The 57,671-nt window shown below is 50.8% G+C and carries 49 protein-coding genes (1 of these 49 running past the window's edge); 40 read left to right on the top strand and 9 right to left on the bottom strand.

Annotation, left to right across the window (positions count from 1 at the left end):
• Positions 1-40, bottom strand: partial view of a GNAT family N-acetyltransferase gene (locus A3849_RS31310; protein ID WP_178382867.1) — the start only. It extends 812 nt beyond the left edge of the window; the window shows 40 of its 852 coding nt (coding positions 1-40); it begins with the start codon at positions 38-40; the stop codon falls past the left edge of the window.
• Positions 41-89: 49 nt separating this feature from the next.
• The gene (locus tag A3849_RS31305) at positions 90-368 is read right to left on the bottom strand and encodes a GNAT family N-acetyltransferase (RefSeq protein ID WP_074101364.1); all 279 of its coding nucleotides are present in this window, start codon (positions 366-368) and stop codon (positions 90-92) included.
• A gap of 212 nt (positions 369-580) precedes the next feature.
• On the opposite strand from A3849_RS31305, the gene A3849_RS31300 reads away from it, so the two are divergent.
• The 10 genes from A3849_RS31300 (at position 581) to A3849_RS31255 (ending at position 11,415) form a co-directional block, all read left to right on the top strand.
• The gene (locus tag A3849_RS31300) at positions 581-1,483 is read left to right on the top strand and encodes an ArsR/SmtB family transcription factor (RefSeq protein WP_074114938.1); all 903 of its coding nucleotides are present in this window, start codon (positions 581-583) and stop codon (positions 1,481-1,483) included.
• Between the two features lie 233 nt (positions 1,484-1,716).
• A complete protein-coding gene (locus A3849_RS31295; RefSeq protein WP_074114937.1) occupies positions 1,717-3,477 on the top strand; it encodes an ABC transporter substrate-binding protein in 1,761 nt (586 codons plus the stop codon).
• Positions 3,478-3,538: 61 nt separating this feature from the next.
• Positions 3,539-4,492 (top strand): ABC transporter permease, encoded by a 954-nt coding sequence (locus A3849_RS31290; RefSeq protein ID WP_074114936.1) that lies wholly within the window; start codon positions 3,539-3,541, stop codon positions 4,490-4,492.
• A 34-nt stretch (positions 4,493-4,526) separates the two neighbouring features.
• Positions 4,527-5,432, top strand: coding sequence for an oligopeptide ABC transporter permease (gene opp4C / locus A3849_RS31285; protein WP_074115044.1), 906 nt, complete (start codon positions 4,527-4,529; stop codon positions 5,430-5,432).
• A gap of 14 nt (positions 5,433-5,446) precedes the next feature.
• Positions 5,447-6,430: an ABC transporter ATP-binding protein gene (locus A3849_RS31280; RefSeq protein WP_074114935.1), complete on the top strand. Its 984-nt coding sequence runs from the start codon at positions 5,447-5,449 to the stop codon at positions 6,428-6,430.
• Complete coding sequence (locus A3849_RS31275; RefSeq protein WP_074087719.1) at positions 6,423-7,388, top strand: ABC transporter ATP-binding protein; 966 nt, start codon at positions 6,423-6,425, stop codon at positions 7,386-7,388. Before A3849_RS31280 ends, A3849_RS31275 begins: the two co-directional genes overlap by 8 nt.
• A gap of 257 nt (positions 7,389-7,645) precedes the next feature.
• Positions 7,646-8,260 carry a 50S ribosomal protein L25 gene (locus tag A3849_RS31270; RefSeq protein ID WP_074114934.1) on the top strand — a complete coding sequence of 205 codons (615 nt, stop codon included), beginning with the start codon at positions 7,646-7,648 and terminating at the stop codon, positions 8,258-8,260.
• 243 nt (positions 8,261-8,503) lie between these two features.
• Entirely contained in the window at positions 8,504-9,178 is a 675-nt protein-coding gene (locus A3849_RS31265) for a hypothetical protein (RefSeq protein WP_074114933.1), read from the top strand.
• A complete protein-coding gene (locus A3849_RS31260) occupies positions 9,171-9,839 on the top strand; it encodes a hypothetical protein (protein WP_074114932.1) in 669 nt (222 codons plus the stop codon). The genes A3849_RS31265 and A3849_RS31260 overlap by 8 nt, the downstream gene beginning before the upstream one ends.
• A gap of 103 nt (positions 9,840-9,942) precedes the next feature.
• Positions 9,943-11,415, top strand: coding sequence for an MDR family MFS transporter (locus A3849_RS31255; protein WP_083613765.1), 1,473 nt, complete (start codon positions 9,943-9,945; stop codon positions 11,413-11,415).
• A 46-nt stretch (positions 11,416-11,461) separates the two neighbouring features.
• Here A3849_RS31255 and A3849_RS31250 read toward each other — a convergent pair whose 3' ends face one another.
• A complete protein-coding gene (locus tag A3849_RS31250) occupies positions 11,462-12,088 on the bottom strand; it encodes a GyrI-like domain-containing protein (protein WP_074114930.1) in 627 nt (208 codons plus the stop codon).
• Positions 12,089-12,263: 175 nt separating this feature from the next.
• Between A3849_RS31250 and A3849_RS31245 the strand changes: the two genes are divergently transcribed.
• The 8 genes from A3849_RS31245 (at position 12,264) to A3849_RS31210 (ending at position 23,214) form a co-directional block, all read left to right on the top strand.
• Positions 12,264-13,139 carry an SMP-30/gluconolactonase/LRE family protein gene (locus A3849_RS31245; protein ID WP_083613758.1) on the top strand — a complete coding sequence of 292 codons (876 nt, stop codon included), beginning with the start codon at positions 12,264-12,266 and terminating at the stop codon, positions 13,137-13,139.
• 119 nt (positions 13,140-13,258) lie between these two features.
• A complete protein-coding gene (locus A3849_RS31240) occupies positions 13,259-14,167 on the top strand; it encodes a fumarylacetoacetate hydrolase family protein (protein WP_074114929.1) in 909 nt (302 codons plus the stop codon).
• 282 nt (positions 14,168-14,449) lie between these two features.
• On the top strand, positions 14,450-15,409 hold the full coding sequence (locus A3849_RS31235) for an ABC transporter permease (RefSeq protein ID WP_074114928.1): 960 nt from the start codon (positions 14,450-14,452) through the stop codon (positions 15,407-15,409).
• A 15-nt stretch (positions 15,410-15,424) separates the two neighbouring features.
• Complete coding sequence (locus tag A3849_RS31230; RefSeq protein WP_074114927.1) at positions 15,425-16,318, top strand: carbohydrate ABC transporter permease; 894 nt, start codon at positions 15,425-15,427, stop codon at positions 16,316-16,318.
• Positions 16,319-16,425: 107 nt separating this feature from the next.
• Positions 16,426-18,261 (top strand): type 2 periplasmic-binding domain-containing protein, encoded by a 1,836-nt coding sequence (locus A3849_RS31225; RefSeq protein WP_074114926.1) that lies wholly within the window; start codon positions 16,426-16,428, stop codon positions 18,259-18,261.
• A 135-nt stretch (positions 18,262-18,396) separates the two neighbouring features.
• On the top strand, positions 18,397-20,142 hold the full coding sequence (locus A3849_RS31220; protein ID WP_074115042.1) for a sensor histidine kinase: 1,746 nt from the start codon (positions 18,397-18,399) through the stop codon (positions 20,140-20,142).
• Positions 20,135-21,532 carry a response regulator transcription factor gene (locus A3849_RS31215; RefSeq protein WP_074114925.1) on the top strand — a complete coding sequence of 466 codons (1,398 nt, stop codon included), beginning with the start codon at positions 20,135-20,137 and terminating at the stop codon, positions 21,530-21,532. The genes A3849_RS31220 and A3849_RS31215 overlap by 8 nt, the downstream gene beginning before the upstream one ends.
• Positions 21,533-21,537: 5 nt before the next feature.
• A complete protein-coding gene (locus A3849_RS31210) occupies positions 21,538-23,214 on the top strand; it encodes an extracellular solute-binding protein (RefSeq protein WP_074114924.1) in 1,677 nt (558 codons plus the stop codon).
• 182 nt (positions 23,215-23,396) lie between these two features.
• Here the strand turns inward: A3849_RS31210 and A3849_RS31205 are convergent, their stop codons facing one another.
• On the bottom strand, positions 23,397-23,822 hold the full coding sequence (locus A3849_RS31205) for a MarR family winged helix-turn-helix transcriptional regulator (RefSeq protein WP_074115041.1): 426 nt from the start codon (positions 23,820-23,822) through the stop codon (positions 23,397-23,399).
• Between the two features lie 264 nt (positions 23,823-24,086).
• On the opposite strand from A3849_RS31205, the gene A3849_RS31200 reads away from it, so the two are divergent.
• The 3 genes from A3849_RS31200 to A3849_RS31190 all read left to right on the top strand — a co-directional run bounded on the left by A3849_RS31200 (position 24,087) and on the right by A3849_RS31190 (position 27,176).
• Positions 24,087-25,550: an MFS transporter gene (locus A3849_RS31200; RefSeq protein WP_074114923.1), complete on the top strand. Its 1,464-nt coding sequence runs from the start codon at positions 24,087-24,089 to the stop codon at positions 25,548-25,550.
• A 207-nt stretch (positions 25,551-25,757) separates the two neighbouring features.
• Positions 25,758-26,204, top strand: a complete 447-nt coding sequence (locus A3849_RS31195) for a carboxymuconolactone decarboxylase family protein (RefSeq protein WP_074114922.1) — start codon at positions 25,758-25,760, stop codon at positions 26,202-26,204.
• A gap of 99 nt (positions 26,205-26,303) precedes the next feature.
• A complete protein-coding gene (locus A3849_RS31190) occupies positions 26,304-27,176 on the top strand; it encodes a sigma-70 family RNA polymerase sigma factor (protein ID WP_074115040.1) in 873 nt (290 codons plus the stop codon).
• Between the two features lie 117 nt (positions 27,177-27,293).
• On the opposite strand, the gene A3849_RS31185 is transcribed toward A3849_RS31190, so the two are convergent.
• Together A3849_RS31185 and A3849_RS31180 are read right to left on the bottom strand one after the other, a co-directional pair.
• A complete protein-coding gene (locus tag A3849_RS31185) occupies positions 27,294-28,649 on the bottom strand; it encodes a PFL family protein (protein WP_256701156.1) in 1,356 nt (451 codons plus the stop codon).
• 50 nt (positions 28,650-28,699) lie between these two features.
• Positions 28,700-28,969, bottom strand: a complete 270-nt coding sequence (locus tag A3849_RS31180) for an ACT domain-containing protein (protein ID WP_074087745.1) — start codon at positions 28,967-28,969, stop codon at positions 28,700-28,702.
• 238 nt (positions 28,970-29,207) lie between these two features.
• On the opposite strand from A3849_RS31180, the gene A3849_RS31175 reads away from it, so the two are divergent.
• The 13 genes from A3849_RS31175 to A3849_RS31115 all read left to right on the top strand — a co-directional run bounded on the left by A3849_RS31175 (position 29,208) and on the right by A3849_RS31115 (position 46,189).
• Entirely contained in the window at positions 29,208-30,845 is a 1,638-nt protein-coding gene (locus tag A3849_RS31175; RefSeq protein WP_074114920.1) for a GGDEF domain-containing response regulator, read from the top strand.
• A gap of 47 nt (positions 30,846-30,892) precedes the next feature.
• A complete protein-coding gene (locus tag A3849_RS31170; protein WP_074114919.1) occupies positions 30,893-31,273 on the top strand; it encodes a response regulator transcription factor in 381 nt (126 codons plus the stop codon).
• Entirely contained in the window at positions 31,251-34,508 is a 3,258-nt protein-coding gene (locus A3849_RS31165) for an ATP-binding protein (RefSeq protein ID WP_074114918.1), read from the top strand. Before A3849_RS31170 ends, A3849_RS31165 begins: the two co-directional genes overlap by 23 nt.
• Before the next feature lie 84 nt (positions 34,509-34,592).
• On the top strand, positions 34,593-35,567 hold the full coding sequence (locus A3849_RS31160; RefSeq protein ID WP_074114917.1) for an aldo/keto reductase: 975 nt from the start codon (positions 34,593-34,595) through the stop codon (positions 35,565-35,567).
• Between the two features lie 286 nt (positions 35,568-35,853).
• The gene (lspA, locus tag A3849_RS31155) at positions 35,854-36,321 is read left to right on the top strand and encodes a signal peptidase II (protein ID WP_256701132.1); all 468 of its coding nucleotides are present in this window, start codon (positions 35,854-35,856) and stop codon (positions 36,319-36,321) included.
• Between the two features lie 313 nt (positions 36,322-36,634).
• Positions 36,635-38,506, top strand: a complete 1,872-nt coding sequence (locus A3849_RS31150; RefSeq protein ID WP_074115038.1) for an assimilatory sulfite reductase (NADPH) flavoprotein subunit — start codon at positions 36,635-36,637, stop codon at positions 38,504-38,506.
• Positions 38,507-38,545: 39 nt separating this feature from the next.
• The gene (gene cysI, locus A3849_RS31145; protein WP_074114916.1) at positions 38,546-40,270 is read left to right on the top strand and encodes an assimilatory sulfite reductase (NADPH) hemoprotein subunit; all 1,725 of its coding nucleotides are present in this window, start codon (positions 38,546-38,548) and stop codon (positions 40,268-40,270) included.
• 240 nt (positions 40,271-40,510) lie between these two features.
• Entirely contained in the window at positions 40,511-41,257 is a 747-nt protein-coding gene (gene map / locus A3849_RS31140) for a type I methionyl aminopeptidase (protein ID WP_074107602.1), read from the top strand.
• Between the two features lie 227 nt (positions 41,258-41,484).
• Positions 41,485-41,670 carry a hypothetical protein gene (locus A3849_RS33270; RefSeq protein ID WP_074114915.1) on the top strand — a complete coding sequence of 62 codons (186 nt, stop codon included), beginning with the start codon at positions 41,485-41,487 and terminating at the stop codon, positions 41,668-41,670.
• Between the two features lie 369 nt (positions 41,671-42,039).
• Positions 42,040-43,470 carry a SpoIIE family protein phosphatase gene (locus A3849_RS31130; RefSeq protein WP_074114914.1) on the top strand — a complete coding sequence of 477 codons (1,431 nt, stop codon included), beginning with the start codon at positions 42,040-42,042 and terminating at the stop codon, positions 43,468-43,470.
• Positions 43,471-43,485: 15 nt separating this feature from the next.
• Positions 43,486-43,878, top strand: a complete 393-nt coding sequence (locus tag A3849_RS31125; RefSeq protein WP_074115037.1) for an ATP-binding protein — start codon at positions 43,486-43,488, stop codon at positions 43,876-43,878.
• Positions 43,879-43,899: 21 nt separating this feature from the next.
• Entirely contained in the window at positions 43,900-45,909 is a 2,010-nt protein-coding gene (locus A3849_RS31120) for a methyl-accepting chemotaxis protein (protein WP_074114913.1), read from the top strand.
• Between the two features lies 1 nt (position 45,910).
• A complete protein-coding gene (locus A3849_RS31115; RefSeq protein ID WP_218619285.1) occupies positions 45,911-46,189 on the top strand; it encodes an STAS domain-containing protein in 279 nt (92 codons plus the stop codon).
• Between the two features lie 89 nt (positions 46,190-46,278).
• Here the strand turns inward: A3849_RS31115 and A3849_RS31110 are convergent, their stop codons facing one another.
• Positions 46,279-46,683: a CBS domain-containing protein gene (locus tag A3849_RS31110; protein WP_074114912.1), complete on the bottom strand. Its 405-nt coding sequence runs from the start codon at positions 46,681-46,683 to the stop codon at positions 46,279-46,281.
• A gap of 187 nt (positions 46,684-46,870) precedes the next feature.
• On the bottom strand, positions 46,871-47,305 hold the full coding sequence (locus A3849_RS31105) for a VOC family protein (RefSeq protein WP_074114911.1): 435 nt from the start codon (positions 47,303-47,305) through the stop codon (positions 46,871-46,873).
• Between the two features lie 106 nt (positions 47,306-47,411).
• On the opposite strand from A3849_RS31105, the gene A3849_RS31100 reads away from it, so the two are divergent.
• The 6 genes from A3849_RS31100 (at position 47,412) to A3849_RS31075 (ending at position 57,363) form a co-directional block, all read left to right on the top strand.
• Entirely contained in the window at positions 47,412-48,218 is an 807-nt protein-coding gene (locus A3849_RS31100; RefSeq protein WP_074114910.1) for a hypothetical protein, read from the top strand.
• 179 nt (positions 48,219-48,397) lie between these two features.
• The gene (locus A3849_RS31095; RefSeq protein WP_256701130.1) at positions 48,398-49,477 is read left to right on the top strand and encodes a winged helix DNA-binding domain-containing protein; all 1,080 of its coding nucleotides are present in this window, start codon (positions 48,398-48,400) and stop codon (positions 49,475-49,477) included.
• A 10-nt stretch (positions 49,478-49,487) separates the two neighbouring features.
• Positions 49,488-50,000 (top strand): hypothetical protein, encoded by a 513-nt coding sequence (locus tag A3849_RS31090; RefSeq protein WP_074114908.1) that lies wholly within the window; start codon positions 49,488-49,490, stop codon positions 49,998-50,000.
• A 41-nt stretch (positions 50,001-50,041) separates the two neighbouring features.
• The gene (locus tag A3849_RS31085) at positions 50,042-50,521 is read left to right on the top strand and encodes a heme-degrading domain-containing protein (protein WP_074114907.1); all 480 of its coding nucleotides are present in this window, start codon (positions 50,042-50,044) and stop codon (positions 50,519-50,521) included.
• 214 nt (positions 50,522-50,735) lie between these two features.
• Positions 50,736-51,902: a small-conductance mechanosensitive channel gene (locus A3849_RS31080; protein ID WP_074114906.1), complete on the top strand. Its 1,167-nt coding sequence runs from the start codon at positions 50,736-50,738 to the stop codon at positions 51,900-51,902.
• Between the two features lie 13 nt (positions 51,903-51,915).
• Entirely contained in the window at positions 51,916-57,363 is a 5,448-nt protein-coding gene (locus A3849_RS31075; RefSeq protein ID WP_074114905.1) for a diguanylate cyclase domain-containing protein, read from the top strand.
• Positions 57,364-57,466: 103 nt separating this feature from the next.
• On the opposite strand, the gene A3849_RS31070 is transcribed toward A3849_RS31075, so the two are convergent.
• Positions 57,467-57,671: transposase (locus A3849_RS31070; protein ID WP_178382651.1), on the bottom strand; the 205-nt coding region annotated here is incomplete at its 5' end.

Here is a 57,671-nt window from a genome sequence, read left to right as displayed (position 1 = left end):
GCAATTGCTCTATATCCTTTAATGTATCAGCAGTAGTCAAACGCATATCCTCCTGAAAATTTAATCCCGCAATGGTCTCAATAACCAGTTCAGCTGCTGAGAACATCCCCGTATTCCGCATGTTTCTTGAATTGATGTGCAGCATAAGGGCACTGGGGTACTATCTTAACCTGTTCGGCGCGGGCTTTATCCACAACCGCACGCACTAGCTTTTCACCGGCACCTTGGCCCCGCAGATCTTCGGAGACAAAGGTATGGTCAATAACCCAATTCCCTGTGGCCTCTTCCGTTCTGTATGTAATCTCGGCAAGGTCCTTACCGTCACCAGCAATATAAAAACGCCCTTCACCCTGTTCAATCTGTCCCATATTCTTCACTCCAATCAGGTTATTGTGATTATATTTTACTACCGTGATCTGGAAAAAGCGAGAAAATGGACATGCAGATGTATGTAATTAGGTTACACATATATAACTCTAAGGGTCAGATAATCTATATAACTTGCGCATGCTCTGTAAAATACCATAAGATTAAGACACTAACGCTGTGATGAATAGAAGTTGCATCAGGGGGAATGGCCATGGAGTATGAGGTTGAGGTTCAGTTTGAGCCGGTTTTTGAACTGGTATGCAGTATACATACGTTTATATGCAAGAAATCCAATAAGAAGATGGATCTGGGCGCCTCATGGTCCGCTGATGTGGCAGGCAGGCTTAGCCCGGAGCTGCTGTCCGCTCTGGACGAGACGGACCTCGGTAATGACTGGAAGCTGCTGAATCTGCTGATTCACCAATGTCCGGTGAAGGAGAGCGTAGATCAGGTGCTGGAATGGCTGGAGCATTTGCCGGTAGGAGAGATGTACGAGACACTTGCAGAATACGTCAGCGTGTTCCCGGTGCAAATGGATCAATTCCGCAGCCGGATGCATTTTCTGCTGTCCGAGTGGAACAGGCAATATTTCAGGGACTGTAGTCCGGAGATCAGCGGCAGGCTTCTTCAACACGCAAATGAACGAAGGCTGGAGCTGGACAGGAGTGCTGTGTCTGATTTTGTGAATAGGACAACGAACGGATTTTATTTTCTTCCGGTGGACGGACTGCGCAAGCTGGTGCTGATTCCGCAGTTTCATTTTCAGCCTGCCAATATTATTTACAGCTTCGGTCCGTTGACGATTTGCCATTATGCGGCGAGAGTCTCGGTAACAGACGAAGAGATTTCACCTTTTATGTACAGAACTTTGCGCAGTCTGGGAGAAAAAAGCCGTCTGAAGATTCTACAGTCACTGGGCGGCGGACGCAGAACCTTTACCGAAATCGCCAAGCAGGCTGGAATCTCCAAGGGGATTGTGCATGACCATATCTTCAGCCTGCGCTGTGCGGGCCTTCTGAATGCCTACATCGAGGGGGAGAACGTTACCGCCTACAGTCTTCGTCTGGAAGGAATCCACCGGATGAATGAGCAGCTGTTCGAATATTTAAAATAAGCTTACAGCCGTTTGAGCGGCGCTACATCAAGTCAAAGTGTTCTCTAAGAGAGAATGCTTTGGCTTTTTGTTTTGCAGATTTACGAATAAATTCTTTTTGTGAAGAAAAAATATTTAGTTCTCTCTTTACAGAACCACAATAAATTCCTATAATGTGAACTATCGGTCTTAAACATACTTAATGGGTAGGAATTGTAAGCATTAAAATTTGGAGAGAAAAGAGATGATTTTTTATGAGAAAAAGTACGCTTGTATTGTCCACGCTGCTGATTACAGGTTCAATGCTGCTTGCGGCCTGCTCGGACAATAACAACAGCAATGCGGCGTCGGGGAATACTCCGGCGTCTGCAACAGCTGACTCGGGCGGGACGGCTGGAACGGAGGCGACAGTATCCCCGGCGCCAGTATCAGCGGGTGCGCTAAGCGAACCTTTTACGGCAACGGATTTAACCAAGCTTCCGGCTGTAGCCCAGAACCGCACAGATACGATTATCGTTGGCCTTACGGATCCCAGCGGAGCATTTACACCTTATTTTCAGGAGAGCGGCTATGACGGCAATGTATCCTCACTGCTGTATGCTTCCCTGGTAACTGTGGATGACAAAGGGGTCCCAACGCCTGAGCTTGCCGAGAGCTGGGATGTATCGGATGATCAGCTTACATACACCTTCCACTTAAGAAAAGACTTGAAGTTCAGCGACGGTTCACCGCTAACAGCAGATGATGTAGCCTTTACCTGGACGATTCAATACGACAAAGCCTATGACGGCGGCTCCTCATTGCCTTCCCTGAATGTGAAGGGCGGCAAAGCCTATAAAGAGGGCACGGCCAAAACAGTCGAAGGCATCAAGGTCATTGATCCGCAGACGATCTCAGTGACACTGGAGAAGCCGAATGCGACGGCGCTGGTGACACTCGGCTCTAACGTGCTGTCCAAGGCTTACTATGGCAAGGACTATAAGTTCGGCCAACTGGACTATATCAAGAAGCTGCATGAGCACCCGCTTGGCGACGGACCTTACAAGCTGGAGAAATTCCTGCCTGGGCAGGAAGTGCGCCTTACGGCCAATGAGAATTATTTCAAAGGCAAACCTAAGACAGAGCATTTCATCTACAAAACATCGGAAGGCGATGTCTGGCAGTTCCTGGAGACCGGAGAGGTTGATTATGCCTCTTTCAGTGCCTCGGAAGAGAATATTGAGAAGCTGAAAGCACTTGGATTTGTGAACATCATTCCTTATACACCAAGCACTTATGGCTACATGCAAGTCAACCTCAAGCATGAGCAGCTTAAGGATAAAGAGGTCAGACAGGCGATTATGTACGGGCTTGATCGTCAGAGCATTTATGTTGATGCCCAGCAGGGAGCAGGCGCCATTGCCAATATTCCGGCTTCGCCAATCTCCTGGGCCTATACCGAGGAAGGCATTAATCCTTACAAATATGATCCGGAAAAAGCCAAACAACTGCTGGATGCAGCCGGCTGGACCGTAGGTGCAAATGGAATTCGCGAAAAAGGCGGCAAGCCGCTGTCCATCCATTATCTCGGCTCCAAAAGCAAGAACACCGATATTTTCATCGCTGTAGCCAAGGAGAATTTTGAAGCACTTGGCATTGAATTCCAGCCGGAGGTCTTTGCAGACTTCAACTCACTGGTGTCCAAGGTGGAAGGCGGAGACTATGATCTGGTATCCTTCTCGACCAGTATGCTGACCGATCCGGCGGACGGGTTCATGCAGTTCTTTGACGGGGAAATCACCGATTATGATAATCCGAAATTCCTTGAACTGTACAACAAAGCGCTTGCTACAACGGATATTGAACAGCGCAAGGCCGTATACAAGGAGCTGTACCAGCTTTTCAATGATGAGCTCCCGATTCTGTTCACCAGCTACAAAAAAACAGTCTATGCCTACAATGGACGCATCCAGAATCTAACGGTCAGCCCGTTCATCGGGCTTGCAGGAAGCCTGCCGGAGTGGACGCTGAAATAATTACACATTCGTCCCCTGCTTCAGCTGTCATGGGCAGGGGACGATCCATAAGGAGCGGGTCATGAGTACCTATCTGACGAAAAGACTGCTGTACATGCTCGTTATTCTGTTTGCGGCCTCGCTGCTGATCTTCTGTCTCTATGCCTCTACACCCGGGGATTTCATTACAGGAAATATTAAGCTGACTACGGAACGCAAGGCAGAACTGCGGGAAATCTACGGCCTCAACAAGCCGATGCTTGAACGCTACGGCATCTGGATGAACAATGCTTTTCACGGGGATTTCGGGTATTCGCTTGCCCAGCAGAAGCCGGTACTTCAGTTGTTCAACGATTATATTTGGAATTCTTTTTTGCTGGCCGCCGTGTCCACTTTTCTAACTTGGGTGATTGCGGTCATTGTGGGGGTAATCTCGGCCTATAAGCAGTATTCCTGGTTCGATACGCTGGTGATGGTGGCTATCTTTGCCGCAATGTCGCTGCCGTCCTTCTTTATCGGCTTATTCCTGATCAAGATTCTGGCTGTGGATCTGAAGTGGCTCCCGCCTGGCGGGATGATTACAACGGGCAGCAATGCCACGGGGCTGGCATATCTGGAGGAAGTGGTGCGGCATATGGCACTCCCGGTTGTGGTGATGACCTTGCTCGGCTTGGGCTCGCTAACCCGTTACTTCCGCAGCAATATGATTGATGTACTGAAGCAGGATTATATCCGCACAGCGCGGGCCAAAGGGCTGAAGGAGCGGAAGGTGCTGTTTACCCATGCCCTGCGCAATGCTCTGCTGCCGGCGATTACACTAGTCGGCTTCGAGCTCCCGGCACTGTTCGGCGGCTCGCTGATTATCGAGCAAATCTTCAACTGGCCGGGGATCGGCCAGCTGTATATGAAGTCCTTCGGGCTCCGTGATTATCCGCTGCTAATGGGCTTTACTATGTTTATTGCCATTCTGACCGTCATCGGAACGCTGCTCTCGGACATTTTGTACCGGGTTGCCGATCCGCGCGTCCGGTTATAGGGAGGGGGATGCCGTTTTGGAAGCTAACAGCAGGATGACCGAGCTGCGCGAACCACGGGTACAGAGGCAGAAGTCCTCATTGTTCAGACAGTCTCTGAGGAGGCTGATGAAGAACAAGCTGGCGGTTGCAGGTTTTGGAGTGGTTGTGTTTATGTTCGTCTTATGTTTTATCGGGCCATTCTTTTCACCATATACGAATAACAAAATTAATATGGCGCTGATGAACAAGGCGCCTAATCTGAAGCATTTACTAGGGACGGATGCACTTGGAAGGGACATTCTCACCCGGGTGATGCAGGCCGGACGGATTTCGCTCACCGTTGGCTTGGCTTCAATGGTGCTGTCTGTGTTCATTGGCGCTCTGCTCGGGGCAATAGCCGGTTATTACCGCGGCATCGCGGATCAGGTCATTATGCGGGTTGCCGATCTGTTGATGACGATTCCCAGTCTGCCGCTGCTTTTTATCTTCGGAGCGCTGCTCTCGGAATGGAAGGTACCTACGGATTACCGGATGTATATCGTCATGCTGATGCTCAGCATTGTAAATTGGCCGGGGCTTGCCCGGATGGTGCGGGGACAAATGCTCAGCCTGCGGGAACGCGAATTTATGCAGGCGGCGGTAGTGCTGGGCCTGCGGGACAGCCGGAAGCTGTTCCATCATCTGCTGCCGAATGTAGTTCCGCTGCTGATCGTCATGGCTACACTCAACATCGGCGGTGCGATATTAAGCGAATCAGTGTTAAGCTTTTTCGGGCTGGGCGTCATGCCGCCTACGCCGACCTGGGGCAACATGATTGATGCAGCGAACAATATGATTGATTTTCAGGATCATCCGTGGCTGTGGATTCCTCCCGGACTGTCCATTTTTGCCACAGTGATTGCCATTAATATATTCGGTGACGGCCTCAGAGACGTGCTTGATCCCAAACAGAAGAGGTAGGTGGCCAGCAGCTGATGAAGCATTTAATGAATATAGAAGGTCTCAGTACCGTTTTCTATACAGAAGAAGGGAAAGTAGCTGCCGTTGATCATGTAAGCTTTCAGGTCCGAGAAGGAGAAACGGTATGCATTGTTGGTGAATCCGGCTGTGGCAAGAGTGTAACCGCTATGTCGATCATGGGTCTTGTGGAAGCGCCAGGCGGGAAGGTGGCTGGAGGGAAGATCGATTTTGCGGGTGAAGATTTGCTGGGGATGGACCCGAATACACTGCGGGCGATCCGGGGCAATGAGATTGCCATGATCTTTCAGGAGCCAATGTCATCGCTGAATCCCGTGATGAAGATCGGGGAGCAGATCATGGAACCGCTGATGGTGCATCTGAAGCTGAACAAGAAACAAGCACGTCTCCGGGCCATAGAGCTGATCACGCAAGTTGGCATTGCGCGCCCGGATCAAATCGCTGACAGCTATCCCCATGAATTAAGTGGTGGAATGCTTCAGCGGATTATGATTGCCATTGCCATCTCCTGTAACCCGAAGCTGCTGATTGCCGATGAGCCGACCACAGCGCTTGATGTGACTATCCAGGCGCAGATTCTCGATATGCTGCGGGAATTTAAAGCAAGCGGAGGGATGTCTATTCTGCTCATTACCCACGATCTCGGCGTTGTAGCCGAAATGGCCGATTACGTGATCGTGATGTATTCCGGCAAAGTCGTTGAAGAGGGTGGAGTCGTGGAGCTGTTCAACAATCCCAAGCATCCCTATACAAAGGGGCTGCTGAAATCCAAACCGGTGGTGGGTCAGCGTTTGGAGGAGCTGTATTCGATTCCGGGCCAGGTGCCGAATCCGCTGGAGCTCGAGCCCTCCTGTTATTTCCATGACCGCTGCGAGCACTGTCTGCCCGTCTGCCGCAGCCGCCAGCCGCAGCTTAAGGAGCTGGACGGCGGACAGAAGGCAGCCTGCTGGCTGTATGAGGAGGCGGAAGTCCATGTCTGAGGCATTACTTGAAGTTAATCATCTGAAAAAATATTTTCCGGTTACAGAAGGGCTGCTGAACCGCACGGTCGGACAGGTGAAGGCCGTGGATGACATCAGTCTTACCCTTCAACCTGGTGAGACCTTCGGACTGGTCGGTGAATCAGGCAGCGGCAAAAGCACAGTAGGACGGACAATTCTGCGTCTGACCGAAAAGACAGCGGGTGAAGTGAAGTTCAAAGGGCAGGATATCCACAGCCTCTCCTCTGCAGAGCTTCGCCTGCTTCGGCCACAAATGCAGCTGATCTTCCAGGACCCTTATAGCGCGCTTAATCCGCGTGTACGGGTGGGTGATGCGATCGGTGAAGCCCTGCTGGACCATGGATTATGCTCCAGGCATGAGGTGCGGGAGCTGGTGCTGGAATCACTCGATGCCTGCGGCTTGTCCGCTTACCACATCGACCGCTTCCCGCATGAATTCTCCGGAGGGCAGCGCCAGCGGATCGGCATCGCCCGGGCACTCATTCTGAACCCGGATCTGATCATTGCCGACGAGCCGGTTTCGGCGCTGGATGTGTCGATTCAGGCCCAGATTATCAATCTGTTCAGCAAGCTGCAAAGAAGCAAGGGAATGGCCTACTTGTTCATCTCCCATGATCTGAGTGTGGTCGAGCATTTATGCTCCCGGATCGGCGTGATGTACCTTGGTTCCATGGTGGAGACCGCTTCCCGGGACGAACTGTTCCACAGCCCGCTGCATCCGTATACTAAGGCGTTGCTGTCTGCAGTGCCTGTGCCGATTCCTAGACTGAAACGGGAACGGATCGTGCTGAAAGGTGATATTCCGAGTCCGGCGAATCCGCCTTCCGGCTGCAAATTTCATACCCGTTGCCCGTTTGCCGTGGAGGTCTGTAAGGCGCAAACCCCTGTTTTTCGTGACGCCGGAGGCGGACATTTTGTGGCATGTCATTTGGTTTAGTTTAGATGAAAATGGATTAAAATTGAATAATACCCTATTTTGACTTGCTAGGTACGCAGTGCTATACTGATTCCAATGTAGGCCAATATGGTTAATAAGAGACTAATTAGACCTGCATATCTAATGGGTCTTTTTTTATTTTGTACCAAGAACCACGCAATGCAGCTAAGCTGACAAAACTTGGCGTATGCTTCCGGGGCAGTTTTTTCGAAGCTGATTCGCGGGTGTACCGCTAAAAAACTTTTAGGAGGAATATCATGAATACCACAGTACGTTTGACTGAAAGATCCGGCTCGACCTCTTCACAGCGGAGCAAAGGCTTTGTACCGGTTGTCGTCTACGGTGCAGGTTCAGATAGCCAGTCCTTTACAGCAGATGCGAAGACATTGAACGAAATACTCGGCAAAAACCCCCGGGCCATCCTTAAGGTGGAACTCCCGGACTCCGGCTCCAAAAACGTGGTGATCCAGGATGTGCAGCGCCAGCCGTTGTCCCGCAAGCTGCTGCATGTGGATCTTCACCAGATTGATATGAAGGCTGAACTGGTCACCAAGGTTGCTTTCCACTTCAGCGGAGATCCTGTAGGCGTGAAGAACGGCGGTATTCAGCAGGTAGAGCTGTATGAACTGGATATCCGCACCTTGCCGGACAAGCTGACCGCGACATTTGAAGTGGATATCACCGGCCTCGACATTGGGGACCAATTGCTGGTCTCGGATCTGCCGAAGCATGAAGGCTGGGAAGTGCTCACTCCTGAGGATACGCTGATTGTCCGTATTGCACCTCCTGTAGCACTGGAAGAACCTGCAGATACAGAAACGGATACACCGGCAGCTGCTGAAGCCTCCGGGGAAGCGAAGACTGAGGAATAAGCCTAATCACGATCACATGGGCGTACAAATATGCGTAGCTAACAGGAGCAGACATATCCTTGCCAAGGAGCTGTCTGCTCCTTTTTTGTTGTCAAAGGGCATTAGAATAGTCTGGAGGAATGAGCGGAAATCCTCCTGGGGGCGGAGGTCCGCTCTATTGATGTGGAATACAATCGGAAGTACAGGATGGGGACTTAAGGCATTCGGTCAATCAATAGAGGGGGTCAGGTTATGGATTAGGCAATGGCGGCAGATTTAGTGATTGCCGGGATAGGCGGAGCAGCTGGAGGAACATACAATCATGTGAATCTGGAGGGAGTAAGCCGGATCGGCGGTCCGGTTCGCGCCCGAACCTTCAAGGGGAACGGCCTCATGAGGCTTGGGGGAAGCCTTACCGTAGATGAAATGGAGACGAACGGTGATCTCAAAGTAGGCGGAGGCCTACAGATTGGAACGATGAGACATGACGGGCTCCTGAAAATGGATGGCGGCCTGCGAGGAGAAAACTGTACACTGAACGGGGTAATTAGTATCAAAGGAGACTGTGAGCTGCGGAATTTCACGGTTGAGGGTTCAGTTACCATCAGCGGCATCCTTAGCGCAGTGCGTATGGAGCTTGTGCTGCAGGGGCAGACCCGAGTGAAGAAGATTGGGGTAGAGAGCCTGGTGGTCCGCAAGGCAGGCTTGGGGGTCTGGAGTAAGCTTGCAGGTGGCGTTATACCAAAACTTAGGGCAGAGCTTCAGACAAGTGTAATTGAAGGGGATTTTATTGATTTGGAGAATACAACAGCGGAAGTGGTAAGAGGTGCCATAGTTATTGTCGGAGAAGGCTGCAGCATCGGCCGGGTGGAGTACCGTGACGGATTAACCGTGCACCCTGGAGCCACAGTAGGGATGGGGGTGAAGACTGGTGAATGAAACAGAAGAGCGGACAAATCTGAAAGTGCTGGGGAATTCAACCTCAGCAGGTGGATACTTCCTGGACGTGAAGGTGACCGGGGAATGCACATTTAATGGCGATGTGGATTGTAGGAAAATGAAGCTGATGGGCGAAACCGAGGTCAATGGCAGTCTGGTTATGGAGAGTATGAAGCTTACTGGTGAATGTGCCATAAAGGGTAGCATTGAGGGTGAGTCCATGCGTGGACAAGGGGACATCAAGGCTGCAAGTATTCATGTGGAAGGTATTGATTTCACTGGAAATCTTTGTGTCACAGGCGATTGCGATGCAGAGGACATACACATCAGCGGTGCACTTCAGGTGGATGGACTGCTGAGCGCAGAGACACTGGAGATATCGCTGTTCGGTCCCAGCAAGGCAGCCGAAGTCGGAGGCGGAAGCATCAAGATCAAACGCAGTCTTGGCGGAAAGCTGATTCGTCCGGGATTTCCGGGGAGACTGCGCTTTACCGCGGGCCTGATCGAAGGGGATCAGGTGGAGCTTCAGGGGACGACAGCAGGAACAGTCAGAGGCGGAAGTGTCATCATTGGTACCGGCTGTGAAATAGACATAGTGGAATACCGTGATTTTCTGGATATTCATAGGAATGCTACAGTAAGGAAGCAAGTGAAGCTATAAAGAATCCATTAGAATCAAGGGATAAGGAGTGGAACCTGTGAGCTCAGCCTCAAAAACACCCAATCTGGGCATTGTTATTGCCGGTTTGTTGTTAGGTATACTTATGGCTTCTATGGACAGTACGATTGTCGCCACGGCGATGGGCAACATTGTCGGCGAGCTGGGCGGGATGGACAAATTTGTCTGGGTCACCTCGGCGTACCTGGTTGCCGAAATGGCGGGAATGCCCATCTTCGGCAAGCTGTCGGATATGTACGGCCGCAAAAAGTTTTTTATCTTTGGAATTATTGTATTTATGGCCGGCTCGGCCTTATGTGGTACTGCCGAAACCATTACCCAACTGGCCGCTTACCGGGCCATTCAGGGAATAGGCGGCGGCGCGCTGGTACCGATTGCCTTTGCCATTATGTTCGATGCGGTCCCGCTGGAGGCACGCGGTAAGCTTGGCGGTGCTTTTGGAGCGGTGTTCGGACTTTCCAGCATCTTCGGTCCCCTGCTTGGAGCTTATATTACAGATCATATTGCCTGGCAGTGGGTCTTCTACATCAACTTACCGCTTGGATTAGTTGCTTTGGTTATGGTCGTGGGCTTCTACCGTGAATCGGTGGAGCATTCGAAACAGCCCATTGACTGGCTGGGGGCAGGAACACTGCTTGGTGCAGTGATCAGCTTAATGTTCGCTCTGGAGCTGGGCGGCAAAGAATACGCCTGGAGCTCCGGGCGGATACTGGGCTTGTTCGCAGCGTTTGCCGTCCTTACGGTGCTGTTTCTGTTCGCAGAGACGAAGGCAAAGGAGCCCATTATTTCTTTTGCCTTGTTTCGGCAAAGACTGTATGCAACCAGTATTCTGTGCGCCTTGTTCAGCGGTGCTGCCTTTATCGCCGCCTCGGTCTATATCCCCATTTTCATCCAAGGTGTGCTTGGCGGATCGGCTACGAATTCAGGGCTGGTACTGCTGCCTATGATGGTCGCCTCGGTCATCACAGCCTCAACTGGCGGTTTCCTGATGGCCAAAACCAGCTACCGCAGCCTGATGGTGCCGACACTGGCCCTGCTTGTACTGGGTACGGGACTTGTAGCAACGCTTGCGCCCGATGCCTCGCGCCTCCTCCTGACGCTGTACATGATCCTCATTGGACTCGGTGTCGGGGCATCCTTCTCGGTGCTCGGAACAGCAGCGATCCATGGCCTGACGCCGCAGCAGCGAGGTTCGGCCAGCGCAACCATGAACTTTATCCGTTCACTCGGCATGACCATTGGAATCACGACCTTCGGGATCATTCAGAGCCATTATCTCAGCTCAAAGCTGTTAACTGAGATAGGATGGTGGAGCGGAGGAGATCCCTCAGGCGGCCCACTCAATTTTAAGGACCCGCATGCGCTGCTGTCCCCTGAGACCCGGGCTCAGATTCAACCGGAAATTCTGGACAAAATTACTAAGGGTCTGTCTTTCTCCATAACTACTACTTTCGCTTGGGCTGTCATACCAGCCCTGCTGGCGCTGCTGGCGGCATGCTTCATGGGCCGCCAGAGAATGGATGCTTCAGCGGAGGGGAAGGTACCTTCCGGACACTGAGACTGCCTGCGAAGCTAACCTTCGGAGAACGCTCTTATCCAGGCTGCTACTCCTCCCGTGAAACCAGAAAACGCAGGACGGTCTTCAGCTTCTCCGGCTGCGTTCTGCGGGCATCCGAGATATATATTTCCCGGTGGGTCTTGGAGATCCGCCGAAGTCCTTGCTGCGCGCAATATTGCTCCATCTTGCTGAAGCTCGCCGGCTCATTATCGTAGGGTCCCGAATGCAGCATTTGTACACAAAGACCGTCTTCGTAGCTCCCGAAGGTGGCCCTATCCAGTAACGGCTGCGGCTTCGTGCGCTTAACCTTATCTACAATTTCGGCAGCAAGGGCAGGTGTGACAAAGTCCGGCTGCCGGATCATTATGGTGTAGACCAGCTCGTCCTTGTCGAGTCCTGCCTTCAAGCGTCCTTGTTCACTGAGATCCCATACACCTTCCAGGGGGAAGATGCTATATTCATGGTAGCCTTCGGGTGCCGGACCTTTTTTGGGCAGCATCTTGATGGCATAAGATAGGGAATACAGCACTCCAACCGCCTCAGCGAACGCTTCACTGTTAGGATTGCCTTCACCTGACAGCATGAAGTATGGATAGGCGGGCACCGTTATCAGCGCAGGTTCTGGTGGGGGCAGATAGAATGCTTTTTCTTGTTTTTTCCACTCGTATTTCATGGATAACCCTCCGTAGTTTATAGCGGCTGGCCGCTATGATGTATGATTGCCTTCAGAATACCATGCCAAACTGGACAGGTGTCTGTCATATTCATTGAAAGTGGATAATTAAACTCTGTGAAGGTAAAATGGAAAAGAAAGTGTCATATTCTGGAGTGAATGAGGAGGATATCCATTGATCATACAGGCTGAACTGGTGCTGAACGCCCAAGCGGAACTTGGCGAGGGTGCCCATTGGGACCCTGAGGCAGGAAAGTTGTTGTGGGTAAATATTGAAGGGAAGCAGCTGCGGATTGTTGATTCCCGGACGCAGAATGAGAAGATCTATACCTTCACGCAAATGATCAGTGCGGCTGTTCCATCCGTGGATGGCGGCTGGGCAGTGGCCCTGCAGGACGGGATTTACAAATTTCAAGAAGACGGGTCGTTGGAATTACTGGCCGCGGTGGAGAAAGAGCTTGCCGGGAACCGGTTAAACGATGCCAAATGCGACAGCAAGGGCAGGTTGTGGTTCGGCTCCATGAGTATGGAGGACAAGCGGGATGCTGGAAGCTTATATGTGATGGAGCCGGAAGGCGAAGTGCGTAAGGTGCTGTCAGGTATCGGCATCTCCAATGGCATGGCCTGGGACGACAGCCGCGGTCTGATGTATTACATTGATACCTTGACCCGGGGAGTCGATGTAATGGACTATGATCTGCAGAACGGCACTGTAACCGGACGCAGAACTGTGGTGCAGTTCCCGGAAGGCGCAGGCGGACCGGATGGAATGACCATTGACAGCGAGGGAATGATCTGGGTCGCCCATTGGAACGGCAACTGTGTCTCTCGCTGGAATCCGCACACCGGGGAGCAGATCGGGAAGATCGAAGTGCCCGTACCGTTCGTGACCTCGTGTGCCTTCGGAGGTGAACATCTGGACGAGTTATATATTACCACTGCCCGGGTTGGCATGAGTGCTGAGGAGCTGCAACGCTGGCCGTTAGCCGGCGGATTGTTCAAGGCGGACGCGGGCGTGAAGGGAGTTAAGGGCAACCGTTTTGCAGGCTGAGATGCACTGCGGGAAGCCGTCCATCCGGCTCTCCTGCTGATTAAGCATGAAGCCGGGGATACATAGGTGTAAGATGAACTGAGCTTGTAACGATATTCTGAATTTGGGGAGGGACGGATATGCAGCTATTGAATTTTTGGGAATCAGGAACGCTGCGTCTCGGTGTGAAACAGGCCGAAGGCATCCTGGATGTGGCGGCGGCATTGCATGCGGTGCCAGAGCGGGCTGCGGAAGCTGTTCCGGCAACGCTGAGAGAACTGCTGGACGGAGGAGAGGCGGCGCTCGGCCGTTTGCGCGAATTCGTAGGTGATCTGTCTGTCCAGGGCGAAGGAGCCTTTTATAAAGAGGAAGACTCGCTTGAATTCGCGCCTTGTGTGGCAGATCCCGGCAAAATCATTTGTATCGGGTTGAACTACCGCAGACATGCCGAAGAGACCGGAATGCCGCTGCCGGAATATCCGATTCTTTTCAGCAAATTTACGAATAGCCTGGCCGGACACGGCACGGAAGTTCCGCTTCCGGGCACCACGCAGAAGGTCGATTATGAAGCTGAGCTGGGCATTGTGATCGGTCGGACAGCGAAGAACGTAAGCGAGGAAGAGGCGCTTGATGCGGTGTTTGGTTATTTTGCTGCAAATGATCTCTCCGCACGTGATCTGCAGACGCGCACCAGCCAGTGGCTTGCAGGCAAATCGTGCGACCGGTTTGCTCCAGCCGGGCCTTATGTGGTAACGAAAGACGAGGTGGGCGATCCCGGTTTACTGCGCATCAGAAGCTCGGTGAACGGGGAGATCCGGCAGGACTCCAATACCTCGGACATGATTTTCAATTGCCAGCAGATCATCAGCTACATCTCCGGGTGCATGACGCTTTCGCCAGGGGATATCATTCTTACAGGAACCCCGGAGGGGGTTGTGATGGGATATCCGCCGGAGCAGCAGATTTACCTGCAGCCGGGTGACGAGGTTACGGTGGAGATCGAGAAGCTAGGGAGTCTAACGAACCGCATGATAGCTGATAAGTCTTAAGTGTGGTGAGGTGCTGCAGAGTGATAAGCGCTGTCACCCTAGCGTTCGTATGGATATAGGATGATAAATAAGAAGGAGCTGTTCATTTGCAGAGCTTGCAGATGGGCGGTTCCTTTTTTTTGACAGCACAAAATAACGGGAAATTCGTCCATTGACCTGTGAAAATGGTCCGAAACTGTCTTACCGCTCTCGCAGAAGGCCAAGCGGTCCTCTCTCCCGGCGAAGATTCGTTATGCACTAAGATGAAAGCGTAAACAAAAATTCAGGTAGAGGAGATTCGATATGGGGGTACCTTCAGGCGAGCTGCTCCGCGGTGTGGGTCCGGTCCGGCCATCCCGCAGCAAGCTGCAGAATAAATACAAACTGTTTCTAATGGCGCTTCCTTTTCTTGTAGTGACCTTAGTTTTCTATTATCTGCCGGTTAGCGGGTGGATCTACGCCTTTTATGATTTCATCCCCGGCATTCCGCTGTCGGACACGCCGTATGTAGGGCTGAAGTGGTTCAGGACCATTGTTGCCAATCCTACGCAGACAGCAGAGGTGCTGCGCGTACTGAAGAACACGGTAGCCATGAGTTCACTCGGGCTGGTGACCTCCGTCTTTCCTGTTATTTTCGCCATACTGCTGACGGAGATACGGGCAGGCTGGTACCGAAAGTTCGTGCAGACACTGACGACGATACCGAATTTTATCAGCTGGATTCTGGTCTATGCCCTGGCCTTCTCACTATTCTCGGTCGACAACGGAGTGGTGAACCACATTCTGATACAGCTGGGCTTCGTGAATGAGGAATTCAATTTCCTCGCCTCCAGCTCGCATATTTGGGTGACGATGATTGCCTGGTATTGGTGGAAGTCCCTGGGTTGGGGAGCTATTCTCTACCTGGCGGCCATTGCCGGCATCGACCAGGAGCTGTATGAAGCGGCAGAAGTAGACGGGGCCAGCCGGTTCCGCAAAATCTGGCATATCACCGTTCCAGGCCTTATCCCGACCTTTTTCGTACTGTTGCTGCTCTCCATCGGGAACTTTGTCAACAACGGCATGGAGCAGTATTTTGCCTTCCAGAACGCCATGAACAAGGATGCGATAGAGGTGCTGGATTTATACGTGTACAATATCGCGTTTGCCAACAATTTTCCGTTCGCCACTGCGGTCAGCATGCTGAAGTCGGTCGTCAGTGTAATTCTGCTGTTTGCGGCCAATACACTTTCTAAGGTTGTGCGCGATGAATCGATTATTTAAGGACGGTGATTCCAGTTGCGTAAAAAGCTAAAACCCGGCGATGTCCTGTTCCAGGGAATCATCTATGTGCTCTTTGGATTATTCACCCTGAGCTGCATCTATCCGTTCTATTACTTGTTCATCAACACCATCAGCTCCAATGAGTTCAGCGCGGCAGGGTATATCAAGTTCTATCCGCAGCAGATCCATTTTGACAACTATTCCAAGGTGTTGCGGATTAGCGGGCTCAGCCATGCGGCTCTGGTCTCGGTCTACCGGACTGTAGTGGGTACCTTGCTCACGGTGGGCGCCTCGGCCTTTCTCGGTTATCTGTTCACGAAGAAGGAGATGTGGGGCCGTCAGGTCTGGTACCGCAGCGTCGTCGTCACCATGTATTTCAGCGCAGGGCTGATTCCCTGGTACATTACGATGCACAACCTGCATTTGACCAACAACTATCTGGCTTATATTCTGCCGACGATCATTACTCCGTTCAACATCATTCTTGTCAAAACCTTTGTCGAGGCGATTCCGCCCTCGCTGGAGGAGTCGGCAGCTATGGACGGCGCAGGATATCTGCGGTCCTTCTGGAGCATTATCGTTCCGCTGACCACCCCGATTCTGGCAACCATTACGATTTTCTCGGCGGTCAACCAGTGGAACTCCTTCATTGATACGGCATTCCTGATGACGGACACCAAATATTTCACACTGCAGTTCCTGCTCTGGAGATACCTGAATGAGTCCAGCTCGCTGGCCGCGCTCATCCGAAGTTCCCCGGATATGGCGGCCAGTGTACAGAACATGCAGACGCCAACCTCTGTGCGGATGACGGTGACGATGATCGTTGTGCTGCCCATTCTGATTGTATATCCGTTTTTCCAGCGTTTTTTTGTCAAAGGCATCATGATCGGCGCCGTCAAGGGCTGACCGGTCCGTAAAAGCAGGTATGACTGGAGTTCGGCTCTGCCGGCAGGCAGAGCTTTAACTTAGGAGCACTCTTCACATTTTACCAATTCATTAGGGGGTATGACGCAATGAGAATAAAAAAGCTGCCGCTTCTTCTGCTTAGCATGATTATGGTGCTGGTTCTGGCATCCTGCAGCGGAGGGAACGGGAATTCGGGCAAGACGAACACAGCGAAGGCTACGGATAAGCCAACAGCTGAAGCAACCAATGCTGCAGCGGAAACGGCAGCGCCTAGTGATGGGGCACCCGACCATTCCAAGCCGCTGAAGCTGACGGTATTCTCGACCACAGCCAACTATGCAGGTCCGCAGACCGGCTGGTTCGCCAAATTGATCAAAGACAAGTTCAATATTGAGCTGGATATCGTAGCCTCCAATCTGACTGGCGGTGACACCAAAATTTCGGCAATGATGGCTTCCGGTGATCTCGGCGATATTATCATCTTCGGGGATGACAAGAACCACTATCCGAATGCCATTAAGGGCAATCTGCTGCTGGATTGGACCAAGGACGGGCTGCTCGACAAGTACGCCCCGGATATTGCGAAGCAATTTCCCAAAGCTATTGAGAAAGCAAAGGTTGCTTTTGGCGGCGGCAGTGCGGTCTACGGGATGGGAAACAGTGTGGCGACGAACCCATCTGGACCTTCCGAGGGCAAGGATATGACCTGGGGACCGGACCTGCGCTGGGATCTGTATCAGCAAATCGGAGCTCCGGAAATCAGCAAGATCGAGGACTATCTGCCGGTGCTGAAGAAGATGCAGGAGCTGGAACCCAAGAATGAGCTGGGTAAAAAAACCTATGCGTTCTCCCTCTGGTCCGACTGGGACGGCAACTATAAAATGACGCTGGCGAAACAGTTCGCCAATATGATGGGCTATGATGAAATCCCTGACACTGCCCTTTATGTCAAAGCGGATGAAGAGAAATATTATGATTTCCTCTCCGACGACAGCTGGTACATGAAATCGCTCAAGCTCTATTTTGAAGCCAATCAGATGGGACTGCTTGATCCCGATTCACTGACACAGAAATTTGATGATGTGGTTGCCAAATACAAGGATGGCCGTCTGCTCTTCTCCTGGTTCCCGTGGCTGGGTGCTGCCAACTACAATACACCGGAAAGAACGGCAGAAGGCAAGGGCTTTGCTCTTGTACCATTCAAGGATGAGCTGATGTATTCCACAGGCTTCAATGTCTATGGCGGCAACGGGATCATCTCCATCGGCGCGAAGGCCAAGGACCCGGCGCGGATTATGGAATTCATTAACTGGATGTACACACCAGAAGGCGCGATGATCTCAGCAGGCAGCGGAACAGCGGTACCGAACGGACCGAAGGGACTGACCTGGGATATCGACAGCAGCGGCAAGCCGGTTGTTACTGACTTCGGCTGGAAGGCGTACGCGGATCAGCAGAACACCAAGGTTCCGGATGAATATGGCGGCGGGGACTACTACTACGGCTCGAATCAGATGAACTTCTCATTCGTGGTTCCGGCCATGGTGAATCCGCAGACCAGTGAGCCTTATGACCACAATTTGTGGAAAACATCCCTGGAACGCAACCCATCGAAGCTGGATAGTGACTGGAGAGCAAAGATGGGCGTACTGACGGCGAAGGAATATTTTGAGAAAAATAATCTGCTTGCCGTTGCCCCTCAGGGCTTCACAGGGAAAGAACCGCTCACCATGGATAAAACGCTGGAGCAGAAAAATAAGCAAATCGGTACGGTGATTCAGCAAATTTCCTGGAAAATGGTCTTTGCCAAGAACCAGGCTGAATTCGACAAGCTGAACAAAGAAATGCATGACAAAGTGAATGGCCTAGGATATGCCGATGTGATGGACTTCTCCGTTAAGAAAGCACAGGAGCTGTTTGAGGCCCGTAAAAGTGTAAAGTAAGCCATTCTGGCAAATAGGAGCAAGGCAGGGCGGTGATGAAGCTGCTCTGCCTTATTCTGTTCGAGTTAGCGTAAATCTGGTATTCTATCAGTATTGGATAAAACGCTTTCATTGGAGGAGAAAAAGGACGTGCGGATGCTCAAAAGGAACGCTGGTAGGCATGCTCCGGCAAGCCATTCCCTGCGGACGACCTTAGTAATCTACCTGCTGGTCGGAACACTGCTGCCGCTGCTCATTGTCGGAATGGTCTCGTATACTTCAATCTATTCCATTCTTTCCGGCAAAATCGGTAGCGGCATCAGCGCAAGTCTGCGGCAGGAAGCGCTCAGCCTGGAGAATGCCATCGATAATCTGGATTTCGCCTCTAAGCAGTTTGCGCTGGACGGTCAAATCGTAGCAGAGATGTCGTCCTTTCTGGAGGAGAAGCAGATCTACCGCAAATCCCAGATCATGAATTCCATCAATGAGAAGATCAATCTCGTGAATTTCACCAATCCCTACATCGGGCTGACGGCCTATATTATGCCGGGCAGCGAGGACCCGGTGCTGTTCACCAATATGAGCACAAGGCGGAATTTCGATATCAGCCGGCTCCCATCCTTTATGCGTTACAACGGGGCTGATTATTACGGGCCCCACGGGACGATGTATGTGGTTGGCGACAATGTTGTGTTTTCGGAGCGGAGAATCGTCCGGGTGAACGGCCAGCATGATCTGTATGTGTATCTGGAGACGAACTACAGTCTGCTGCGCAAAATTTTTAATCCGCAGGCTTACGGGATGCAGGTGAATCATCTGCTCGTCAATCAGGACGGCACGGCAACGAATATCATTGACGGTCAGGTGCCTGCACGGGTTGTGGATGCTGCCGGCACAGGCACAGGGGCTGCCCATGAGGAGCTTGACGGCTATCATCTGTTCCGTTATGAGAGTCCGCAAGGATGGAAGCTTGTAGCTGTCGTTAAGAAATCAGTGTTTAACAGTGAAATTTATTCCTGGTTCTACAAAATGATTCTGCTCGCCCTGTTAACGCTGCTGTTTGCCGGAATGCTGGCCTGGCTCATCTGGAGAAGGATCTATGGCCCATTGCGTAAGGTAAACCTCGAAATTATCCGAATGGCGGAGAATGTAACGGCTCCGGTAGCCTTCACCAATGTCGAGGAGTTCGACTTTGTGCTGACGAACTTTCAGCAGATGAAGGATCAGGTCAACGAGCTAATCCTGGCTGTAGCCCGCAATGAGAAGCAGAAAAGCCAATTTGAAATCGAGAAGCTGCTGAGCCAGATCAACCCTCATTTTCTCCATAACACACTGAATACAGTGCAATGGCTCGCAAGGCTGAACGGCCAGAAGGAGATCGACAAGCTGGTTACGCTGCTGGTGAAGGTGCTCCATTATAATCTTGGCAAACAGAGTATTATCGTTACGATTGGCGAGGAGATTGAAGCGATCCGCAATTATATGGAGCTGCAGCGAATCCGTTATGATTATGAGTTTGAATTCAATGTGCTGGCAGAAGAAGCAGTGCTGAGTGCAGCGGTTCCGCGCTTTCTGCTCCAGCCTCTGGTTGAAAACTCGATCTATCATGGACTGAGCGACAACGGCAGGGTAGATGTCATTATTACGGCTCATGGTCCGGGGGAAGTGCAGCTGTGTGTCAGGGATAACGGAACAGGTATGGATGAGGTCCAGATCGGGGAGCTACTGGCTGACGGTGAAGTTGGAAAGCGCGGGCTTGGGATTGGCTTCTCCTACGTCATGCGTATGCTGAGGATGTATTACGGGGAGCGGATGACCCTGCAGATTCACAGTGCAGTAGGGGAAGGAACCACCATCTCCATTATCATTCCCATTAAAGGCAAGGAGGACTTCGATGATTAAAGCTGTTGTAGTCGATGACGAGCGCCTGGTGCGCAAAGGCTTCATCTCGCTGATTGACTGGTCGTCCTTCGGGGTGGTGATCGTCGGCGAAGCCGGTGACGGTAACGCTGCACTGTCACTGCTCCTGGAGCAGGAGGCAGACCTTTTATTTGTCGATCTGACCATGCCCGGTATGTCCGGCTTTGAGCTGATCCGGCAGGTGCGCCAACGCTTTCCGGCTATCCGCTGTGTGGTGCTGACCTGCCATCATGAATTTGATTATGTACAGGAGGCGCTGCGCCTCGGAGCCGTTGATTACATTGTGAAAACCCTGCTGGAGGTGGAAAATGCCGATGAGACCATCCGCCGGCTGGTTGAGCGTGTGAAATGGGAAGACAGCACGAGGGAGCTGCTGGCACGCGGAGAGGGCCGGGTAGTGGCCGCTGACCTGGCGCTGATCTATCTTCCACGGCTGCAAGGTGGTAATGAAGAAGAACTGTTTCGGCTTGCCGTAACGAAGAATAATCCGCTGATCGCTATTCAGGACATGTGGATGACCCCGCTGCTGAGCCGTTTTACAGTGGATGAAGCCTGTATGGAGTTCACAAGGGTACTTGGCGGACGATGGCGGGCGGCGCTGGTTAACGGGCTGAGAGACCGGCAGCTTCAGGAAGTTGAATATGTGCTCGGCAAGACGCTGCGGCAAGCGCTTTTTTATTATGGCGGGGCGGAGGAGCCTGCCCGCCTGAATTTTGGAGAGCTGAAGCGGATGGCCGGTGAGCGGCATCCCGCAGGAGAAGAGATTTTGGCTGAAGGGCTGAATCTGAGATGGACGCTGGACCGTGAAGCTTGGGAAATGTTCACCTCCAGGGTGCAGCAGCTTCAGCCGGGGCATGATCAGATTACGGCATTCAGTCAATCACTGCTCCAGGACTGGAGCCGGCTAATCCTGAAGGCAGAAGAATCAGAACAACTGGAAACCTCGGTTAACGGAAACTTGAACTGGTATCAATGGAAAAACTGGCTCCGGCAGTTCTCCGGGTGTGTCCAGCGGCGGATGCTTGAGCTCGGACTGAGCAAAGAGGTCATGTTCTGTCTGATTCGTGCAGTCCGCTTCATGAGAACCCATGCAGGAGATAAAATCAACCAAGGGGATGTAGCCGCCGAGATCAATATGAGCAGAGGCTACTTCAGCCAGTGTTTTGCCCGTTTTGCCGGGGAGACTTTTGGAGAGAGTCTGCGGAGCATGCGTCTGGAATTGGCCAAAACCCTTCTGCTGGAGACTCATTATCCGGTATGTGAAATCGCAGGCAAATCTGGATTTGAGGATGACCGTTACTTCAGCAGGCTATTTCGTGAACATGTCGGCAAGCTGCCAAGCGAATATCGTGCGGAGGCGATGGAGAGGTGAGGAGAATGGTGCAATATGTTCTTGCCGCTGCGGCGCTGATCTCCCTGACGGCTTGCCGGGGAGGCGGTATGCCGGTTACCGGCTCAGCAAGTGCCGCAAATCCGGCAAATCATGCAGATGCGGCTGCTTACGGGAGCTATGAGAATCCGGTCATGATGCGGATTGGCTTCAAAGTGCCCGATTCCCGGCTCAATACGGGAGACAGCAACGACAATAACCCGATTTCACGATATTTGGAGAGTCTGACGAATATCAAAGTCATTCATTCCTGGGAAGCGAAGGGTGAAGAAACTTTTACACAAAAAGCGCAGCTGGCGATCGACAGCAACGATCTGCCGGATGCGATGGTGGTCGACAGAGACCAGCTCAAAATGCTGATGGACAGCGATATGATTGCGGATCTGACCGAAATCTACAAGGAGTATGCTTCCGAGCTGATCAAGGATATGTATGATTCCACCCATGGCGAAGCGCTTCGGGATGCCTCCCGGAACGGCAGACTGTACGGTCTGCCTAACGTGGCGATTAACGCGGATTCACCGTCCCTGCTGTGGGTCCGTCAGGATTGGCTGGACAAGGTGGAGCTGCCGGCTCCGCGCACCTTTGAGGATATTGAAGCCATTGCCAAGGCATTTATCGAGAAAGACCCGGATGGAAACGGCAAGCGGGACACCGTAGGCTTAAGCGCCTATAACAATATTGTGTACGGCACAAAACCCCATGTCAACGGATTAGATGCCCTATTCAGCGCATTCCATGCCTTCCCCACCAATTGGATCAGGGATAGCAAGGGGCATATTGTTTATGGTTCGATCACCCCGGAGACCAAGGAGGCACTGGGCAAGCTGGCCGACTGGTATAAGCGGGGGCTCATTGATCCTGACTTTGCCTTGTATAAGGAAACACAGGAACCGATTATTTCCGGTAAATCGGGGATGTTCTTCGGCCCATGGTGGATGCCTTATTATCCGCTGTCGGAGGCTGTTGCTGCGGATACCAAGGCGGAGTGGAGGGCCTATGCCGCCCCGCTGGATGCATCCGGCAAATTCGTGACCCATATGGCTCCGGTCACCGACCGCTATCTGGTGGTCCGCAAGGGTTATGAGCATCCTGAAGCCGTAGTGAAGCTGCTGAATGCCTTCACCCGGCTGGAGCGTAGAAGAGATCCGAATGAGGAGGCGGTTCGAAGCCTGGATGATTTCTCGGCGCAGACCGGCATTCAGCCTCGGGCGTATTACCCGTTCGATCTGCTGATTGATTATGCAGACGCTATCGAAAAGCATTATGCGGATGTGCAGCAGGCGGTTCACGGCAAGATTGATCCGGATTCACTGGACCCTGACACCAGACTGCTCTATGAGCACTGGCTTGCAGAGGAGGAGCAGCCCAAAAAAAATCTGGAGGGCTGGAAAGCGGCAAATGCCTACAAATACGGAGTCGCAGTATTGTCTACAACAGCGATCGAGAGAGTACGCAGTGTCTATTACGGAAGTACACTTCATATGCGGAGCAAATGGCCTGAACTGCAGAAGCTGGAGAGCGAAACCTTCCTGAATATCATCGTGGGTGATTCGCCTCTCAGTGATTTTGACCTCTTTGTAGCCCAGTGGAAACGTATGGGCGGAGAGGCCATAACCCAAGAGGTTACGCAGCTTGCAGGCAGCACTTCCACGAGCCGGTAGCGACATGCGGCAACAATCTGCTAATTGACGTTGGAGGGACTGAACACTGAAGTATGGTATCCCATAGCAGAAATATAGGCCGGAGTCCCCTATAAGGAGGATTCCGGCCTGTGCTTTGTGTTAGTAGGTCTTAATCTACAGCTGTACTCATGATGCGGCGCTGACGTTGCTTGCACTTATGTTCAGAGGTTCTCTGAATTTTTATAGACCTTTTGGAGTAAAATAACGAGCTGGTCTACCTCATCCACAGTGAAGTCGAGGGTAAGCTTGCGGTTCAGCTCTGCCAGGACCGATTGCAGCACCGGGGCGAACTCCACTGCCTTAGCTGTCGGATAGAGCAGGGATGAACGCCGGTCTGTGGGATCGGTTCTGCGCTCAATGTATCCGGCTTCCTCAAGCAGCTTCACTGAGCGGGCGGTAGTGGCTTTATCGAATTTCATTTCGCTTGTCATTTGATCCTGTGTAATACCCGGATGGTTCAGAATCAGCTTCAAGAAGCTGTGCTGCCCGCCGCTGCCGATGCCATAAGGCAACAGTTCTTTGACCAGCCACTTTTGGTGCTGGCGATGAAGCTGGGAGATTAGCTTGCCGATGGGTTCTCTTTTCAAATTCAACTTGCACACCTCTTTGGTCAAAATCCTGCAGTCAGCAGGCTCAACTCAAAAATATAAGGATGTATAGGTTTCACGCTATAAATCATCCTTCTATTTCTCGCTGAAACGGATTCCGTCTCTTAAAAGGACGGCGAAGCCGTTTCCACTTGATAGTACATTAATATAGTTGCGCATGCAACTAAACTGGAGTACACTGGGAAAGATCAATTTGTTGCGGACGCAACTATATGCGAAAAATGTTCGAAGAGGGTGTTAAAGTTGAGTACAATCAGTGCAACTTATCAGGAGGATGCGGCGGTTCAGAAGAAACGCTGGATTATATTAATCGTTCTGAATTTGTTCACCTTTATGTCCACACTTGACGGAAGCATTGTGAATATTGCCTTGCCAGTGCTTGTAAAGAAGCTGCAGCTGCCGATGGCACAGGTCGAGTGGGTTACAACCGGTTATTTGATGGCGATTTGCGCAGCCATATTGTTCTTCGGAAAGCTGGGGGATATCGCCGGCAAGATCCGGATTTTCAAAATCGGTACCGTTATCTTTATCATCGGGTCACTGCTCTGCGGCCTGAGCGCAAGCCTTCCGTTTCTGATTGCATCCCGGGTCATTCAAGCGATTGGCGCTTCAATGACCATGGCCAACAGCCAGGGAATTGTCACAGATATTTTCCCGGCCACGGAGCGGGGCAAAGCGCTTGGGCTGATCGGAACCTTCGTTTCGCTCGGCAGTATAGCAGGTCCCAGTCTGGGCGGGATTATCGTCTCCGCATTGGGCTGGGAATATATTTTCTGGGTGAATGTTCCGATTGGCCTAATCGCTATTGTGCTCGGGTGGAAGGTTCTTCCGAAGGACCTGGTCCGGGTAAAATCCAGAATTGATCTTCCCGGAAGCCTGCTGTTTGCTATATTCATAGTGACCCTGTTCGCCGGTCTGCTGCTTGGACAGCAGCTAGGGTATGGGGACAGCCGGATTCTCTCGGCGTTGATTGCGGCAGCCGCAGCCTTTATTGTGTTTATTATTGTGGAGCTGCGCCGGACCCAGCCGCTCCTGCAGCTGTCGCTGTTCAAGAACCCCTTATTTTCACTCAGCATCCTGTGTGCGTTTCTGGTATTCGTGGCGAACTTCTGCTTTAACATTATTGCCCCGTTCTATGCACAGAACATGCTGAACCTGTCACCCTTCTATGCCGGCTTCCTGCTCATGCTGTTCCCGATTTCCATGGTCGTTGTAGCTCCGCTGAGCGGGGCCTTGTCTGATAAAATCGGCTCAGAGTTCTTAACCTTCGCCGGACTGATTGTGATGGTCATCGCTCAATTCGGCCTGGCCCGTCTGCATGACGGAAGCGCGGTAGCCCTGGTGGGTGTGTGGATCGCCATGCTAGGAATCGGCAGTGGTCTGTTCCAATCGCCCAACAACTCGCTGATCATGTCCAAAGTGCCGCGAACCCAGCTGGGATCGGCAGGCAGTGTCAACTCACTGGTCCGTAATGTGGGGATGGTAGTCGGGATCACCATTGCTACGACCATACTCTTTCATGTAATGAGCAATAAAGCGGGCTACCGGGTAACTGGCCTGATTCCGGACCGTCCGGATGTTTTCCTCTCCGGCATGCATGTCGTGTTCATGACTTCGTCGGCTATCTGTCTAGTTTCGGCACTGCTGACCGGCTGGCGGATGATCTCAATCAAAAAAGCCAAGAGGGCAAAGCGTACCGCGGTCTGATATTCCGGCTGCCTGATATGACAGTCCAGAGATGCTCATTTTGCAAGCCATATGTAAGCCAAAAGCCTTTCAGCCTGAGCTCAGGCCGGGAGGCTTTTCCTGGTTCAATCCTTATAGAAGGTTGATTCTTGTGCTTTGAAGCGGTTTGTCACAAATCAGCACGCCATATTGTCTTCATTATGTACACACATTATGGAGGCGATTAGAATGAGTTTAAGATTTAATTACAGAGCGGCAAATGAACAGGCTTTCCGGGCGATGATGGCCATGGAGCAGCATGCGGGCGGACGGATCCAGGATAAGGTATTATATGAATTAGTGAAAATCAGGGTCTCCCAGATCAACGGCTGCGCCTTCTGTCTGGATATGCACGCCAAGGACTTAATGAAACTGGGCGATTATGCAGACCATATTTTGCTGCTTAGTGTGTGGCATGAAGTTCCGCTGTTTACAGAAAAGGAAAAAGTGCTGCTTGAGTTTGCTGAGGCCGTTACCCTTATCAGTCAAGAGGGTGTTCCCGTGGCACTATATGACAAGGTTATGGAACACTTCAGCCAGGAGGAATATGTGGACTGGATTCTGGCGATCAATACGATCAACAACTGGAACCGGATCGCGATTTCTACCGGAATGTATCCGGGTTGTTTTAATTAAAATAGCGGCGAGTCATTAAGCACAGGAGGGACAGCAGTGAAAGACCAGGGAAGCAAGGCGGGGATTCGAACGGGTCCGGAGACCGTGGGGGGGAGCCTCATGGAGGAGCTGTACCGCAGTTATTATCGTTACGCCTTCTCGATTGCTTACAGAATGCTCGGAACCGTAGCCGATGCAGAGGATGCCGTACAGGACTGCTTTGCAGAGCTGCAGCGCCGGGAACCCGGCGGTATTCAAAATATGAAGGCTTATGTGGCCAAGGGCATCACTAACCGCTGCCTGAATATGCTTAGCTCGGCGCGCAGCCGCAGGGAGACATATGTTGGCGAGTGGCTTCCGGAGCCGGTAAGTGAGGCGGATGACGGGCCCGAAGCGTCAGCGGAACGGAAGGATACCCTGTCTTATGCTTTTCTGGTGCTGCTGGAGCGTCTAACCCCAACCGAAAGAGCTGTGTTTGTGCTGAGGGAGGCTTTTCAGTACGAATATGATGCCATAGCAGAAATGGTCGGCAAATCTGAGAGCAACTGCCGGCAAATCTTTAGCCGGGCGAAGCGGACGCTTCAAGCCAGACCGTCTTCGGCACTGCAACCGGCTGCCGGCAATGGTACTTCAAGAGAACAGCTGCTGCGCAGGTTCACAGCGGCATTTACTGCATATGATGTTGGCGGAATGCTTGAGCTGCTGGCTGAGCAGCCTGTACTTATCGGCGATGGAGGCGGACAGGAAGTGCATACCATTCTTAGGCCTATGGCAGGACGTAAGGGCGTGCTGGCTCTTCTGACCTCACGGCGGGTATTGAAACAGATGCGCGAATGGGAAATTGCAATGGACTGGATCAACGGTGAGCAGAATCTTGTGTTCAGGCAGCAGGGAGTGGTTAGAGCCGTACTCTGCCTGGCGCTGGACAAGAGTGGAGAACAGATTCAGGAACTATATCTGATGATGGCTGCCAGCAAGCTGGGTCATGTTTAACCGGTGTCCATAGAGGCCTGCGATGAACATGAGCATTGGAGGCTTCTCCATAAACGTAAGGTCAATAAAAAAGCGCCGTCTCCCCGTTGCCCGGGCAGGCGGCGCTTCTTCATGGATCTAGTTCTTGAAGCTGTGTATCGGAGCGGGGATACGTCCGCCCCGGTTCACGAATCCTGAGCAGTCGAACTTGTTCACGGCCATAACTGGCGCGTAGCCGAGCAGCCCGCCGAATTCAACCATTTCGCCGACTTCCTTACCGATGACCGGAATCACGCGAACCGCTGTAGTCTTGTTGTTAACCATGCCGATAGCGGCTTCGTCCGCAATGATTCCTGCGATGGTTTCTTTGCTTGTGCTGCCAGGAATAGCAATCATATCGAGCCCGACCGAGCAGACGCAGGTCATTGCTTCCAGCTTCTCCAGCGTCAGCGCCCCGCGCTGCACCGCCTGAATCATGCCATGGTCTTCGCTGACCGGGATAAAGGCGCCACTGAGTCCTCCGACGTAGGAGGAAGCCATAACGCCGCCTTTTTTGACATTGTCATTCAGAATGGCGAGCGCGGCTGTTGTGCCGGGCGCTCCCGCTTCCTCCAGCCCCATGACCTGGAAGATCTCGGCGATAGAATCACCGATTAGCGGAGTGGGTGCCAGAGACAGATCGATAATGCCAAAAGGTACGTTCAGCCGTTTGGACGCTTCCTGGGCTACCAGCTGACCCACACGGGTAACCTTAAAGGCGGTCCGCTTGATCGTCTCGCATAGAGTCTCGAAGTCTTGGCCCTTCACTTCCTCCAATGCCCGCTTGATTACACCCGGACCGCTAACACCTACGTTGATTACACATTCGCGTTCACCGACCCCGTGGAACGCACCCGCCATGAACGGGTTGTCCTCAACCGCATTGCAGAAGACCACCAGCTTGGCACAACCGATGGAATCGCGGTCCTTGGTACGTTCCGCAGTCTGAAGAATAATATCGCCCATCAGCTTCACTGCGTCCATATTGATCCCGCTGCGCGAGGAGCCGACATTCACAGAAGAGCAGACTCTTTCTGTAACTGCCAGCGCTTCAGGGATACTGTCGATCAGAATCCGGTCACCTTTGGTGCAGCCCTTCTGGACAAGAGCCGAGAAGCCGCCAATGAAGTTTACGCCAACCTCTTTTGCTGCCTTGTCCAGAATTTCGGCCACCGGCACATACGAATCGGTATGAATGGCGCCAGCGGCGATAGAGATCGGGGTCACCGAAATCCGCTTGTTGACAATGGGTACCCCGAATTGCCGTTCCAGATCCTCACCGGTTTTCACCAGCTTCTCCGCGGAGCGGGTGATTTTGTCGTAGACATTTTGGTTGAACACGCGCATATCCGTGTGGGCACAGTCCATGAGGCTGATTCCCATAGTGATCGTACGGACATCCAGATTCATTTCCCGGATCATTTTATTCGTTTCCTGCACTTCGCCAATTGAAATCATAGGTTTAACTCCTTAAATTATATTCACATCTATTGTCTTCAGCCGTCTTAAATCCGGTGCATAATATTGAAGATATCTTCATGCTGGAGCTTGATTTCCACACCGATCTCTTCGCCCACATGCTGCAGATCTTCCACAATCTCTTCAAAAGATTTGCTGGGTGCAGAAATATCTACGATCATCATCATATTGAAATAATCCTGTACGATCGTCTGTGAGATATCCAGAATGTTCAAATTGTGTCCTGCGAGATAGGTGCATACTTTTGCGATAATACCAACTTTGTCTTTACCCAGTACTGTGATAATCCCCTTCAATGAAAAAGCCTCCCATTATTTATTTAATATTTTTCTAGTGCTTTGTTCATCCGCCGCTTTAACGGAATGAACCGTTTCAATTATTATGGCAAAGGAAAGGAGAATCGACAACCGAAGTTTTTTTGTCCATCTGAGTAGAGATTTGATCTTAAGCTCCATTTTACATAGAATACAGTTGACAGAGTTAAGAAGCTATGGTTACTGGCTTGTAATATATTAGCAGCTCGAAGGAGTTATGATGACAACGAGAAAATACAAAGAGCTGGTAGAGCAGCGTACCAGACAAACCCTCCAAACATGGTCTGCACAAGAAGTTGTAAGTGAAAAGGATATTTATCGTTTCCTCCATAACTTGAAAGGAACCGCCGGAACAGTAGGCCTTATCAAAGTCGAAAAGCTGGCAGACAGCACGTTACTCTATTTCTCAGAGGATATCCATCGCTGCTGGCCGGAAGAGGAGTGGGGAGAATATCTATACCCTCTGCTGGAGCTTTTTGGCGACGATATGGATGCACATGATGGGCTGCTTGGCTCCCGTTCGCAGGAGTCCGGGCATATTCACGGCATGCCGATCCAGCAAGAAATTCTGATCATTGATGACGATGTTGAACTGGTTGCTTTTTTGCGGGAATCCCTGGAGAAGCAGTCCTATTATGTGAGTATTGCCTTATCCGCAGAACGCGGATTGAAGATATTTTACGAGGGCAAACCGGATCTGATTCTGCTTGATATCCTGCTCCCGGACCAAAGCGGGATTGATGTGCTGAAGCAAATCATCGGCAAGGCGAAGAAAGAGCGGATTCCCATTATTATCATCAGCGGTGAGCACACCAAGGATATTCAGATGTATGCCTACTCACTGGGCGTGATGGATTATATGCCGAAGCCGCTGGATATCGATTTATTCCTGGTGCTGATTAAGAACCGTTTTGACCTGAAGCGGGAATGGCAGGAATCGATTATCGTAGATGAGCTGACCGGAGCATTCAACCGCAGATATTTCAACCAGACCATGAAGCAGCTGATGTCGGATTTCCGCCGGACCGGCCGGATATTTTCTGTGGCCCTTATGGATCTGGATTATTTTAAGCTGGTAAATGACACCTATGGCCACCTGATCGGAGATGAAGTGCTGCAGACCTTTTCTGAAGTCGTGCGTCATTCGATTCGGGTAGAAGATACCTTTTGCCGATTCGGGGGGGAAGAGTTTGCCTTGTTCATGCCGAATACGGATGCAGTTTCAGCTTTGCTGGTCGTGGACCGGATCCAGCAGCAGCTTGCCGCAAGAACCTTTACTGCAAAAAAAGAGGAGTTTCAAGTGACTTTCTCGGGTGGTATTACGGAGGTCCGTGAGGTGTTAAATGAACCGGACAGGCTGATCGGGGAAGCGGACCAGGCACTTTACGTCAGCAAGAATACGGGACGGAATCGGACCACCCTGTATTCGGACAAGCTGGACACGGGCAAAGCCGAATCTCTGCTGAATGTGATTGTTGTGGACGACGATGCGCTGATCCGGCGGATTGTGACTCATCATTTTGCATCCTGGGACCCGGCCGGTATCGACTCTGTGAAGGTCAGCAGCTATGCCAGCGGTCCGCTGTTTCTGGAATCAGACTGGTATGCGCAAGGTGGCAAATATATTATTTTGCTGGATGGAATCATGCCTGAGCTGGATGGTCTGGAGGTTCTGGAGCGGATTCGCAGCAACTACCCTGAAGTGAATATTCTTGTAATCATGCTGACAGGAAGGAATAACCAGCGTGATATTATTCATGCTTTGCAGATGGGAGCCGATGATTATGTAGTGAAGCCGTTTCATCTGCCGGAGCTGCTGACCCGTATAGAGCGGTTGGCCCACAGATTTCTGTTCTAGAACAGAAGCCAACACAACATCAGGAGGAACAGAAGGGTGAGGATTGAATGCAAAAAGTACTTGTAGTCGATGATGAAGAGGTCCTGCGCATGCTGATTGAAGACACGCTGGAGGATCTGGAGAATGTAGAGATCCATACCGCCGAGAATGGCACAGAAGCGCTGGCCAAGCTGTCAGAGGAGCTATATGATCTGGTTATTCTGGATTATATGATGCCCGAGATGACTGGAATTGAAGTTCTCGAGGCACTGGGAAAAGATCAAAAAAGCGCCATGCCCATTCTGATGCTGACCGCCAAGGCGCAGGAGAACGACCGCAGTAAAGCCCGCGAGGCCGGTGCCCGCTATTTTATGCCGAAGCCTTTCAGCCCCATGGAGCTCCTGCAGATTGTGGAGGGCATTCTCAGTGAGAACAACGAAATCCTCTAATACCAGCATCAAAACGAAATATTATCAGATCATTACGCTGTTGTTCGTGCTCATTGTACTGACAGTGAGTGTCCTCTTCTTTTATATTAATACCCAGCAGAGCCGGCTGAAATCGGAACGGGAGGTCCTGCAGACCAAAGCGAATATCATAAATGAACTGGCCGGGACGCTGAATGAAGTGTTTTTCCGGGCCAGAGGGTACGTCGCCTTGAAGAGCACCAGTGAGCTGGGTCTGCTGAATACGGCGCTTGAGAATCTGGATGGTATTCTGGATCAATACGCCGGGCTGAATCTGTCACCGGAAGAGGCGGAGTATCGGGACGCTTTATCCGCTTTTTATACCAATTACAAGAGTCAAACGCTGCCTAAAGTGATGCAGCTGGTCGGAAATGATGACTACGAAGGAATCCGGGCTCTCTCGCAGAGCGGCAGTACGCAGTCCGTGAATGATTTTCTCGCCTTTACCAAGGTCTTCAAGGAGAGCTCGGATCAACAGCTCAGTGATATGGCAGACCGTTCTATCCGGAGAGCTGACAGCTATACCGTTGCGGCCTTCGGCATTAGCGCCTTTTTGTTGCTGTTCTTTACCTTAATGATCTGGCGGGGGCTAAAAATTGTGATTGATCCGATTGTCCGGCTGGAGGAGGCTACCCATTCACTTGCTGCAGGTGAGGCGGTTCTGCTCGGCAAACTGCATAAGCAGGATGAGATTGGCCGCTTGTATGAGGCATTCCTGAACATGGTCCACAGCATTCAGGACAAGGAAGAAGAGCTGACGATGCAGAACGAAGAGCTGCATGCCCAGCAGGATGAGCTTGAGGACCAGCAGTTCAAGCTGGAGCGATCTTTAAGCGAAATTGAAAGCATGATGAAGGCACTCGATCAGACCTCGGCTGTCGGCATTCTGTCGGATAAAGGGCTGTTCACTTATGCGAATGACAACCTTAGCAGCTATACAGGCTACAGAAATTCCGAGATTATAGGCTACCCATTCCGGCTGTTTGAACTGCTGAATATCACTTTCTCCCAGCTTGAACAGATTATCAGTAAATTATCGACTGGCGGAAACTGGAGCGGGGAAATAGAAGTCCAGGTAAAGGATAGCACCGGAACCATATGGCTTCATATGACGGTCATGCCTTATTTGAACGATGAGGGCAAGGTCTACCAGTATATCCTCATCGCGAACAATATCACCTCCCTGAAAAGTGTGCAGCAGCAGCTGGCGGTTACCCTCCAGAATGCGGAGCAGACTACCTTCATGCTGGAGCGCTATAACCGGTTGAATCATGAGCTTACCTACACGCTGGATAAACAGGAATTTGCCGAGAAATTCAGCGGCTTCATGAATCAGATCTATGGCTTTGATTCCAGTCTGTTTCTGCTTGTCCAGGATAATATCACCGTTGTCAAAGGCGTGCCGCAAGCGAATGTGGAGCGGTACCTCGATCATAACCATTCTGAAATTCTGTACCGGCTGGGAGAGGAGCAATCCTATATTATCCAAAGAGTTGGCTCGCCGCGGGAACAGGGCATCTCTCCTGACGAAGTCTACTGTTATGATTACTACACTTCGGTTGTGGGCAGCAGCAATGAGATTCTGGCGGTCTTCTGCGGCAGCCGGATCGGCCGTACCTTCACCGAGGAAGAGCTCAGCGAGATCCAGGGACTGATGAGCCGGGTGGCGCTGGCGATCGAGCGGATCATGATGTACGAGGAAATCGAACATGGGCGCAAGCTGAACCGGGATATCGTGAACAATGTAAATGAGGGTATCCAGTTCGTCAATACCGAAGGTGTGATGCAGCATATCAACAAGGCGCTCAGTGAGCTCTTCCGTTATAGCGATTGGACCGAGGGTTCGCTGGTCCCTGCGGAGGATTGGCTGGAGGCATTCACCGGCAAGTCCAATGAATCTGCAGAACTGAGACAATTCTATGAGCATGCGATGTCCGAATCGGCCATGGATTCCAGCACGATGAAATATTCACTGGGCACCGAGGAGATTCAGCATGTCGATGTCTATGCCATTCCGGTTCTCCGCCGTGAAGACCGGATCGGTACGTTGTTCGTACACCGCGATATCACACGTGAATATGAGCTTGACCTGATGAAATCCGAGCTGGTCAGCACGGTTAGCCATGAACTGCGGACTCCGCTGTCCAGTGTTCTCGGCTTTACAGAGCTGCTGCTGTCCAAAACCATGAAGCCGGAGAAGCAGCTGAAATATCTGGAGACGATTCACAAGGAAGCGAAACGTCTGACCGAGCTGATTAATGACTTTCTGGATCTGCAGCGAATGGAATCGGGAACACAGCAGTATAATGTCGAACCGGCACACCTGAGTGAAATTGTGCTCGGCGTTATTGACCAATATAAGCTCAGCAGTACTCATCATATCCTTTTGGAGGACGACGCAGTGCTTGATGAGGTGACTGTTGACAAGGACAAGATCGTTCAGGTGCTTACCAACCTGCTGAGCAATGCCATCAAATTCTCGCCGGGAAGCCATGAAGTCAAGGTGCTGCTCCACAATGAGCCGAACCGGATTATCGTGCGGGTCCAGGATCAGGGGCTGGGTATTCCCAAGAATCAGATTGGCCAGCTGTTCCAGAAATTCAGAAGAGTGGATAACAGCGCGTCCAAGCGGATCGGCGGAACCGGACTGGGGCTTGCGATCTGTAAGGAAATTATTGAAAAGCACAAAGGGACCATCGGTATCGAGTCAGTGGAGGGTGAAGGCACTTCTGTTTGGTTCAGCTTGCCTATGGAATTTGCAGAAGACAGCAGGTATGTGGAGGAGACCGCCAAGTGGGGCGCGGATAAGGAACAGAAGCCCAATGTAATGATCGTTGAAGATGATTACAGCCTGTCCCTGCTGCTCTCCGAAGAGCTGAAGGGCAAGGGTTTCCGGGTCACCCATCATTACCATCCGCAAAAAGCATTCGACCAGGCGCTGAGATCATCTTTTGTGGCTATTGTCGTAGATCTGATGCTGGGTGTGGAGCTGGACGGGTGGGATCTGATCCGTATGCTCAAAAATGATCCCCGGACCGAACAGGTGCCGATTGTGATCTCCTCGGCGCTGGACAAGACGGATAAGAATATGCTTGAGAACGTGAAGACATATCTGACGAAGCCGTATCCGCCGGGAGAGCTGTCCAATACACTGCAGGAAATTGTTGAGATTCAGCTGAAGTCGGGAGAAGTCCTCTTTCCGGATAATGACTGCTAATATGGCTTGCCTTACAGTAGACTCTAAGGTATATAGTGATCTTGCAGCAGACAACCAATCAGGAATGCAAGGGAGGAAATGCGAGTGAAATACAGTTATTTGGGAAAATCCGGTTTAAAGGTCAGCCAACTATGTCTGGGCACCATGAATTTCGGTCCGGAAACCGAGGAAAAGGAAGCCTTCAGAATTATGGATGCTGCCTTGGATGCGGGCATCAACTTTTTTGATACAGCCAATGTGTACGGCGGCAATGACCGGCGCGGCTGGACGGAAGAAATTATCGGCCGATGGTTTCAGCAGGGAGGCGGCCGGCGCGAGAAGGTTGTTCTGGCTACCAAAGTCTACGGTGACATGTTCGACGAGCAGGACGGTCCCAATTCAGGTGCGGGTTTGTCAGCATACAAGATCAGACGTCATTTCGAAGGCTCACTGAAACGTCTGCAGACGGATCACATTGAACTGTATCAAATGCATCATATCGACCGGAATGTCTCGTGGGACGAGCTGTGGGGCGCATTTGAAATTCTGGTCTCCCAGGGCAAAGCTGATTACATCGGGTCCAGCAACTTTGCGGGCTGGCATATTGCCGCTGCCCAGGCAAAGGCCAAAGAACGCCATTTCCTGGGGCTTGTCTCCGAGCAGCATCTGTACAACCTGCTGGAGCGGACGCCGGAGCTGGAGGTCCTTCCGGCCTCCCAGGAGCTGGGTTTGGGAGTGATCCCATGGAGTCCTCTGGCTGGAGGCCTGCTTGGACGCAATGCGCTGTCCAAAAGTGGTGTGCGTAGTGCCCGTTCGGCCAAGCTGGAGAAGCACCGGAGCCAGCTGGAGCAATTCTCCGCGCTCTGTAAGGAGCTAGGGGAGCATGAAGATCAAGTGGCGCTGGCCTGGGTGCTGGCTAATCCTGCCGTTACCGCACCGATTATCGGGCCACGGACGATTGAACAGTTCGAAGACTCGCTGAGAGTCACCGAGATCGTGCTCGATGCAGATACGCTGAAGAAGCTGGACGAGATTTTCCCGGGACCGGGCCGTCCGGCACCGGAAGCCTACGCCTGGTAAATACTCCGGCGGAAATCAATATAGTATAACGGGCGCAGGAGCTGGACAGCGCGGGAGCATCCTTTGGGATATTCCCGCGTTTTTTTATTTTTCTCGCTAAGGCAGCGCTGTCCTTAAAAATAGCGGGTGTAGCCGTTTCTACTTGTTGGGCGCAGTAATCACCGGGCTTCGCCTCAAAGTCCAGATTGTTTTTACGGAGGCTGGCAAGGATGAATTCAGGGTCTTCCTGTGATAAGCTGAACAGTAAGAATGAACAGTATCGCTATTTTTGCCGAGTGCAGAGGGGGTGGCCATTACGCTTTTTTACTTAATATCCATATTGGTCGTTATAGCGGATCAGGCCGCCAAGTGGGCAGTACGCTCCAAGATGCAGCTGGGGGAAACCATTCCTGTGTGGAGCGGGCACCTGCAGTTTACGTATTACGAGAACAGTGGTGCAGCGTTCAGCTCTTTTCAGGGGTTCGGCCCGTATTTCGCCATTGTTGCGGCAGCGTTTGTTGTTGCGGTGTTCTATTACAGACGAAAGGGAGAACTGAGGGGACCTTTACTGGAAGCGGCGAGCGGTTTTTTGGTAGGCGGGGCAATCGGCAACGCCATTGATCGTGTCATTTACCATCAAGTAACGGATTTTCTGGTCTTTGGCAGCCGCGGCGGCATTCTTAATCTTGCGGACTTGGCGATCAACGCCGGAGGGCTGCTGGTTTTGGTACATCTGCTCAAGAAACCGCTGAAGCGTTTTTCTTTAAAAAGGTAAGACCTTCGGGCTGAATGTCCTTGGAATGACTATCCGGCATATCATTAGGCAGGTTTTGTGAAATTCTTGCTGCTTAATCGATAATGAAGTATCATTTTATCTAATAGAAGTTATCATAAAATGTAATGAAGCTGGTTAAATCAGAGCTTTTTACTCTGATTTAAGCGGCTTTTGTGCGTTTTATTGAATTTATTGGTTGCGCAGTTTGAATTTGGCAGCTTAGCGGCTCGTTGATCGTTTCATATAATTGTGATAGCCTGAATTTATGTTGTTAAGAGGGAAGCAGATTTCATGCGAGGAGAGGTCGATAGTGTTGCAATTACATGTTACGAACAGTCCTTTTAACGAGGAACAGGTTGATCTTCTAAACCGCCTTCTGCCGTCACTGACGCAGACCCAGCAGATTTGGCTCGGCGGCTATATATCCGCAATAACACTGCAGGGCATATCCGTTGACTCCACTACTGCGCCGGCTGTGCCTGCAACATCCGTTCCGGGTGCTGCAATTGCTTCAGCAGCATCAGCTGCGATTGCCCAGCCGTCCTTTTCCCGCGATATCACTGTACTCTTCGGATCGCAGACCGGCAATTGCCAGCGTCTCGCCTCCAGCCTGTCAGGCAAGCTGAAGGAGCAGGGTTTCGAGGTCACCGTATCTGCAATGAACAGCTTTAAGCCGAATGCACTGAAGAAGGTGGAGAACCTGCTGATTCTGGTCAGCACTCATGGTGAAGGTGAACCGCCGGATAATGCGCGTTCGCTTCACGAATTTCTCTATAGCAAAAGAGCGCCCCAATTGAATCATTTACGGTATTCGGTGCTGGCACTCGGGGATACCTCTTATGAATACTTCTGCCAGACGGGCAAGGATTTCGATCAGAAGCTGGAAGAGCTGGGCGGCCAGCGTCTAAGCCCTCGTGCAGATTGCGATCTGGACTATGACGAGCCGGTCGCTGATTGGATGGAACAAGTGATTACCGCCCTTAACGGTGCCCAGAGTGCCCCCGCTATTGCTGAAGAGGCCGTACTTGCTGCCGAACACGCGGAATCGCTGCAATCGGCATACTCCCGCAATCATCCTTTTCAGGCAGAGGTACTGGAGAATCTGAATCTGAACGGACGCGGCTCAGACCGTGAAACCCGCCATCTGGAGCTGTCGCTGGCAGGTTCTAACATGACCTTCGAACCTGGTGACTCGCTGGGAGTCTATCCCGAGAATCATCCCCGGCTGGTAGAAGAGATTATTGCCGCTATGGGCTGGAACTCCGGGGAAACCGTTCCCCTGAACAAAAAAGGTGAAGAGGGCACCCTTCATGAAGCGCTTCTCCGCCATTATGAAATAACTGTCCTTACCAAACCGCTGCTGGAGCAGGCAGCGAAGCTGTCAGCGGCTCCCGCGCTGCATGAACTGCTGCTGCCGGACCGTTCCAAGCAGCTGAAAGAATATATCCAGGGTCGCGATCTACTCGACCTGATTCAAGATTTCGCGCCATGGGGAGTACCCGCCCGCAGCTTCGTCACCATACTGCGCAAGCTGCCGGCAAGACTATACTCCATCGCCAGCAGCTATAATGCCAATCCTGAAGAGGTTCACTTCACCGTGCGGGCGGTACGGTATGAGTCCCATGGACGTGAACGCTATGGTGTCTGCTCGGTTCACTGCGCAGAGCGTGTACAGCCAGGTGACACATTGCCGATATACATCCAGAACAATCCGAATTTCAAGCTTCCGGCAAATCCCGATGTGCCAGTGATCATGATCGGACCCGGTACGGGAGTCGCGCCATTCCGCTCGTTCCTGGAAGAACGTGAGGAGCAAGGTGCAGAAGGCAAGACATGGCTGTTCTACGGAGACCGTCATTTTGTGACGGACTTCCTCTACCAGACAGACTGGCAGCGGATGCTGAAGGACGGCGTGCTGAATAAGCTGGATGTGGCCTTTTCCCGGGATACAGAAGAGAAAGTCTATGTGCAGCACCGCATTTTGGAGCATAGTCAAGAGCTCTATGCCTGGCTGCAGGATGGTGCCCATGTCTATGTCTGCGGGGATGAAAAGCATATGGCCCACGATGTGCACGCAGCGCTGATCAGCGTTATTCAGGAGGAAGGCGGACTAAGCCCCGAAGCAGCAGCCGCCTATCTGGACAATCTGCAGCAGGAGCAGCGTTACCAGCGCGATGTGTACTAAACCTTAACAAACAGTGAATGCGGGAGGAGACTTGCAGCAATGGCGAATAATGAATCAGTGGTGAAGCCCATCGGCGGCCCGCCTAGTGATGTAGAACATATTAAGCTTGAGAGCAATTACCTGCGGGGAGCCCTTGTGGAGACGTTGAAGAACCCGATCACCGGGGGGCTGCCGGAGGATGATAACCGGTTGCTGAAGTTCCACGGCAGCTACATGCAGGATGACCGGGATTTGCGCAGTGAACGGGAACGCTCGAAGCTGGAGCCGGCCTTTCAGTTCATGTTGCGTGTAGTTGCACCGGGTGGTGTGGCTACTCCGGCACAATGGCTGGTTATGGATGAATTGGCACATAAATATGGCAATGGTACCTTACGGCTGACGACAAGACAGGCGTTTCAAATGCACGGAGTGCTCAAATGGAATTTGAAAAAGACCATCAAGACCATCAACGATACGCTGATGACGACCCTCGCTGCTTGCGGTGACGTTAACCGCAATGTGATGAGCGGTCCCAATCCGTACCAGTCCGAGGTTCATGGCGAGGTCTATGAGTGGGCACGCAAGATCAGTGATCATTTGGCACCGCGTACCCCTGCCTACCATGAAATTTGGCTGGACGGTGAAAAGGTAGTGGACAGCAAAGACGGAGCAGAGGTCGAACCGATCTACGGCCCGGTCTATCTGCCCCGCAAGTTCAAAATCGGCATCGCGGTCCCTCCATCCAATGATGTGGATGTATTCTCCCAGGACCTTGGCTTTATCGCAATTCTGGAAAATGGCAAGCTGGCAGGATTCGACGTTACGGTTGGCGGCGGTATGGGGATGACTCATGGGGATACAAGCACGTATCCGCAGCTTGGACGGGTGATAGGCTTCTGCCGGCCGGAGCAAATGATTGATCTGGCGGAGAAAACCGTTACGATCCAGCGCGACTTCGGTAACCGGTCGGTCCGTAAAAATGCCCGTTTCAAATACACCATTGACCGCCATGGTCTGGAGTGGTTTACCGGTGAATTGCAGAACCGCTTAGGCTGGGAGCTTGAACCGGCAAGGGGCTTTCACTTCGACCATAACGGCGACCGTTACGGCTGGGTGAAAGGTGTGAACGGCAGATGGAACCTGACGCTGTATATCCAGAGTGGACGGATTCATGACACGGAGAGCAGCAAGCTCATGACAGGCCTGCGGGAAATCGCCAAAATCCATGACGGAGACTTCCGGCTGACCCCCAATCAGAATCTGATTATAGGCAATGTCAGCAGTTCGAAGAAACGCAAGGTTACCGAACTCGCCAAGCAGTATGGATTGACAGAGGGTGCGCATCATTCGGCTCTGCGGCGCAGCTCGATGTCCTGTGTAGCGCTGCCGACCTGCGGACTGGCCATGGCCGAGGCGGAACGTTATTTGCCGCTGCTGCTGGATAAGCTGGAGCTGATCATCGATGAAGCTGGACTTCGGGATGAAGAAATTGTGATCCGCATGACGGGCTGCCCGAATGGCTGCGCCAGACCGGCGCTAGGTGAGATCTCGTTCATCGGTAAGGCTCCGGGCAGATATAATATGTATCTGGGAGCAGGTTTTACCGGCGACCGTCTCAATAAGCTGTATAAGGAAAATATCGATGAACAGGAAATTCTGGCAACACTTGAACCCATCATCCATCACTACGCCAGGGAGCGCCAAAGCGGCGAGCACTTTGGGGATTTTGTAATCCGCAGCGGATACGTCAAGGCGGTTACCTCTGGACTTCATTTCCACGACTGATTCATAAACTTAACGAACCCGTTTCCTTCCTTAAGGAGGCAGGGTTCGTTTCTTTTTGAAAATATAAGAATTTATATGCTTCACGCATTAAATTATCCTTCTATTGCCGTTTCTGCTTATGAATTCAGATTAAATTTGGATTTTTGGCGAATATCTTTCATAATATAGAGAAGAACGACCAAACCATAACCAAGAGCCATTATTGTAAGTAATGTGTTCTGTACAGAAGAGGCGAAACGAATGATCATCATGAAAACGATGGAAGAGATCGAAAAAATGCGGGCAGCCGGCAAAATTCTTGCGGAATGCCACCGGCAAATCGCTCAAATCATTAAGCCCGGAATTACAACCTGGGAAATTGACCAATTTGCAGAGAAATTCATTCTCTCCCAAGGAGCTACCCCGGAGCAAAAAGGCTATCACGGCTATCCTTACGCGACCTGCGCATCTGTAAATGATGTGATCTGCCACGGATTTCCGAAGCATGAGGAGCTGAAAGACGGCGACATCGTAACCATTGATATGGTTGTGAACCTGAATGGCTGGCTGGCAGATTCGGCTTGGTCCTATGCCATCGGCAATATTAGCGAACAGGCGGAGAAACTGCTGAATACGACCAAAGAGTCTTTGTTCAAAGGTATCGAGCAAGCGGTCGCCGGCAACCGGATTGGGGATGTTGCCCATGCGATACAGGTCTATGCCGAGTCGAACGGCTTCTCAGTTGTACGTGATTTCATCGGTCACGGTATTGGCTCCGAAATGCATGAAGCACCTGAGGTACCTCACTATGGACCCGCAGGGAAAGGACCAAGACTCAAAGAAGGCATGGTATTTACCATTGAGCCGATGCTGAATACCGGAAGCTACCGCACTAAGGTAGATGCGGACGGGTGGACTGCCCGCACGATCGATGGAGGACTGTCAGCCCAGTATGAGCATACACTGGCCATCACTCCACAGGGCACCATTATCCTGACTGAGCTGTAAACCGTTGTACCCGAACCCCGGGCGATTCCCTTCTCATAAGGGAACGTCCGGGGTTTTTACTATAATTAGCACTACCTGGAGAGTATAGAATACATATCCTGATGGAAGCGGTGATCTGGAATTAGGGAGACTTAGGCTTCGGCTAATCCGCTCAAGATTACAATGGGCTTATTAAGGGTACAAATGGGTATTCTGTGCGACACACATTCATTACAGGAGGTTCAAATATGAAACAACCGATCAGCAGCTCCAAGACGGCTATCCTGGGGATTGGGACGGCATTGCCGGTCCACTCCATCTCACAGACAGACGTTGCCGATTTGATTGCTTCGTCCCTGCAGGACAGTGTTATGTGCGGATTTAACCGGCAAGTACCTAAAGGGGGAGGTAAGCTACGCCGAATGGCAAAGTGAATATTCGAAGAGCGCGGAACGTGAATTTACACAGCTGCTTAGGAGAGCAAGGAGGATCCAGAGGCTGGCTTTTGCCAAAACCAACCGTCTGTACCCGGGCATCGCACGGATTTTCCCCGGTTTGGTCTCTTATCTGGTAAAAGCTACAAGGTTATCTGAAGCGGATATTCTTCGTAAATAGAACAAGGGCACTGGAATACAAACTTATCAGAAAATATGCTGGCATTCGTGTTTTTATTATTTTTTTTGACACGGATCGAGCTTCTGATAGGTTTTTTTGTTGTGTGTGTGTCGGAATTCACGGCTGAATGAAAATGTAATGCATATAATGGTAAGGTTTCAAAGCTGAATCAGAATAGAGGACGAAGAATGGCAGTAGATAAACATTGCAAAAATCTGCACAAGGTACCCAGCCCCGAGCAGTGCATGGACCATTATGGCTGCATTTATGAAAACAACCATCTGATTACTTTGCTGGTGGATCCGGCAGACGGATCGATTACTGATGCCAACAGGGCAGCCTGTGAATTCTACGGATACCCTATCCGCATCTTTCGGAAACTTCATATTACGGATCTGCAGGCCGACCCGTATGCCGGATTAGAGGATTTTATTGCAAAAGGAATGCCCGGCGATAACAATGGGGCTAACAGGGTCTTTATGGACAGGCATCTGCTTGCGGGGGGGCAGGTTATTGATGTAGAGATCCATACCGGCATGATGTCCATGCTCGGGAGGTCAAGTGTCTACACAGTTGTTCATGACGTCAGCGAGCGGGTCCGCTCGGAACAGCGGCTTCGTGAGAGTGAAGAGAGATATAGGGATCTGGTTGAGCTCTGTCCTGAAGCTATCATGGTCTACAGCGGAGGCACCATCCTGTTTGCCAACAAACAAACAGAAAAAATGTTCGGTAAAAAGAAACAGGAGCTGATCGGACAAAGAATTGAATCTTTTTTTAACGAGCAATACATAAAGAGCGCCAAATATAACAAGCTTATGACCTGGGGTTCAATCGCCAAAGAGAGATTTCGCTTCGAACAGCGCTTCATCCGGCACGACAGCCGCGTTTTTGATGTGGAGATCTCAGGTGTGCCGATTATCTATGAGGAAGAAAAGGCGCTGCAGCTGGTGCTGAGGGACATCACGGAGAGCAAAAAGGAAGTGGAGCGGGCAGTCAAGCTGCAGGATCACCGGCATGCTGTAGTTTTTCCGCTGGAGGACAAGGCGGAACTGGAGAAGCTGTATATTCCGGCCCGGACGCTGAGCGGCGATTTCTTCATTTTTCATAAGATTGATGAGGAAAGGGTAGTTGGAATGATTGGTGATGTTACGGGCAAGGGAATCACCGCCGCACTGAACATCTCTGCCCTTCGGGTGTTGTTTGCGGATTGTATGGAGGTTACTGATGATCCGCTGCAGGTGATGAAGGAATTGAACCAGAAAGCAATACTGCATCTGGGCGAGGATTATATTGCGGGCTGCTGCTTTTGTCTGGATTTTGGAACCGGCTTGCTGAAGGTAGCAGGTGCTGGGATCAATGAATTCATCCATGTGCCGAAGGACCGGGAAGGCAAGTGCATTACCGTCAAAGGCGCGCCGTTAGGCATGTTCGGAGACAGTGAATTTGAGGAGAAATGCATATCCTTTCAATCTGGAGACCGTTTTTGCTTTTACAGCGACGGGATGGAGCTTCTCTTTGACAGCCAGGAACTGAGCGGCAGCTATGAATATCTGACGGACCGGATTGCGGGAGCTTCATTACAGGATGACTGCACCTGGCTTAGCCTATCTATTAAGTGAATGAAGGAGCGGATTATGAGAGCTGTTCAGAAGGAAATTAGAATCCATGGTTTGGAGCAGCATCAGCGAATTATTGACGGAATTATCGAAGAGCTTCATTTGGAGGCTTGTGCGTTTGACATTCGGCTGATTCTGATCGAAGCCATTACCAATGCTTATTACCATGGTAATCATAGCGATGCTACCAAGCCGATTATTATCAGGTATCTGCTGAGCGGCGAGCAGCTTGAACTTCAGGTGGAAGACTCCGGGGAAGGAGCAGGCACAGTGGTATTCCCGGACATGATCAGCAGTGACGAGCTGCTTGATGAAGGCGGAAGAGGTCTGTACCTGATCCGCTGCTTCTCCGATCAAGTGGACATGATTCACAACACGATGTACATCAGTAAATGCGTAAATCCCTCGTAGACAGAAGAAGGAGAGAGTCCCGTGAAGTTAAGTCTAAAAGTTAAAATGAGTATTCTGCTGTTTTTGATTATTAGTGTGCCTTTGTCCATTTCGGGTATCATTTCGTATAATCAAGCCTCTACCGCGCTGCAAAAAACGATCGAAGAGCAATTGCGCGATACCACTGCCTCAGTTGCCCAATCTGTCGATTCGGAGCTAACAGCCGTAAGTAATTATCTTGGGATTGCCGGTCAAAATGATACGCTGGCAAGCTTTGCGGGTAATCCGGCAGGCAAGACGGCGAAAAGCCTGGCATATTCTTATATCTCCGGTTTACAAAAGGATCAAGCGAAGCTGCTGGAATCTATCGTCATAGCCGGCAATGACGGACAGGTATTGCTGACCAGCAGTTCTGTGAATCCGAATCTTAGTGTTCAGGACCGGGATTATTTCAAACAAGCCCTGCAGGGAAAAGAAAGTGTGAGCGAAGTTCTCGTCTCTGAAGAAAGCGGTCATAATATTGTGGCTATTGCCCGCCCGCTGGAGCAGAATGGACAAATTACAGGGGTGCTGATCGGAACTGTTCTGTTCGATAACCTTACCGCTCCAGTAGCCAAGGTCAAGGTTGGAGACAGCGGATATGGATATATGGTCGACCGCACTGGCCTGATTATATATCATCCCAAGAAGGAGAAGATTCTGAAAGAGACGCTTGACGGGAACAGTAATAAGGAACTTAATGCAATCTTTCAGGTTATGAAAAACGGCAAGGCTGCTGACGGATTCTACACCTATGAAGGTGTTCATAAGTATGTAACCTTTCAGCCTGCCGGAAACTGGATAGTGGCCACTACTGCCAATGTTCAGGACTACATGGCTCCAGCGATTAATATCCGCAGCATGACAATAATTATCACTTTAGCCTGTATAGTGATCGCCCTGCTTGTGGCTTATTTTTTCACCACCCGCAGCATTGTCAATCCGATTATCAGGCTGGAGAAGGCAATGTCTCTTGCAGGAGAAGGCGACCTGACTGTCCATACTTCTATCCGCACAGGAGATGAGCTGCAGGAGCTGAGTGAGGCATTCAATACGATGATTGACAAACAGGATGCCATCATTGAGAAAGTAAGGGCAGGTTCGATCTCCTTAACTTCCATGTCCCAAGAAATGGCGGCCTCTTCGGAGGAGATTAGCGCATCGATTCAGGAAATCAGCTCGAGTACTCAGGAGATTGCCGCCGGCGCAGAGAATAACAATCAGTCCGTAATCAACGCCTCCCAGGTGCTGGTTCAGCTCTCCAGTCTGGTGCAGCTGGCTCAGAGTAAGGCGTCTGCTACTTCCGGTAATGCGGATCTGACTAATCAGGCGGCCCAGCGCGGAAGAAAACAGGTGATGAATACGGTCGAAGCCATGAACATTATCAGCAACAGCACACAAGAAACCGAAGATCAGCTACAGGAGGTGAGTGAACTCTCAGGCAAGGTGTCGTCAATTATTGGTACGATCAATGCTATCGCCGGTCAAACCAACCTGCTGGCCCTGAATGCAGCCATAGAAGCTGCCAGAGCCGGTGAGGACGGCAGGGGCTTCAGTGTGGTAGCTGAAGAAGTGCGGAAGCTCGCCGATGAAACCCACAGGCAGGCCAGTGAAATTTCTGTTCTGGTGAATGATATGGTCACACGGATTACCCAGGCAGTAGCCTCCATGAGAGGAGCTTCGGAGGCGGTTGAAGGCGGTGTTCGCGAAGTGACTGAGACGGATCACGTTTTCGTGCATATTATCAATTCCGTGGAGCTTATTACGGACAGTGTCCGCGAGATTCTGGATATTACCCGGGACGAGGTAGCAACCTCAGATCAGATTATCAAACTGATTGATTCGATGGGGACCATTTCGGAAGTGGCGGCAATCAATAGTGAGAACGTATCAAGTGCTACAGAAGAACAGGCGGCAACGGTCACAAACTTTGCGGCTTCTGCCCAGGAAGTAAGTGCCATGGCGTATGAACTGGAAACGCTCGTAGAGAAATTTATAATCAGGGGTGAATAGCTTGAGCGAGATTACAATCAAAATGCCGGAGATGTTCTCCGTGGAAGAAGCCAGCGACTTCAGAGAAAAGGTTAAGGAATATATTGATAAGGGGACTTACAGCTTTGTTCTTGATTTCAGTACATGCGCCTTTATCGACAGCACCGGGCTTGGAGTGATCGTCAGCTCCTACAAGAAATGTGTGGAGAACGGCGGTACAATCAAGCTTCAGTCGCTGAATGCCAATGTACGGAAGATATTCGAACTCACCCGTCTGACCCATGTATTTGAGATTCTCTAACATAAGCTATTCACACAAACAGCGGCTATGCCGTCCCACCCGGGACTGCACAGCCGCTGTTTGTGTATACTGGCGTACATGAAGGTCTGCTAATCGGTAATGTTCCGGGTGTAATATTCAATAATGTCCTTCCGGCGGATAATGCCCAGGAAGATGCCCTTGTCATCGACAACCGGAACAAAATTCTGATCCGCAGCCAGCGTCAGCATATCCTCCATCTGAGCGTGAATCCCGACACTTTCGTTGTGAACATGACGCTGAATATCGCCTACGGTCACATCCCGCATGTTCTCAAAGCTTAATCCTGCCGTATCCTTCAACTTCCACAGCAAGTCCCCTTCGGACAAGGTTCCCACATATTTACCTTCTTCATCAATAATGGGGATGGCAGAATAATAATGATTCTCCAATTGTACCAGGGCCTCCAGCATGGTCATGGAGGAGGTAATAAACGATACCTGGTCCTTGGGCAGCAAAAAAGCAGATATTTCCATTGATGTAGGCTCCTTTACAGCGGAATTTGCCGATAACGGTATTCTTATTAAAACACAGATTGGGATGAAAGCGCATAAAAAAATGGTATTGCCGGTGCTTTAATCTGCATGAAAAAAGGATACAGCATCTCAAAAATCGCTCAGAGATCTATATCCTTAACAGTATTTGGATGACTGGGGTGAGAAGTTAAGCGTGGTCGCCGCTTTGGCCGCCATCATGACTTAACTGCCAGATGATCCCGAATTTGTCCTTGAGACTGCCGTAACATTTGCTCCAGAAGGTCTCCTGCAGTTCCATAATAACAGTACCGCCTTCTTTGAGCTTATCGTACCATGCTTTGATTTTACCGGTATCGGCATTCATCAGCGTGAGATTAATGTTATTTCCTTCTGTATAAGGCATGCCGGGAAAGACATCCGAGAACATCACTTGACTTCCGTCAATGAATAGCATAGCGTGCATTACCAGATCCTTGGCTTCCTCGGGAAGAGGGTGGGAAGGGTCCGGAGGTGCCTCTCCAAAAGTCATGATCTGCGGAGGCTCCGTACCAAACACATCTGCATAAAACTCTACAGCTTCACGGGCGTTTCCGTTAAAATTGAAGTATACATTAATCGCCACAGGCTTCACTCCTCAAAAGTGGTTAATGTAAAGCGAACGCTTTATTTTCACATTGTATCATGTACTTGTCCATTTAGAAATATACGGTGCTATCAGGGAGGAACTCATGAATATTTACGGATGTGATTTCAGCGGGGCCAAGAATCCGGAGGGGAAAATATTCATTGCCCGGGGCCAGCTGGCAGGCCATACGTTGACGATTGAACGGGTGACCGGCTGTGAGGATCGTCTGGATCTGGCGCATTACATCAAAGAGAGCAAGGCTCCATGGGGTATGGACTTTCCATTTTCCATCCCGGAGTATTATTTGCAGAACCAGTATGATTCTTCGTGGAGAAATTTTGTGGCAGGGGCTTATGAGGACAGCCGAGAGGTGTTCAGGGACAGGTTCGGTGTTATCCATAGCGGCAAGAACAACCGGGATTTGCGGTTTACAGACATAGCTCTCCAAGCTAAAAGCCCGGTTTCCTCGACTCCCATAGCGATGCATGGCATGTTATTTGGCGGCCGCAAGCTGCTCCATCATCTTCAGCACGATGTCTGTGTCTATCCATTCGACCCCTTACAGAAGACGCTATCAAGATTATACGAAGTCTACCCAAGCCATGGATGGAAATCCTTAGGCCTAAAAAGCAGCGAGCCCGGCGCTTTCCAGGAGTTGCAAGCGGTCTTTAAGGCAAACGTAGATGTCGGGTTTGATGTTACTGTGTCCAGGGAAGCTATGCAAGGGGCGCTTACCGCAGGTACGAAGCCTAATCTCCATGCTATGGACGCGGTGATGGCTTGTATCGAGATGGGCTATTGCCTTTGGAAATACAACCTGGAAGAGGATTGGGAGCAGCGTCCGGCCTTTGCCGCGGGAAAAGAGTGGGAGCAAAGGTCGCTGGAAGGACTTGCCGTGAGATTACGTTGATCAGAGGGCTGGCAGAAGAGTCTTTGGGCTGCATAACCATAACCTGCCTTGCGGATGATCTGTAATAATCAGCTATGGGTGCCTTTCTATCTTCAGATGGACACCTGCGGGTGGTTTCAATATACTGGAGGAAAGTATTGGGACTGATGTGTTGACCTGAGGCAAAGGAGGATGGAATCGTGAATACGGACATCGCGGGCCGAAGACTGGCTAATCAGTTTATTCGCAGCTCTGCCTCTATGAAGCCGGAGGAGGTTGTCCGGAGATTAGGGGCTCTGCAGGCCCAGGATTATCTGCAGGCTGTGTGGGCGATTGGCCTCCGGACGCCTTCCGCCACGCTGGCCCAGGTTGAACGGGCAGTAGCGGAGCGAAAGATTGCGTTAACCTGGACGCTGCGGGGAACGATTCATTTCGTGCCGCCGGAGGATGTGAAATGGCTGCTGCAGCTATGTGCTCCGCGTCTCTTAAGGCAGGCTGTGCGGAGAATGGAGCAGCTGGAGCTGGATGAGAAGACCCTGGGACATGCCAGAAAAATCATCTATAAAGCACTCAAGAATGGCGGAAGTATACGGCGTCCGGATATGCTTGAGCTGCTTGAGTCAGAAGGTATCCGCACCGGCGGGCAGCGCGGTTATCATATTTTGTGGCATAGCGCTTATAGTGGGCTGATCTGCTTTGGTCCGCGCAGTGGCAAACAGCAAACCTTTGTGCTGCTCGACCAGTGGGTGGAGCATTCCCGGGAACTGTCCTTCGAGGAATCGCTCTCCGAGCTGGCCTTGCGCTATTTTACAGCTCATGGACCGGCTACCGTACAAGATTTTGCCTGGTGGGCCGGATTAACGCTAACAGAAGCCAGAGCCGGGCTGGACGCGGTGAAGAGCAAACTTGAGACCGATGTATTCTCAGGCACTGAGTACTGGAGTCCAGCTTCATCCGGAGGACACATGCCAGCAACCTCTGAGGTTCATTTGCTTCCCGGCTTCGATGAATATATTCTCGGCTATAGCGACCGCAGTGCTGTGCTTGAGCCTGAGACCGCCCCGCTTATCGTACCGGGTAATAATGGTGTGTTTTTACCGACGATTGCCGCAGGCGGGCAGATCATCGGTACATGGAAACGAACCGTCAAGACCAAAGGGGTTGACCTGAAATTCAGTCCCTTTACCAAGCTGGCACAGGACCATGAAGAGAGGCTGATGTTGGCCGCTGAGCGGTATGCTGCTTTTCTTGGACTTCCTGTCCTTACAATAATGAGATAGAGGTGTAGTGATGAGTGAATTTAGCGAAAGCTATCATCTGCGTTCGTCAGACCGGGAAGATGTTGTGAGGCTGCTCCGGGCTTCCGGAAATACAGGATATGTTTTTCCCGAAACCAACGGCTGGATCACCTTCGTCATTGAGGGCTCTGATTTTGATCTGAACCAGCCGCTGCTTGAACATAATCCTGCGACGCTGGTGCATTACATATACGCCGAGGATCATGGCTTTGAGGTCGGTGTATTTTGGAAGAATGAAGTTGTTTTTGAATTTGAGTGCGATTGGAACGAGGACATTGAGATCCGGAGGTACACCGGCAATCTTGATGTGATTAAAGAACTGGTGCTGCTGCAAGGTAACTCCACTACTGGTATTGAAGAATTATTCAAAGCGGAGAGCATGTTCTCCGATATCACACCTGCCTATGAGCTCGCTGAGCGGATCGGACTGGTTCATTACGCTTGGCTGTCAGCAGATTATGCAGAGACCAACGATACAGAAGTGTATATTCTGCCTGTCAAGTAGAACCAGAAGCAGGACAACCCAATGAAGAGGAAGTGTGGACCTTGGAAGATTACACTTTATTATTGGAACAGCTTTTGCAGCAGGAGCGGAATTTGCAGTTCAGCACATTTACCAATCAGACAGCCATCCGGCTGGGCAATGCCATTGTGGAGAGAGCTGCATCAATGGATAAGCTGATCGTGGTAGACATCCGCAAGAATGGCCAAGTTCTGTTCCATGCCAAAATGAATGACACGGGTCCGAACAACGACCGCTGGATTGCCCGTAAAATAAACACAGCCAACCATTTCGGCCACTGCTCTTACTATATGCATGTATTGTATAAATCATGGAACACCACAATTCAGGACAATGCCTTCGTTGATCCCATGGAGTATGCCGCTGAGGGCGGATGTTTCCCTGTATATATCAGGAACGCAGGTCAGGTCGGAACGATTTCGGTCTCCGGATTATCCGGTGAGGAGGATCATGAGATGATCGTCAGTGTGCTTGAGCCCTTCCTTAAGGCGGAGCAGGATTAATCTATTCCAAAAATGAATTCCAGTATTTCCATACCAAACGGGCGTTCTGCAGCCATATCCCTGGCCGTGTGAGCGCCTTTTGTATGTGTTCTTCCAGGCTGGTACGAAAATGGTGGGAATGGCAATAAACAAAGCAGGAATAATCTGGACTGATATCGAATAGTTTCGTTCATCAACAAAATTCGACTTTTCAATTATAAGAGGGGTTATCGCCATGTTTAAAAAAAATAAAACGTTCTTCCTCATCCTGACTTTTGCTCTGATCTTTCTGCTTCCCTTGATTGGGAGCCTGGTCAAGTGGAAGGGGCTGCCGCCGGGGTATGGTGATTTTCCTGCTCAAAAAGTAGAGGCGGACCCTGGTTTCAGCCTGCTGTACTTTTCCCTGGCCTGTATTGTCGCGCTGCTGATTACATTAATTCTGGTTTTTCCCCGGTGGTTCGGCTTCAAAAAGGTTCAGGAAACTTCCGTACCGAAAGACGGGGCAACTCCTTTTCCTGTCTGGTTCTGGTGGAGCCTGCCAGTGCTTGCCGTCAGCTGGTTCCTGATGTGGGCCCGGGTCAAGCTGTTCATTTCGCTCGAATACTACACTTTTGTACCATTATGGTGGTCGTTCATATTAATTCTGGACGGATTGGTGTATAAAAGAAATAAAGGCGCTTCGATCATTTCGCGCAAACCGCATGTGATGCAACTGCTGGCTGTAGTGTCCTGCTTCAGCTGGTTTGCATTTGAATATCTTAATTTCTTTGTGATTGAGAACTGGTATTATCCGAATAATGAGGTGTTCTCGAACTTTGGCAATGTGTTCTGGTTCTCGCTGTCGTATACGACAGTGCTTCCGGCAATCTTTGAATGGTACCTGCTGCTTAAGACTTTTAGCGCGTTCAGGAACCGCTATCGGAATGGTCCGAAATTCAACGTCTCCCGGATTTTTCTGATCATCTACTATGTGATAGGGCTAATATTGGCTTTTGGGATGGGGTATTATCCATATGTGCTGTTCTGGGTGTTGTGGGTGGCGCTTGTCCCGATGCTCTCCGCAGCAATGGCACTTGTGGGATTCTGGACGCCCTTTACTCCGGTTAAGAACGGAGACTGGTCCAGTGTCATTCTGATTGGGCTTGCCACACTGTTTAACGGATTCTTTTGGGAGTTCTGGAATTTCGGCAGTGAGTGGTTCCATGATTCTATGCCAACCAATCCTAACTACTGGAAGTACTCCGTACCTTATTTGGACAAATTTCATATATTCTCAGAGATGCCCGTCCTGGGGTATTTCGGTTATCTCTTTTTTGGGCTGAACTGCTGGATTATCTGGCTGATTGCTGCCTATATCTTTAAGTTTGATGCGGATATTGAAGTGACGGGAGAACAGAGCTAAAGGTGGAGTGGGTATGGTTGTGTTTGACCGATATGAGGTACTGGAGACGATTTCTGATCAATATATAAAATCCGTATACAGAAGTATCGATTCCGTAACGGGTGAATCGGTCATTCTGAAAGTACTTAAGCCGGAATATGCCGGAACGGAAGCTGTGATGAGGTTCAAGCAGGAGTACAAGCTGCTCAAGGAGCTGAGCGAGAACACGAGCGGTGTCATCAAGCCATACAGGCTGGAGGAGCAGAATAACTCCTACATTATGGTGCTGGAGGATATTCACGGACGTTCGCTCAAAAGAATAATGGCGGAGGATCAGCCGGAGCCAGAGGTACTGATACAGCTGGCGGTTCGGATCGTAGATATTCTGGGGGCGATTCACGAGCGGAATGTCATTCACAAGGATATCAAGCCTTCCAATATCATTTGGAACAGGGATCAGAACATTGTACAAATTATTGATTTCGACCTTGCGGTGAAGCTGTCCAGGGAGAAGCGGGATTTTCAGAACAATGGTGTACTGGAAGGCAGCCTGCTGTATATTTCACCCGAGCAGACCGGCAGGATGAACCGCAATGTGGACTATCGAAGTGATTATTATTCCTTGGGCATAGTCCTCTATGAGATGATGACGGGCAAGAAGCCTTATGATGCGGGAGAGATGCTGGAGCAGATCTACTCCATTATTGCCAAAGAAGCAGTCCCTCCGTATAAGGCAACCGGGGGAAGGGTCTCAAGCAGTCTGTCAGCAGTGATCATGAAGCTAATGGAAAAGTCTTCGGAGGACCGGTACCGCAGCGCATATGGAATCAAAGCGGACTTGAAGAAATGTCTGGCTGGCCAGGAGAACTTCGTAGTCGGTGCAGAGGACCGGCTGAATATCTTTCGGATTCCGCAGCGGTTATATGGACGCGATCAGGAGCTTGGGCGCCTCGTAGAATCGTTCCGTAGAAGTGTCAAGGGCAGTACACAACTGATGCTGGTCACCGGTGAAGCCGGAGTGGGGAAAACTGCACTGGTCCATGAGCTGCACAAGTACATAAGTCAGGAGAAGGGACTTTTTGCAGAAGGAAAGTTCGATCAGTATAACCAGAACATCCCTTACAGTGCCATTATTCAGGCATTCCGGCGGTTAACCAGCCAGTTAATGGATAGTCCTGATGAGAATCACAAGGCCTACCTCAAGGAGACATTAGCCAAAGCTCTCGATGGGAATGGCAATCTGATTGCCGGTCTGATTCCTGAACTGGACACCTGGATTGGCATTCAGCCGGAGATGGAGTTGCTGAATCCGGCTGAAGAAACTAACCGGTTCTATCTTACCTTTGCCAAGTTCATCGAAGGAATTACGCATAACGAGAAACCATTGGTGCTGTTTCTGGATGATGTGCAGTGGGCGGATTATTCCAGTCTGCAGCTGATCGAGAAGCTGCTGCTGGGCCATCAGCTGCAAAAGGTTCTTATTGTCTGCTCTTACCGGCAGAATGAAATTTATGAGGGGCATCCGCTGTTCAGTACGATCTCCGCCATTGAGGTTAGTCATGAGGTTGGAAGCATAATCCTAAATTCCTTATCTGAGGCACAGGTTGGTAGTCTGGTAGCCGATACATTGTTCACTACACCCTCCCGGGTTCAGGAACTTACGGAAGTAATTTATATGCGGACCAAAGGAAATGTCTTTTTTGTAAAAGAAATTCTCAAGGATTTGTACAGGAGTGGGTATTTGTACTTTGACGAGTCGGAAGGATTATGGGCCTGGCAGACTCAGCGGATTGTCAGCTTGCCGGTGAACGAGAGCGTGGTCGATTTCCTGATGCTGAAGCAGCAGGAGCTTCCACAGAATGTGCGGAGAATACTGATGCTTAGCGCAGCGGTGGGTAATGTATTCGATTTTGGAATATTGGCCCTGATTGCTGATGAACCGCTTGAGGTGGTTGCTCATGCCATAGCCACAGCAGTGGAAAATGAGTTTGTTTTACCAGAGGACTACCGGTACGCCCGGATGTCCAGCTTCCTGTCGGCACCGGAAGAAGTGGCATTGCAGAATCTGGATATCCAATTCAAATTTGCGCATGACCGGATTCAGCAGTCGTTTTACCAGATGCTTGACGGCGGGGAACGGGCTGCTCTGCATCTGGCCATCGGCCGTTTGCTGCTTGAGCGCCTGAGTCACGGGGAGATCGAAGGAATTATCGTTGATATTGCCGCACACCTGAATAAAGGGCTGGACAGGCTGTCCGGCAAGGCCGAAGCTGATAAAGTGATCAGGATTAATCTAAGAGCCGCGCGCAAGGCCAAGGCAGCCTTCGGTTATGACTCGGCTTTCCGGTTGCTGGAAGCGAATATCGGGCTGATGGAAGAGTCATCCTGGGAAGAGGACGGGACGTGTGCGGCAGAGATTTACCAGTTATATACGGAATGCGGATATCTTACTCATCAGGTTGAAGCAGCCGATTCGGCATGTGCGGTCCTGATCAAGCATACCAGTGACAGATTGGCCCTCGCCCAAATCTATGAAATGCAGGCCAATCATTACATGTACCTGGGAATGATGAAAGAGTCCATAGCCTCGGGAAGGCTGGGGTTATCTACACTTGGCGTTCATATTCCTGCCCGGGTAGGCATGGCATCTGTTCTTAAGGAGCTCGTGAAAATCAAAACCGCGCTGCGGGGAAAAACGGTTGATCATATTTTTGAAGCTGAAGAGATGAAAGACCCGGAAATGAAGCTGGTGATGCGGCTATTGATCAATTTTATTCCTCCAGCCTTTATTTCCGGAGAAACCTCACTGTTCGGGCTGGTTGTTCTGAAGAAGGTGGGACTTACCCTGAAGCACGGCAATGCTCCAGAGTCAGCGCTCGCGTTCATCGGTTATGCGATGCTATTGTCCGGATTTGGAGACTCCAAGGGAGCTTTTGACTATGGGCGTCTGGGGATTCGAATCAATGACAAGTTCAACGATCTGCAATGGAAAGGCGCGGCATATGTATTATATACGCTGTTCTGTCATACCTGGACCGAACCTTGGGATACGCTGCATGAGTGGTACACTACCTCCATTGATGCGAGTCTGCGTACAGGAGATTTACTCTATCTGGCCCATTCCTGCTTCTATGTGAACCTGTGGAATCCAGGGATGGATATTCCCACGAATCTGCAGGAGAGCGTCAGAATGATTGCCATGATCGAGAACACGAAATACAAAGAGTCCTTAGCCACCGCCCGGTTGTCCCGGCAATACCTGCTGAATCTATCGGGCGAGCTGGAAGACCGCTTATCCTTTGACAGTGCAGACTTCAGTGAAGCGGCCTATCTGGAGGAGCTGGAGGCAGCCAAATATTACTCCGGGATCGCAATCTACTATATTTATAAAATGAAACTGCTGTTCACCTATGAGAACTACACCGATTCTCTGGCTTATATCGAGAAAGCTTACCCGATCATCGGCACACTTGCCGGATCAGCGTTTATGGAAGAGTTCGCCCTCTATACGTTCTTGAATTTGGCCTATGCCTATAAAGATTTGGGTGCTACACGGAAAAGGCAAGCCAAAGCCAGAATGCGCAAGGAGTACCGCCGGGTACTCAAATGGGCCAAACATGCGCCCGGAACCTTCCGGCAGCATGAGATGCTAATGAAGGCTGAATGGGCCAGAATGGCAGGACGTGATGATGAAGCTGGACAGTATTATGATATGGCGATCGAGGCCAGCGAGCAGGGAGGTTTTGTACGGTACAAGGCGCTCAGCAATGAGCTGGCTGCCCGCTTTTATTATCAAAAGGATTTCAAGGAGTTCGCCGGTTATTTGCTGAGACAATCGGAATATTATTATTCCGTATGGGGTGCGAAAGGTAAAATTGCCTTTATGGGCGAAAGATACTCGGATATGATCACAAGAATTAATGCCAAAGAGTTCATGAGCGGCCGTACGATAACGGATTACACAGAAAGCCTGGATTTGAACTCCATGATTCTGGCTTCACAGGCGATCTCCAAGGAGATCGAGCTGAACAATCTGCTGGAAGCGCTGATGCAAATCGTCATTAAGAATGCAGGAGCGCAAAGAGGCTGCATTGTGATGACCTCCAAAACCAATCTGCTCGTCGAAGGGGAATACCGGCCGGTTGAAGACCGGATTACAGTAGCGGTGCATGACCGGACAAGGTACGATCATTTGCCATATTCGATCCTGAAGCAGGTGGAGGAAAGCAGCGAGAGTGTGATCTACAATGATGCGTTCTCTGAAACGCCGTTCGTAAATGATCCCTATATTGTCAAACACCGCCCTAAATCGATGGTCTGCATGCCGCTGATCAACCAGAACAAGACCATTGCTGTCATTTATCTTGAAAACAACCTGATGACGAGTGTATTTACTGAGCAACGGATGAAGATTATTAATTTGCTGTCTCGGGAAATGGTCTTCTCGCTGGAAAATGCCACTCTGTATTCCGAACTTGAGCGCTCAGAGGAAAAGTACCGGGAACTGGTTTACAATTTGCAGGACGGCGTCTTTATTACCCAGGACAAAATATGCAAATACGTCAATGGGGCTTTGGCCCAGATGCTCGGTTATGAGGCGGAAGAAATGGTGGGGCAGCCTTTTGAAAAATTCGTGAGTCTTCCTGAACGGGATAAGGTGTTGCATTATTACGCCAGAAGGGTTGAAGGGAAACAGGTTCCATTTGAATACGAAACCAAATTGATTCACAAAGACCAGAACCGTGAGGTCATAGTGATCCACAAGGTCACACGGATCAATTATATGAACCAGCCGGCCATTCAGGGTACCGTCAAGGACATCACAGAACGGAAGAAGGCGGAGCAGGAGCTTCTTAGACATAAAGAGCATCTGGAGGAGCTGGTAGCTGAGCGGACCAAGGAGCTGGAGCTGAATAATGAAGAGCTGAATAAGTACATTCAGCTGATTGAAAAGATATCTATCACCGATGAGCTTACAGGTCTCTATAACCGCAGATATTTTAATAAGCTCCTAGTGATTGAAGTGGAAAAAGCTGCAGCAGCCCAACAATATCTGACCTATATGATGCTCGATATTGATTATTTCAAGAAATATAATGACACGTATGGGCATTTTGAGGGTGATACCGTATTGCGCAGAGTCGGGAGACTGCTGCAAGAGCTGTCCGAACATGCGAGTGGATTTGCCTTTCGGCTGGGGGGGGAAGAGTTCGGTATCATAGTCAGCGGGTTCACCCCGCAGCAGTCAAGGGAATATGCCGAGAATATCAGAAGAAGCATTGCTGATCTGGGAATCGAGCATGCGCTGAGTACGGATTATGGAATCATTACCGTTTCTATTGGAGTGGCTACGATTCATGTGGATTATATTCGTGAAGGCGATCTCTATAAGCTTAGCGATGATGCGCTATATCAGTCCAAAGCCAATGGCAGAAACTGCGTAACTCTGTTTGAGGAGCCAGAGGGAGCCGACAATCTATAAAAGTTGCTGAAGGGGCTGTCCCAAAAGTAGTTTTCTACGAGTAGAGACAAACCCTTCTCATTTTCAAAACCGTAAAAAGGTCAAAAGAGCAACGATTCTCCCGTCACTGGAGAAATGTTGCTCTTTGTTTTTGGTCATTTGCAGCTTGCTTCAAGAGATTGTGGGCAAGGCAAAGCCAACCGACCTCAAGCGTCACTTTTTCCATGCCGCGAAGCAGAAAGCGCCGGAAGCCCCGGTTATTTTTCAGTTGTCCAAATACACTTTCCGGTTCCGTCATTCGGCGTACGGCCAGGCCGTAACCTTCCTCA

Source organism: Paenibacillus sp. P46E (assembly GCF_001909095.1).
Classification (GTDB): Bacteria; Bacillota; Bacilli; order Paenibacillales; family Paenibacillaceae; genus Paenibacillus_AQ; species Paenibacillus_AQ helianthi.
Note: the sequence above shows the minus strand (reverse complement) of the source record. Positions and strands in the feature narration are given on the sequence as shown.

Excerpts from the sequence above, each read along its gene's own strand:
- A3849_RS33270 (WP_074114915.1), top strand. The coding sequence starts at position 41,485 with ATGAAACAACCGATCAGCAGCTCCAAGACGGCTATCCTGGGGATTGGG.
- A3849_RS31225 (WP_074114926.1), top strand. The coding sequence starts at position 16,426 with ATGAGAATAAAAAAGCTGCCGCTTCTTCTGCTTAGCATGATTATGGTG.
- A3849_RS31130 (WP_074114914.1), top strand. The coding sequence starts at position 42,040 with ATGGCAGTAGATAAACATTGCAAAAATCTGCACAAGGTACCCAGCCCC.
- A3849_RS31080 (WP_074114906.1), top strand. The coding sequence starts at position 50,736 with ATGTTTAAAAAAAATAAAACGTTCTTCCTCATCCTGACTTTTGCTCTG.
- A3849_RS31290 (WP_074114936.1), top strand. The coding sequence starts at position 3,539 with ATGAGTACCTATCTGACGAAAAGACTGCTGTACATGCTCGTTATTCTG.
- A3849_RS31210 (WP_074114924.1), top strand. The coding sequence starts at position 21,538 with ATGGTGCAATATGTTCTTGCCGCTGCGGCGCTGATCTCCCTGACGGCT.
- cysI (WP_074114916.1), top strand. The coding sequence starts at position 38,546 with ATGGCGAATAATGAATCAGTGGTGAAGCCCATCGGCGGCCCGCCTAGT.
- A3849_RS31220 (WP_074115042.1), top strand. The coding sequence starts at position 18,397 with ATGCTCAAAAGGAACGCTGGTAGGCATGCTCCGGCAAGCCATTCCCTG.
- A3849_RS31235 (WP_074114928.1), top strand. The coding sequence starts at position 14,450 with ATGGGGGTACCTTCAGGCGAGCTGCTCCGCGGTGTGGGTCCGGTCCGG.
- opp4C (WP_074115044.1), top strand. The coding sequence starts at position 4,527 with ATGACCGAGCTGCGCGAACCACGGGTACAGAGGCAGAAGTCCTCATTG.
- A3849_RS31255 (WP_083613765.1), top strand. The coding sequence starts at position 9,943 with ATGGCTTCTATGGACAGTACGATTGTCGCCACGGCGATGGGCAACATT.
- A3849_RS31250 (WP_074114930.1), bottom strand. The coding sequence starts at position 12,088 with ATGAAATACGAGTGGAAAAAACAAGAAAAAGCATTCTATCTGCCCCCA.
- A3849_RS31110 (WP_074114912.1), bottom strand. The coding sequence starts at position 46,683 with ATGGAAATATCTGCTTTTTTGCTGCCCAAGGACCAGGTATCGTTTATT.
- A3849_RS31190 (WP_074115040.1), top strand. The coding sequence starts at position 26,304 with ATGGAGGAGCTGTACCGCAGTTATTATCGTTACGCCTTCTCGATTGCT.
- A3849_RS31215 (WP_074114925.1), top strand. The coding sequence starts at position 20,135 with ATGATTAAAGCTGTTGTAGTCGATGACGAGCGCCTGGTGCGCAAAGGC.
- A3849_RS31075 (WP_074114905.1), top strand. The coding sequence starts at position 51,916 with ATGGTTGTGTTTGACCGATATGAGGTACTGGAGACGATTTCTGATCAA.
- A3849_RS31175 (WP_074114920.1), top strand. The coding sequence starts at position 29,208 with ATGACAACGAGAAAATACAAAGAGCTGGTAGAGCAGCGTACCAGACAA.
- A3849_RS31270 (WP_074114934.1), top strand. The coding sequence starts at position 7,646 with ATGAATACCACAGTACGTTTGACTGAAAGATCCGGCTCGACCTCTTCA.
- A3849_RS31275 (WP_074087719.1), top strand. The coding sequence starts at position 6,423 with ATGTCTGAGGCATTACTTGAAGTTAATCATCTGAAAAAATATTTTCCG.
- A3849_RS31090 (WP_074114908.1), top strand. The coding sequence starts at position 49,488 with ATGAGTGAATTTAGCGAAAGCTATCATCTGCGTTCGTCAGACCGGGAA.
- A3849_RS31125 (WP_074115037.1), top strand. The coding sequence starts at position 43,486 with ATGAGAGCTGTTCAGAAGGAAATTAGAATCCATGGTTTGGAGCAGCAT.
- A3849_RS31195 (WP_074114922.1), top strand. The coding sequence starts at position 25,758 with ATGAGTTTAAGATTTAATTACAGAGCGGCAAATGAACAGGCTTTCCGG.
- A3849_RS31300 (WP_074114938.1), top strand. The coding sequence starts at position 581 with ATGGAGTATGAGGTTGAGGTTCAGTTTGAGCCGGTTTTTGAACTGGTA.
- A3849_RS31265 (WP_074114933.1), top strand. The coding sequence starts at position 8,504 with ATGGCGGCAGATTTAGTGATTGCCGGGATAGGCGGAGCAGCTGGAGGA.
- A3849_RS31170 (WP_074114919.1), top strand. The coding sequence starts at position 30,893 with ATGCAAAAAGTACTTGTAGTCGATGATGAAGAGGTCCTGCGCATGCTG.
- map (WP_074107602.1), top strand. The coding sequence starts at position 40,511 with ATGATCATCATGAAAACGATGGAAGAGATCGAAAAAATGCGGGCAGCC.
- A3849_RS31295 (WP_074114937.1), top strand. The coding sequence starts at position 1,717 with ATGAGAAAAAGTACGCTTGTATTGTCCACGCTGCTGATTACAGGTTCA.
- A3849_RS31100 (WP_074114910.1), top strand. The coding sequence starts at position 47,412 with ATGAATATTTACGGATGTGATTTCAGCGGGGCCAAGAATCCGGAGGGG.
- A3849_RS31305 (WP_074101364.1), bottom strand. The coding sequence starts at position 368 with ATGGGACAGATTGAACAGGGTGAAGGGCGTTTTTATATTGCTGGTGAC.
- A3849_RS31240 (WP_074114929.1), top strand. The coding sequence starts at position 13,259 with ATGCAGCTATTGAATTTTTGGGAATCAGGAACGCTGCGTCTCGGTGTG.
- A3849_RS31280 (WP_074114935.1), top strand. The coding sequence starts at position 5,447 with ATGAAGCATTTAATGAATATAGAAGGTCTCAGTACCGTTTTCTATACA.